The sequence below is a fragment of the Novosphingobium sp. genome (assembly GCF_037133355.1).
GTDB lineage: Bacteria > Pseudomonadota > Alphaproteobacteria > Sphingomonadales > Sphingomonadaceae > Novosphingobium.
Genome location: NZ_JBAXOI010000001.1, coordinates 389,079 through 445,364, shown reverse-complemented (window position 1 = coordinate 445,364; position 56,286 = coordinate 389,079). Strand labels below are relative to the sequence as shown.

53 protein-coding genes (2 of these 53 running past the window's edge) are annotated in these 56,286 nt (G+C 67.1%); 28 read left to right on the top strand and 25 right to left on the bottom strand.

Features of this window, described 5'->3' with window-relative positions; all coding sequences use genetic code 11:
• Positions 1 to 1,325, bottom strand: partial view of a M20/M25/M40 family metallo-hydrolase gene (locus WCL10_RS02205; RefSeq protein WP_336893968.1) — the 5' portion only. It extends 1 nt beyond the left edge of the window; 1,325 of the gene's 1,326 nt are visible here — the first part of the coding sequence; the start codon lies at positions 1,323 to 1,325; only part of the stop codon is in view: it crosses the left edge, with 2 bases visible at positions 1 to 2.
• A 288-nt stretch (positions 1,326 to 1,613) separates the two neighbouring features.
• Here WCL10_RS02205 and WCL10_RS02200 point away from each other — a divergent pair, with 288 nt between their 5' ends.
• The 9 genes from WCL10_RS02200 (at position 1,614) to WCL10_RS02160 (ending at position 11,150) form a co-directional block, all read left to right on the top strand.
• Positions 1,614 to 3,149, top strand: a complete 1,536-nt coding sequence (locus WCL10_RS02200; RefSeq protein ID WP_336893967.1) for a DEAD/DEAH box helicase — start codon at positions 1,614 to 1,616, stop codon at positions 3,147 to 3,149.
• Positions 3,150 to 3,276: 127 nt separating this feature from the next.
• A complete protein-coding gene (locus WCL10_RS02195) occupies positions 3,277 to 3,987 on the top strand; it encodes a sterol desaturase family protein (RefSeq protein ID WP_336893966.1) in 711 nt (236 codons plus the stop codon).
• Positions 3,984 to 4,460: a DUF2141 domain-containing protein gene (locus tag WCL10_RS02190; protein WP_336893965.1), complete on the top strand. Its 477-nt coding sequence runs from the start codon at positions 3,984 to 3,986 to the stop codon at positions 4,458 to 4,460. Before WCL10_RS02195 ends, WCL10_RS02190 begins: the two co-directional genes overlap by 4 nt.
• Positions 4,461 to 4,531: 71 nt before the next feature.
• The gene (locus WCL10_RS02185) at positions 4,532 to 5,416 is read left to right on the top strand and encodes a CoA ester lyase (protein WP_336893964.1); all 885 of its coding nucleotides are present in this window, start codon (positions 4,532 to 4,534) and stop codon (positions 5,414 to 5,416) included.
• Positions 5,417 to 5,555: 139 nt separating this feature from the next.
• Positions 5,556 to 6,983: a hypothetical protein gene (locus WCL10_RS02180; protein WP_336893963.1), complete on the top strand. Its 1,428-nt coding sequence runs from the start codon at positions 5,556 to 5,558 to the stop codon at positions 6,981 to 6,983.
• Between the two features lie 60 nt (positions 6,984 to 7,043).
• Positions 7,044 to 8,021, top strand: coding sequence for an alpha/beta hydrolase (locus tag WCL10_RS02175; RefSeq protein ID WP_336893962.1), 978 nt, complete (start codon positions 7,044 to 7,046; stop codon positions 8,019 to 8,021).
• 75 nt (positions 8,022 to 8,096) lie between these two features.
• Positions 8,097 to 9,419 carry a M48 family metalloprotease gene (locus WCL10_RS02170; RefSeq protein ID WP_336893990.1) on the top strand — a complete coding sequence of 441 codons (1,323 nt, stop codon included), beginning with the start codon at positions 8,097 to 8,099 and terminating at the stop codon, positions 9,417 to 9,419.
• Between the two features lie 32 nt (positions 9,420 to 9,451).
• Complete coding sequence (locus WCL10_RS02165; RefSeq protein ID WP_336893961.1) at positions 9,452 to 10,237, top strand: thioredoxin domain-containing protein; 786 nt, start codon at positions 9,452 to 9,454, stop codon at positions 10,235 to 10,237.
• A 1-nt stretch (position 10,238) separates the two neighbouring features.
• A complete protein-coding gene (locus WCL10_RS02160; RefSeq protein WP_336893960.1) occupies positions 10,239 to 11,150 on the top strand; it encodes a hypothetical protein in 912 nt (303 codons plus the stop codon).
• Positions 11,151 to 11,153: 3 nt separating this feature from the next.
• On the opposite strand, the gene WCL10_RS02155 is transcribed toward WCL10_RS02160, so the two are convergent.
• Entirely contained in the window at positions 11,154 to 11,777 is a 624-nt protein-coding gene (locus WCL10_RS02155) for an HD domain-containing protein (protein WP_336893959.1), read from the bottom strand.
• Positions 11,778 to 11,872: 95 nt separating this feature from the next.
• Here WCL10_RS02155 and WCL10_RS02150 point away from each other — a divergent pair, with 95 nt between their 5' ends.
• The 6 genes from WCL10_RS02150 to WCL10_RS02125 all read left to right on the top strand — a co-directional run bounded on the left by WCL10_RS02150 (position 11,873) and on the right by WCL10_RS02125 (position 16,494).
• Positions 11,873 to 13,024 (top strand): histidine kinase, encoded by a 1,152-nt coding sequence (locus WCL10_RS02150; protein WP_336893958.1) that lies wholly within the window; start codon positions 11,873 to 11,875, stop codon positions 13,022 to 13,024.
• Positions 13,025 to 13,027: 3 nt separating this feature from the next.
• Entirely contained in the window at positions 13,028 to 13,825 is a 798-nt protein-coding gene (locus WCL10_RS02145; RefSeq protein WP_336893957.1) for a LytTR family DNA-binding domain-containing protein, read from the top strand.
• Positions 13,826 to 14,013: 188 nt separating this feature from the next.
• Complete coding sequence (nadC, locus tag WCL10_RS02140; protein WP_336893956.1) at positions 14,014 to 14,877, top strand: carboxylating nicotinate-nucleotide diphosphorylase; 864 nt, start codon at positions 14,014 to 14,016, stop codon at positions 14,875 to 14,877.
• A gap of 20 nt (positions 14,878 to 14,897) precedes the next feature.
• Entirely contained in the window at positions 14,898 to 15,374 is a 477-nt protein-coding gene (locus WCL10_RS02135; RefSeq protein WP_336893955.1) for a hypothetical protein, read from the top strand.
• Positions 15,374 to 15,799 carry a hypothetical protein gene (locus tag WCL10_RS02130; RefSeq protein WP_336893954.1) on the top strand — a complete coding sequence of 142 codons (426 nt, stop codon included), beginning with the start codon at positions 15,374 to 15,376 and terminating at the stop codon, positions 15,797 to 15,799. Before WCL10_RS02135 ends, WCL10_RS02130 begins: the two co-directional genes overlap by 1 nt.
• Positions 15,799 to 16,494: a ribonuclease T(2) gene (locus WCL10_RS02125; RefSeq protein WP_336893953.1), complete on the top strand. Its 696-nt coding sequence runs from the start codon at positions 15,799 to 15,801 to the stop codon at positions 16,492 to 16,494. The genes WCL10_RS02130 and WCL10_RS02125 overlap by 1 nt, the downstream gene beginning before the upstream one ends.
• On the opposite strand, the gene WCL10_RS02120 is transcribed toward WCL10_RS02125, so the two are convergent.
• A complete protein-coding gene (locus WCL10_RS02120) occupies positions 16,491 to 16,946 on the bottom strand; it encodes a nucleoside deaminase (protein WP_336893952.1) in 456 nt (151 codons plus the stop codon). The two genes, WCL10_RS02125 and WCL10_RS02120, sit on opposite strands and share 4 nt — an antisense overlap.
• A gap of 125 nt (positions 16,947 to 17,071) precedes the next feature.
• Here WCL10_RS02120 and rpmB point away from each other — a divergent pair, with 125 nt between their 5' ends.
• A complete protein-coding gene (gene rpmB / locus WCL10_RS02115) occupies positions 17,072 to 17,356 on the top strand; it encodes a 50S ribosomal protein L28 (protein ID WP_336893951.1) in 285 nt (94 codons plus the stop codon).
• 76 nt (positions 17,357 to 17,432) lie between these two features.
• Here rpmB and WCL10_RS02110 read toward each other — a convergent pair whose 3' ends face one another.
• The 5 genes from WCL10_RS02110 to WCL10_RS02090 all read right to left on the bottom strand — a co-directional run bounded on the left by WCL10_RS02110 (position 17,433) and on the right by WCL10_RS02090 (position 22,833).
• Entirely contained in the window at positions 17,433 to 18,434 is a 1,002-nt protein-coding gene (locus tag WCL10_RS02110; RefSeq protein WP_336893950.1) for an esterase-like activity of phytase family protein, read from the bottom strand.
• Between the two features lie 37 nt (positions 18,435 to 18,471).
• Positions 18,472 to 18,963 (bottom strand): peptide-methionine (R)-S-oxide reductase MsrB, encoded by a 492-nt coding sequence (gene msrB, locus WCL10_RS02105; protein ID WP_336893949.1) that lies wholly within the window; start codon positions 18,961 to 18,963, stop codon positions 18,472 to 18,474.
• Positions 18,964 to 19,144: 181 nt separating this feature from the next.
• A complete protein-coding gene (locus WCL10_RS02100) occupies positions 19,145 to 20,479 on the bottom strand; it encodes a cytochrome P450 (RefSeq protein WP_336893948.1) in 1,335 nt (444 codons plus the stop codon).
• A 108-nt stretch (positions 20,480 to 20,587) separates the two neighbouring features.
• A complete protein-coding gene (locus WCL10_RS02095; protein ID WP_336893947.1) occupies positions 20,588 to 21,820 on the bottom strand; it encodes an ABC transporter permease in 1,233 nt (410 codons plus the stop codon).
• Entirely contained in the window at positions 21,820 to 22,833 is a 1,014-nt protein-coding gene (locus WCL10_RS02090) for an ATP-binding cassette domain-containing protein (RefSeq protein WP_336893946.1), read from the bottom strand. The genes WCL10_RS02095 and WCL10_RS02090 overlap by 1 nt, the downstream gene beginning before the upstream one ends.
• Before the next feature lie 46 nt (positions 22,834 to 22,879).
• Here WCL10_RS02090 and queG point away from each other — a divergent pair, with 46 nt between their 5' ends.
• Complete coding sequence (gene queG, locus WCL10_RS02085; RefSeq protein WP_336893945.1) at positions 22,880 to 23,947, top strand: tRNA epoxyqueuosine(34) reductase QueG; 1,068 nt, start codon at positions 22,880 to 22,882, stop codon at positions 23,945 to 23,947.
• Here the strand turns inward: queG and WCL10_RS02080 are convergent.
• The 5 genes from WCL10_RS02080 to WCL10_RS02060 form a co-directional block, all read right to left on the bottom strand.
• Positions 23,931 to 25,169 (bottom strand): FAD-dependent oxidoreductase, encoded by a 1,239-nt coding sequence (locus WCL10_RS02080; protein ID WP_336893944.1) that lies wholly within the window; start codon positions 25,167 to 25,169, stop codon positions 23,931 to 23,933. The two genes, queG and WCL10_RS02080, sit on opposite strands and share 17 nt — an antisense overlap.
• A gap of 89 nt (positions 25,170 to 25,258) precedes the next feature.
• Complete coding sequence (locus tag WCL10_RS02075; RefSeq protein ID WP_336893943.1) at positions 25,259 to 30,007, bottom strand: NAD-glutamate dehydrogenase domain-containing protein; 4,749 nt, start codon at positions 30,005 to 30,007, stop codon at positions 25,259 to 25,261.
• Positions 30,008 to 30,171: 164 nt separating this feature from the next.
• Positions 30,172 to 31,185, bottom strand: coding sequence for an LLM class flavin-dependent oxidoreductase (locus WCL10_RS02070; protein WP_336893942.1), 1,014 nt, complete (start codon positions 31,183 to 31,185; stop codon positions 30,172 to 30,174).
• The gene (locus WCL10_RS02065; RefSeq protein ID WP_336893941.1) at positions 31,182 to 32,183 is read right to left on the bottom strand and encodes a hypothetical protein; all 1,002 of its coding nucleotides are present in this window, start codon (positions 32,181 to 32,183) and stop codon (positions 31,182 to 31,184) included. Before WCL10_RS02065 ends, WCL10_RS02070 begins: the two co-directional genes overlap by 4 nt.
• Before the next feature lie 10 nt (positions 32,184 to 32,193).
• A complete protein-coding gene (locus WCL10_RS02060) occupies positions 32,194 to 32,928 on the bottom strand; it encodes an alpha/beta hydrolase (RefSeq protein WP_336893940.1) in 735 nt (244 codons plus the stop codon).
• Positions 32,929 to 33,077: 149 nt separating this feature from the next.
• On the opposite strand from WCL10_RS02060, the gene thrS reads away from it, so the two are divergent.
• The 4 genes from thrS to WCL10_RS02040 all read left to right on the top strand — a co-directional run bounded on the left by thrS (position 33,078) and on the right by WCL10_RS02040 (position 37,240).
• The gene (thrS, locus tag WCL10_RS02055) at positions 33,078 to 35,072 is read left to right on the top strand and encodes a threonine--tRNA ligase (RefSeq protein WP_336893939.1); all 1,995 of its coding nucleotides are present in this window, start codon (positions 33,078 to 33,080) and stop codon (positions 35,070 to 35,072) included.
• 41 nt (positions 35,073 to 35,113) lie between these two features.
• Positions 35,114 to 35,812, top strand: a complete 699-nt coding sequence (locus tag WCL10_RS02050; protein WP_336893938.1) for a sulfite exporter TauE/SafE family protein — start codon at positions 35,114 to 35,116, stop codon at positions 35,810 to 35,812.
• A 69-nt stretch (positions 35,813 to 35,881) separates the two neighbouring features.
• Positions 35,882 to 36,823 (top strand): hypothetical protein, encoded by a 942-nt coding sequence (locus WCL10_RS02045; protein WP_336893937.1) that lies wholly within the window; start codon positions 35,882 to 35,884, stop codon positions 36,821 to 36,823.
• A gap of 63 nt (positions 36,824 to 36,886) precedes the next feature.
• The gene (locus WCL10_RS02040; protein WP_336893936.1) at positions 36,887 to 37,240 is read left to right on the top strand and encodes a PilZ domain-containing protein; all 354 of its coding nucleotides are present in this window, start codon (positions 36,887 to 36,889) and stop codon (positions 37,238 to 37,240) included.
• 18 nt (positions 37,241 to 37,258) lie between these two features.
• Here the strand turns inward: WCL10_RS02040 and WCL10_RS02035 are convergent, their stop codons facing one another.
• The 9 genes from WCL10_RS02035 to WCL10_RS01995 form a co-directional block, all read right to left on the bottom strand.
• Positions 37,259 to 37,627 carry an iron-sulfur cluster assembly accessory protein gene (locus tag WCL10_RS02035; RefSeq protein WP_336893935.1) on the bottom strand — a complete coding sequence of 123 codons (369 nt, stop codon included), beginning with the start codon at positions 37,625 to 37,627 and terminating at the stop codon, positions 37,259 to 37,261.
• A gap of 94 nt (positions 37,628 to 37,721) precedes the next feature.
• Positions 37,722 to 38,189 carry an SUF system Fe-S cluster assembly protein gene (locus WCL10_RS02030; protein WP_336893934.1) on the bottom strand — a complete coding sequence of 156 codons (468 nt, stop codon included), beginning with the start codon at positions 38,187 to 38,189 and terminating at the stop codon, positions 37,722 to 37,724.
• Positions 38,186 to 39,397 carry a cysteine desulfurase gene (locus WCL10_RS02025; protein ID WP_336893989.1) on the bottom strand — a complete coding sequence of 404 codons (1,212 nt, stop codon included), beginning with the start codon at positions 39,395 to 39,397 and terminating at the stop codon, positions 38,186 to 38,188. The genes WCL10_RS02030 and WCL10_RS02025 overlap by 4 nt, the downstream gene beginning before the upstream one ends.
• 35 nt (positions 39,398 to 39,432) lie before the next feature.
• Positions 39,433 to 40,167: a SufD family Fe-S cluster assembly protein gene (locus tag WCL10_RS02020; RefSeq protein WP_336893933.1), complete on the bottom strand. Its 735-nt coding sequence runs from the start codon at positions 40,165 to 40,167 to the stop codon at positions 39,433 to 39,435.
• Complete coding sequence (locus WCL10_RS02015; RefSeq protein ID WP_336893932.1) at positions 40,160 to 40,519, bottom strand: hypothetical protein; 360 nt, start codon at positions 40,517 to 40,519, stop codon at positions 40,160 to 40,162. The genes WCL10_RS02020 and WCL10_RS02015 overlap by 8 nt, the downstream gene beginning before the upstream one ends.
• Positions 40,516 to 41,259 (bottom strand): Fe-S cluster assembly ATPase SufC, encoded by a 744-nt coding sequence (sufC, locus tag WCL10_RS02010; protein ID WP_336893931.1) that lies wholly within the window; start codon positions 41,257 to 41,259, stop codon positions 40,516 to 40,518. The genes WCL10_RS02015 and sufC overlap by 4 nt, the downstream gene beginning before the upstream one ends.
• Positions 41,259 to 42,257 carry a GNAT family N-acetyltransferase gene (locus WCL10_RS02005; RefSeq protein ID WP_336893930.1) on the bottom strand — a complete coding sequence of 333 codons (999 nt, stop codon included), beginning with the start codon at positions 42,255 to 42,257 and terminating at the stop codon, positions 41,259 to 41,261. The genes sufC and WCL10_RS02005 overlap by 1 nt, the downstream gene beginning before the upstream one ends.
• Positions 42,254 to 43,741 (bottom strand): Fe-S cluster assembly protein SufB, encoded by a 1,488-nt coding sequence (gene sufB, locus WCL10_RS02000; RefSeq protein ID WP_336893929.1) that lies wholly within the window; start codon positions 43,739 to 43,741, stop codon positions 42,254 to 42,256. The genes WCL10_RS02005 and sufB overlap by 4 nt, the downstream gene beginning before the upstream one ends.
• A complete protein-coding gene (locus tag WCL10_RS01995; RefSeq protein ID WP_336893928.1) occupies positions 43,738 to 44,178 on the bottom strand; it encodes an Rrf2 family transcriptional regulator in 441 nt (146 codons plus the stop codon). Before WCL10_RS01995 ends, sufB begins: the two co-directional genes overlap by 4 nt.
• A 403-nt stretch (positions 44,179 to 44,581) precedes the next feature.
• Here WCL10_RS01995 and WCL10_RS01990 point away from each other — a divergent pair, with 403 nt between their 5' ends.
• From WCL10_RS01990 to WCL10_RS01965, 6 genes are all read left to right on the top strand, one after another.
• Complete coding sequence (locus WCL10_RS01990) at positions 44,582 to 45,613, top strand: quinone-dependent dihydroorotate dehydrogenase (protein WP_336893927.1); 1,032 nt, start codon at positions 44,582 to 44,584, stop codon at positions 45,611 to 45,613.
• An 11-nt stretch (positions 45,614 to 45,624) separates the two neighbouring features.
• Positions 45,625 to 47,397, top strand: coding sequence for a gamma-glutamyltransferase family protein (locus WCL10_RS01985; RefSeq protein WP_336893926.1), 1,773 nt, complete (start codon positions 45,625 to 45,627; stop codon positions 47,395 to 47,397).
• A 110-nt stretch (positions 47,398 to 47,507) separates the two neighbouring features.
• Complete coding sequence (locus WCL10_RS01980; protein WP_336893925.1) at positions 47,508 to 49,352, top strand: long-chain fatty acid--CoA ligase; 1,845 nt, start codon at positions 47,508 to 47,510, stop codon at positions 49,350 to 49,352.
• Between the two features lie 25 nt (positions 49,353 to 49,377).
• On the top strand, positions 49,378 to 50,148 hold the full coding sequence (locus WCL10_RS01975) for an SDR family oxidoreductase (protein WP_336893924.1): 771 nt from the start codon (positions 49,378 to 49,380) through the stop codon (positions 50,146 to 50,148).
• A gap of 113 nt (positions 50,149 to 50,261) precedes the next feature.
• Entirely contained in the window at positions 50,262 to 50,513 is a 252-nt protein-coding gene (locus WCL10_RS01970) for a type II toxin-antitoxin system prevent-host-death family antitoxin (protein ID WP_336893923.1), read from the top strand.
• Positions 50,510 to 50,896: a type II toxin-antitoxin system VapC family toxin gene (locus WCL10_RS01965; protein WP_336893922.1), complete on the top strand. Its 387-nt coding sequence runs from the start codon at positions 50,510 to 50,512 to the stop codon at positions 50,894 to 50,896. The genes WCL10_RS01970 and WCL10_RS01965 overlap by 4 nt, the downstream gene beginning before the upstream one ends.
• 13 nt (positions 50,897 to 50,909) lie before the next feature.
• Here the strand turns inward: WCL10_RS01965 and WCL10_RS01960 are convergent, their stop codons facing one another.
• Entirely contained in the window at positions 50,910 to 52,916 is a 2,007-nt protein-coding gene (locus tag WCL10_RS01960) for an alkyl sulfatase dimerization domain-containing protein (RefSeq protein WP_336893921.1), read from the bottom strand.
• A 224-nt stretch (positions 52,917 to 53,140) separates the two neighbouring features.
• On the opposite strand from WCL10_RS01960, the gene WCL10_RS01955 reads away from it, so the two are divergent.
• The gene (locus WCL10_RS01955) at positions 53,141 to 54,889 is read left to right on the top strand and encodes a DEAD/DEAH box helicase (RefSeq protein WP_336893920.1); all 1,749 of its coding nucleotides are present in this window, start codon (positions 53,141 to 53,143) and stop codon (positions 54,887 to 54,889) included.
• Between the two features lie 3 nt (positions 54,890 to 54,892).
• On the opposite strand, the gene WCL10_RS01950 is transcribed toward WCL10_RS01955, so the two are convergent.
• Together WCL10_RS01950 and WCL10_RS01945 are read right to left on the bottom strand one after the other, a co-directional pair.
• On the bottom strand, positions 54,893 to 55,441 hold the full coding sequence (locus WCL10_RS01950; RefSeq protein ID WP_336893919.1) for a hypothetical protein: 549 nt from the start codon (positions 55,439 to 55,441) through the stop codon (positions 54,893 to 54,895).
• Between the two features lie 156 nt (positions 55,442 to 55,597).
• Positions 55,598 to 56,286, bottom strand: partial view of a tRNA (guanine(46)-N(7))-methyltransferase TrmB gene (locus tag WCL10_RS01945; protein ID WP_336893918.1) — the 3' portion only. It continues 52 nt past the right edge of the window; only the last 689 of its 741 coding nucleotides appear in the window; its start codon lies beyond the right edge, outside the window — the gene reads right to left on this strand; the stop codon is at positions 55,598 to 55,600.

The following is a 56,286-nucleotide window of genomic DNA, read 5'->3' as shown; positions in this document are numbered from 1 at the left end:
CACTTGTTTTCGGCAGCCAGCCGGCTCATCAACAGCGCGGCGCGCTTGGCCTGGAGCGTGAGGCTGGGCAGGTCGACCGTCTCGTCCGGGGTGTGATCCCCCTTGCTTGCGGGGCCGAGGCCGACGAGGCCCGGCACATCGGCGGCGACGAAGCTGATGTCCCCTGCGCCGCGCTTCAAGGGATCGAGCGGGGCCATCGCGGGCAGGCCGAGCGCGGCGTTGACGCCGTTGAGCTTGTCCAGCAGCGCGCGGTTGCCCTCGGTCGGCGCCATGGGCGGGTAGCCGTCTTCGAAGGTGATGGTTGCCGTGGCGCCGGGGTAGGCCCGCGCGACAATCGCTGCCATGCGCTGCTGCGCGCGGGTGTTCTGCTCGGGCGAGAGCGTGCGCAGATCGCCGCGCGCCACGGCCTTGGCGGGGATGATGTTGGTCTTGCCGGTGGCGCTGACATGGGCCTGGTCGCTCGCCAATGCAGCCTCCGCCCCGCCCGCGATCATGCCGACATTCAGCGTCAGGTTCGGCTCGGGCACTTCGGCGCGGATAGCGGCGAGAATGCGCGAAAGGGCATAGATCGCGCCATCACCGCTGGCGCCGAACACACCGCTCGAATGGCCCGATCTGGCATCGACTGCAATCGTCCAGCTATAGGCCGAGCGGCGCGCGATCGAGCCCATATCGACGAGCGTGCCGTCAGGACCCGCGTCGCGTGCGAGGCCTTCGAAATCGAGCGCGACATCCGCCGCCTTGCCCGCCGCGATCAGGTCGGCGCGGGCGGCGGACTGCGGTTCGCCCGCATCCTCCTCGTCGCCGGTGAGGTAGGCGACCACGTTGGCGCCCTTCAATGTCCCGGCCGCAGCCATGGCACGCAGCGCGGCGAGCATGGCGACCACGCCGCCCTTGTTGTCGGCAACACCCGGGCCGCTGGCCTGATCGCCCTTGCGGGTGAAGGTCTGGAACGGCGAATCCGGCTCGAACACCGTATCGAGGTGGCCGATCAGAAGCAGGCGCTTGGCCCCCGGCTTTCCAGTGTGCGTGGCGACAAGGTGCCCTGCGCGCCCGGTCTGCTCCATCGGCAGCCAGCGCACGGCGAAGCCCAGTGCTTCGAATTCGGGTCGTACCAGTGCGGCCACGGCCTTGACCCCGGGAATATTGCGCGAACCGGAGTTCTGGTTGACGAGCCGCTCCAGCAGCGCGAGATCGCGCGCTTCCCCGGCTTCCACGGCAGCGACCATGCGGCGCTCGGGCGCGGTAACGGAAGGCGCGGCGTGCGCGCTGGCGGGGATCAGCAGGGCGGCTGCAAGCAGCGCGGCGGCAAGGCGGTTTGGCATGGCACCAAGCATAGAAGAACCGCCCCCGTCTTGGGAAGCCCGCAGACCTTTCGCGCAATTTCCTTGCTTTCCAGCGCAATTGCATTTATGCGGCGCCCCAGCAGGACTGGCGAGCGGACTTTCCGCCGCAGGCCCGGGCAAGCGTGAGGTCCGCCGTTTCAGGGCGTGTACCCGCCCCGGTCGAACGGCTGCTTCGCTTGGCTTCCCCTTCACGCATGGGTCGCATGGTCGACCACTTGCCTCTGCGCGCCGCACCCTGCCGCGCGCGCCATTCCGATTGGATTCTTCATGTCTTATTTTAGCGACCTCGGCCTTGCCGAGCCGATCCTCCACGCGCTTGCCGCCAAGGGTTATACCGACCCGACGCCGATCCAGCGCCAGGCCATTCCCGCGCTCCTCGAAGGGCGCGATCTCCTCGGCATCGCGCAGACCGGCACCGGCAAGACTGCCGCTTTCGCGCTGCCCTCGCTCCACCGCCTTGCTGCCGACATGAAGCCGCGCAAGCCTGCCTCATGCCGCATGCTGGTGCTTTCGCCGACGCGTGAGCTTGCCGCGCAGATCGCCGAGAACATTGCGGCCTATGCCAAGAACCTGCGCCTCACGGTCGATTGCGTGTTCGGCGGCGTGCCGGTGGGCAAGCAGGCCCGCCGCCTCGTGCCGGGCTGCGACATTCTGGTGGCGACGCCGGGCCGTCTGCTCGACCTGATCGACCAGCGCGCGCTGACGCTTGGCCGGGTCGAGATCTTCGTGCTCGACGAAGCCGACCAGATGATGGACCTCGGCTTCATCCACGCGCTGCGCCGGGTGGCCAATCTGCTGCCCAAGGACCGGCAGAGCCTGTTCTTCTCCGCGACCATGCCCAAGGCGATCGCGGACCTCGGCAAGCAGTTCATCAACAACCCTGTGCGCGTCGAAGTGACGCCGCAGGCAAGCACGGCCGAGCGCGTCGAGCAGTTCGTCACCTTCGTCAACCAGGCCGAGAAGCAGGCGCTGCTCACGCTGCGCATCCGCGCGCTGCTGGCGGACAAGACGCTTGACCGCGCGTTGGTCTTCACTCGCACCAAGCACGGCGCAGACCGCGTGGTGCGCCATCTCTCTGCCGCTTCGATCAGCGCCCGCGCGATCCACGGCAACAAGAGCCAGGCGCAGCGCACCGCCGCGCTGGAAGCTTTCCGCCAGGGTTCGTGCCCGATCCTCGTCGCCACCGATATCGCCGCGCGCGGGATCGACGTGAGCGGGGTGAGCCACGTGTTCAACTTCGAGCTGCCCAATGTGGCCGAACAGTACGTCCACCGGATCGGCCGCACCGCGCGCGCCGGCGCGGATGGCGAGGCGATCAGCTTCTGCGCGCCGGATGAAAAGCCCTATCTCAAGGACATCGAAAAGCTGACCGGCATCAAGCTTATGCCGCTCCCGCTTCCCGAAGGTTTTCTGGCCGAGGCAGCGCGCCTTCCCGCCGTCAGCCGCAAGCCCGAGGAAGAAGAGCGCGATGCGCGGCGCGATGACCGCGACGCGCGTGGGCGCGGCGGAAACCGCGGCGGCGGCGACCGGCATGGTGGTCAGGGTCGGGGCGCTGGCCCCAATCCCAACCGGCGCGACGACCGCACTCCCGGTGGCCGCGCGCAAGGGCGCGATGGCCGTCCGCGCGATGCCAATCCGCGCAAGGCCGATGAGCGCAGCGCGGATCGCGGCCCGGTCGGCAATCCCATCCGCACCGAACGCAGCGAAGCGCCGCAGGGCGACAAGCCGCGCAGCTTCCGCCCCAATGGCGGCAGTGGTGGGGGTGTCGGCCAGCACCGCAACAGGGTCCGCCGCGCGGTCTGATGCAGGGGCCCTGTTCTCGACAGCCTGTGGACTGCCCCGATTGCGGGCTGTCCACGGCTGCGCGGGCTTGGCATAGAGGGGGCGTGACCATGCTTTCACTCCCCAGTATGGCCGGAGCTTCCGGCACATGACCGAACTCTGGCTGTCCGCGCTGGTAATGACCGTGATCGTCGCGGTGCGCTATCTTGCGGTCAGCGGCCTGTTTGCGTGGCTCACCAAGCTGGTGCGCCCCGGCCATTACGACGGCCTTGCCCGCCAGATGCGCAGCGAGATCGCATGGAGCCTTGCCTCCGCCGCGATCTACGGCGTGCCCGCCGGGATCATTGCCTGGGGGTGGCAACATTATGGCTGGACGCTGGTCTATACCGATGTGAACGAATGGCCGCTGTGGTGGCTGCCGGTGTCGCTGTTCGTCTACCTCGCCCTCCACGATACCTGGTTCTACTGGACACACCGCTGGATGCACCGCCCGCGCGTGTTCCGCGCGATCCATGCCGTGCACCATGCCAGCCGCCCGCCCACGGCCTGGGCGGCAATGAATTTCCACCCGGTGGAAGCCGCGATCGTGGGCCTGTTCATTCCCGCGCTGGTTTTTGTGGTGCCGATCCACGCCGGCGTGCTCGGCCTCGTGCTGATGATCATGACGGTGATGGGTGTGACCAATCACATGGGCTGGGAACTTTTTCCAAAGGCGCTTGTTCATTCAACTGTAGGGCATTGGGTGATAACAGCGAGTCACCATCATCGTCACCACGAGCTATATCGATGCAATTATGGCCTCTACTTCCGCTTCTGGGATCACGTCTGCGGCACCGACAAGGGGCTGGTGGCACCATGAAGCGTGAACGCGGCTTTGCTGCCGGGCTGGCGGTGCTGCTTGCAGCGCCGCTGATCGTGGCGGCCGTGCCGCTGCCCCAGGTCCAGACCGCCGCGCCGGCGCCGACCTCGATCTTCGTGGAGATTGACGGGCTGCGTTCGAACAACGGGCAGATCATGGCCTGCATGACTGCCAACCCCAAGACCTTCCCCGATTGCCAGAAAGACCCCAATGCCCGGCACCTCACCGTGCCGGCGGTGAACCGGGAGACGGTTCAGTTCAGGGACGTGCCGCAGGGCCGCTATGCCATCGCACTGTTTCATGACGAGAACGGCAATGGCCGCATGGACAAGATGATGATGCTGCCGCGCGAGGGCTTCGGTTTTTCGCGCGATGCGCCGCTGCAGTTCGGCCCGCCGCGCTTCGGTGCGGCCTCGTTCCAGGTCGGTTCGGTGCAAGTGCGCACCGCGATCAAGGTTCGTTACATCCTGTAACAGCCCCCTTGCATGGGGCCGCAGCTTGGGGAATGGCGCTTTTCCCTTGTCCCGGTTTGTCGGAGAACTGCGTGCCCGAAACCCTCAACGCCGCGCCGCCGCTGCGCTCGCTACTCTATATGCCCGCCAGCAACACCCGCGCGGTGGACAAGGCACGCACGCTGCCATGCGATGCGGTAGCGCTCGATCTGGAAGACGCGGTCGCGCCCGAAATGAAGGATGCCGCCCGCACCTCGCTGGTCGAGGCGCTGGCGGAGGGCGGCTTCGGTCATCGCGGTCTGATCGCGCGGATCAATCCGCTCGGCTCGCTTTGGGGCAAGGCCGATCTCCTCGCGCTGGCCGGCTGCCCGCTCGATGCGATCCTCGCGCCCAAGGTCAATGACGCCGCCGACGTGGTCGCGCTCTCAGTGGCGATGGACGGCGCGGGCTATGATCCTGCCGTGCGGCTGTGGGTGATGATCGAGACGCCGCAGGCCGTGCTCGCGCTCGAGCGCATTGCCGCCGCAGCCAAGGTCTCGCGTCTTGCCGGCTTCGTGCTCGGGCTCAACGATCTCGCCAAGGAGACCGGCATGGCGCAAGTGCCGGGCCGCGCCGGATTCGTGCCGGTGATGGTGCAGGCCCTCATGGCCGCACGCGCCTATGGTCTCGTCGTGCTCGACGGGGTGTGCAACGCGATTGATGATCCCGCCCGGCTGGAGGACGAATGCGCACAGGCGCGCGCGCTGGGCTTTGACGGCAAGACCTTGATCCACCCTTCGCAGATCGAAATCGCCAACCACGTCTTCGCACCCGGCGAGGGCGAGGTGGCAGAGGCGCAGGCCATCGTTACCGCCTTTGCCGACCCCGCAAATGCTGGCAAGGGCGCGCTCAAGGTGGGCGGCAAGATGGCAGAGCTGCTTCACCGTGACATGGCCGAGCGCCTGCTTGCAAAGGCTGCCGCGATCGCCGCGCGCTGACGACCGGGGGCCGGGCGCCCCCACGCGGCGATCCCCTCCGAATTCGAACGATACCCGCAAGAGAGGCGGCGCAACTTAAGTACATCTTTACCATGTTGCGCCAATACGGACCCCATTGGACGACCACGGGGACCGGTTCATGGATACGTTTCGCGGCATCAGTGCAGATGGGCCCGAGGGGCAAGACCCCGCAGCTTATGCCGACGACTATGCCACTTACGAGGAATCGATCGACGAACAGGGCCCGGTTGCCGCGCCCCCGCCGCCGGTCGGGCAGGACGAGCGTCGCATGCAGGTGCGCGCCTACAACTTCTGGGCGAGCCTGCTCGATCAGGGCCAGTTCCCGCCGGTCCAGTCGCTGCTCGACGGACATCTGCCCGATTTCGCCGACCATTCGGTATTGCTTCATTTCGACCAGGGTATCGACGACCCCGCCATTCCCTTCCTCGGCCAAGTGCTCGCCGACGAGTGTGATGCGGGCAGCCCGCTGCGCCGCCTGAGCGACATTCCCGGTCGCTCGCTGCTCTCGCGCATTACCGATCACTATTTGCAGATCATCGCCAACCAGGCGCCGATCGGTTTCGAGGCCGAATTCGTCAACCAGCGTGGACGCACGATCCTCTATCGCGGGATCCTGCTGCCCTTCTCCACCGACAACGGCACGATCGACTACATCTACGGCGTGATCAACTGGAAGGAGTTGGCCGACCAGCAGACCACCGACGCGCTCCTGCTCGAGATCGACCAGGCGTTGGACCAGCAGTCCGGTGGCGCAATGCCGCGCCGCGATACAGGTGTGACCCTCGGCGGCTGGGCCGACGGGCCGGACAGCGAGGCGTATTACCAGGCAGACCATCTCGACGAATCCGTCCCGCTCGATCTGGCACGGTTCGGCGCCGAAATCATTGCGGGTGGAGCGCCGGACATCGAGGCGGGCTCCGCGCACGCCATTGCGCTGGAAGAGCCCGAGCCCGCGTGCCTTGCCGACTGGCTCGCATCGGCGCGCGACCTTGCGCATATCGCCCATTCGAACGAGGACCGCACCCGCAGCGCGCTCTATGCCGCAATCGGCCGCGCCTGGGACTTTGCGCTCGCTGCCGAGCATGCGCCCGAGGACTTTGCCGAAATGGTCGCCGATGCCGGTCTCACCATGCAGGCGCGCGCGCCGCTGACCCCGCTGGTCAAGCTCGTGTTCGGCGCGGACTACGACAAGACGCGCATTACCGAATATGCCACCGCACTCGCCCATGCGCAGCGCCTTGCGCTCGGCCTTGGCGAGCTTGGCGGCTATCTCGCCAAGGCACCCGGCGGGCTCAAGGGCGTGGTCGCGCTCGAGCGCAAGCTGCGCCGCGAGGAAAGCGGCAAGACCGCGCCGCCCGCCCGCACTTCGGTCGTCGAGAGCCTGCGCGCCCTCGATCACAAGCCGCTCTACGCGCTGGAGCCGGAGGGCGCCGAGTTCGCGCTGGTGCTGGTACGCCGCCTCGCGAGCGGGCCGGCAGTGCTGCTCGGCGAGATTGCCGACGACCAGCCGCTGCTCGAACGCGCCGCGCGCCGCCTGCTCGGCTGACCAGCCCGCCCCTTGGGGCGGCGCCTTCCCTGCCCGGACAAAAGCGTCTAGCCATGCCCCATGGCACAGGCTGAAGTCCAACCGCGCCAAGCGCGCACAACCCGGCGGCGGTGGCTCGCCTGGACGCTCATCGTGCTTGCGCTGCTCGCGATCGGCGGCTTCCTCGCCTATCGTCAGGCGCTGGCCGACAATGCGGTTGGGCTGCTCGACAGCGCGGACCGGCTGCTGCACGGCGGTGACAGCGCGATGCGCGAGGTAGCCGCCACGCACTATGGCCCAGATCCGGCACAGAAGCTGGAAATGTTCCTGCCCGCCGCGCCGGCCCCCGGCGGCGCGAAGCGGCCCATCGTGGTGTTCATCCACGGCGGCGGCTGGCGCTCGGGCGATCCGCACGACTACCGCTTCGTGGCGCGCGCGCTGGTGCCGCAGGGCTATGCCGTGGTGCTGGCAGGCTACCGGCTTTACCCTCATGCACGCTATCCGGCGATGCTGGAGGACGGCGCCGCTGCACTGCGCTGGGTGGCGGATCATGCTGGAAAGCTCGGCGGCGATCCCGCGCGCGTGGTGCTCATGGGCCATTCCGCCGGGGCCTACAATGCGGTCATGCTCGGGCTCGATCAGCGCTGGCTGCAGGCGCAAGGCCTTTCCGCCAATGCCCTTGGCGGGGTGGTTGGCCTTGCCGGGCCTTATGATTTCTACCCCTTCGAAAGCGAGGCGACCAAGCTCAGCTTCGGCAAGGCGCCCAATCCGGAGGAAACCCAACCGGTGGTCCACGCCCGTGCCGGAGGGCCGCCACTGCTGCTAGTCCATGGCACCGCCGATACCAGGGTGCGCCCGCGCAATTCGGTGGAGCTTGCCCGCACCATGACCCGCGCCGGCGCGCCGACCCGCGCGGTGCTGCTCGATGGCGTGACGCATGAGGGCCTTATCATGATGTTCGCGCGGCCCTTCTCGCGCGATGCCCGCGCGCTCGATGCGGTGCTGCCGTTCCTTGCCAAGGTCACAGCTTCACCGCCGGTTCAGGCGAGCGGCGGATAACATGGCGCCATCGTGACACGGTCCCTTCCGCTTCGCCGCATCGGCCGCACGCTCGCGGCAACGCTCACCCTCGCTCTGGCCACCACCTTGGCCAGTACCCCTGTTGCCGCGCAATCGATGCTGCGCGATGCCGAGACCGAGGCACTCTTTCAGGACATGGCCGCGCCGATCGTGGCGGCAGCCGGGTTCAATCCGCGTGCGATCGACGTGATCCTGCTCAACGATCCGTCGATCAACGCCTTCGTCGCGGGCGGGCAGGCGGTCTATATCCATTCGGGCCTGATCAGCGCGGCGGACAACGTGCAGGAAGTGCAGGGCGTGTTCGCGCACGAGCTGGGTCATATCACCGGCGGGCATGTGATCCGGGGCGACGAGGGCGGCAAGCCCGCGACCGCCATCACCCTCCTCAGCCTTCTGCTCGGCGCAGCCGCTGCGGCGGCAGGTTCGGGCGATGCGGGCATCGGCATTCTCATGGCGGGGCAGCAGGCGGCGCTCGGCAAGTACCTTGCCTTCAGCCGCGCGCAGGAATCCTCGGCCGACGCGGCGAGCGTGCAATTCCTTTCCAAGGCGGGGATCTCGGGCAAGGGCTCGGTCGATTTCTTCAAGAAGCTCCAGAACATGGAGTTCCGCTACGGCTTCAAACGCGACGCCGATGCAGAGTTCTACAGCACCCACCCGATGACCTCGGACCGCCTGACGACGCTGCAGGACAGCTTCGCGCAGGATCCGGCGTGGAACCGGCCCCTCGATCCCGCGCTTCAGGTCCGGTTCCTCAGGGTGAAGGCCAAACTGGTCGGCTATCTCGCCGAGCCTGCGGCCACGCTCGCCGCCTATCCTGAATGGATGCAGGACGCGCCCGCGCACCTCGCCCGCGCCTATGCCTTCCACAAGGAAGCGCTGATGGACAAGGCGCTGGCCGAAACCGACGCGCTGCTCAAGATGGACCCTGACGATCCCTACGCGCTCGAGATCAAGGGGCAGGTGCTGCTCGAATCGGGCAAGCCGGTGGAGGCCCTTGCGCCGCTGCGCCGCGCCGTGGAGCTCACTCGCAACGCCCCGCTGATCGCGACCACGCTCGGCCACGCGCTGCTCGCCACCGAGGACAAGGCGAACTTTGCCGAGGCCGAGCGCGTGCTCAAGACCGCCGTGGCGCGCGACCGCGACAATCCTTTCGCCTGGTACCAGCTCGGTGTGGTCTACGAGGCGCAGGGCGACATCCCGCGCGCACGGCTCGCCAGCGCCGAGCAGCAACTGGGCGAGTTCCAGCTGCCCGAAGCGCTGCGCAACGCCGAAGCGGCCGAAGGCGCGCTGCCCAAGGGCTCGCCCGACTGGCTGCGCGCGCAGGATATCGCCATGTCCGCCCGCGCGATGATTGAGCGCATGAAGAAGTCGCGCTAGCGCGGGCAGAGTATTCCCGGGAGTAGGTCCTTATGCGTTTCAGCCCCTTCCTTGCCCTTGCGCTGGTGATCGGCGCCGCGGGTGCCGCCGGCGGCTGGTGGGCAATGCATAGCCGCGGGGCCGAGGCGCAGGCCGCAGCGGCGGACGCAAAGCTGGAAAGCCAGCTTGCCGATGCCGGAATCAATGCCCGCCAGCGCGGCGCGATCGAGGCGCTGGTGCGTGCCTACATCCTCGAACATCCCGAAATCCTGCCCGAGGCGATGGACAAGCTGCAGGCGCGCGAGGCCGAAGCCCGGCTCGCACCCTTGCGCGGCGCCATCGAAACGCCGTTCCCCGGTGCAGTGCTGGGCAATCCGGCGGGCAAGATCACGCTGGTGGAATTCACCGACTTTGCCTGCACTTATTGCCGCAGCAGCGTTGCCGATGTGGAGGCGCTCGTCGGCGCCAATCCCGATCTCAAGGTGGTGGTGCGCCAGCTGCCGATCATCGCGCCCGAAAGCGAGCCCGCCGCGCGGATGGGCCTTGCTGCAGCGGCGCAGGGAAGATATGCCGCGTTCCACAAGGCGATGTTCAGCGGGGCGCGGCCGAGCGCGGCCAGCATTTCCGCCGCTGCGCAGGCTGCCGGGCTCGACAGCGCCGGGGCCGATGCCTTCTCCCGCCAGCCGAGCGTGCGTCAGGAACTCGAGCGCAACCTCGGCTTCGCACGCCAGCTCGGCATCAACGGCACGCCGGCGTGGAGTGTGGGCGGGCAGCTGATGACCGGCGCGATCGGGCGCGAGGCGCTGCAACAGGCGGTCGACGCGGCCCGGAAGGGCTGACATGCGCGGGATGCGCCAGTGGCTGCTGATCGCGGCGTTCGCTTCTGCCGCACCCGCAAGCGCCCAGCCGATCGATGCCCTGCAGCAGGACGACGCACTGGTCCAGACGATCGGCTGGCGTCTGAGCCATGCCAACGCCCGGCTGTGCCCGCGCGCCGCGCCCGGCATCGGTCTGCTGCTCGGCGATGTGCAAACTTTCGAGGATCCGGATACCGCGCGCGGAGCCTATGGTCTTTCGGGCGACATTGCCGTGGCGGCGGTGGCGGCTGGTAGCCCGGCGGCCGAGGCGGGGCTTGCCGCAAACATGGTGGTCACCGCCGTCGCGGGCGAACCAGTCGGCCCCGCCCCGCCCCGCGGCAGCTGGGACCGGGTGTGGCGGCTGCAGTCGCGCCTCGAACAGGCGGCGGCCACTACGGGATCGGCTTCGCTGACCCTGGCCGACGGGCGCGTGGTGACGGTCCCGGCGGCGCCCTCCTGCGCGGTGCGCTTTATCGTCGATGACCGCGCCGACAATGCCGGCGCCACCCGCGTGCAGATCCGCGTCGGGCGCGAGGCGATAGCCAGATTAGGCCATGACGAGGCGCTGGTCGCGGCGCTGATCGCGCATGAGCTTGCCCATGCCGCACTCGATCACGAGACCGAACTGGGGACCGGCAAGCGGCCGGTGCAAGCCGTGCGCCGCACCGAGCGCGAGGCGGACCGGCTCGCAGTCTGGCTGCTTGCCAATGCGGGATATGATCCTGAAGCTGCAGTGCAAATGACCCAGCTCCTGCGCCCGCGCGGCCTGTTTGTCATGGCCGCACCCAGCCACGGCAGTACCAGCGCCCGCGTGCGCGATATTGCTGCCGAGATCGCCGCTCTGCGAGCGGCGCCCGATGCGAACTGGGCGCTCAGGTTTCGCCGCGAGCCCTGAGGATCAGACCGTCACGCCGTTCTGCGCGGCGGTTCTCTCCATCGCCACAATCGACGTTTCGCTGCGCGGGCGCGCCAGGACCCGGCGCAGCATCGGCTCGAAGAATTCGAGCGGCAGCGTGTCGTAGGCAGGATCGAACGCGGACTGATCGTACTTGGCGCAGAATTCGGCGCAGGCATCAAAATAGGGACTGTCCCTGTATTTCTCGCGCACGTTGCGGTCGATGCCGAGGTAGTGGAAATAGTAATAGCCCTGGAACGCACCGTGATTGCGGCAGATCCAGTGCTCTTCCTCGCTCACGAAGGGGTGCAGGATGGCCGCGGCGATCTCGGGGTGGTTGTAGGACCCCAGCGTGTCGCCGATGTCGTGGAGCAGGGCCATGACGACGTAGCTCTCCGGCCGGCCGTCGCGATGGGCGCGCGTGGCCGTCTGGAGGCTGTGGGTCAGGCGGTCGATCGGAAAACCGCCGAAATCGCCGTCGAGCAGCTTGAGGTGGGCAAGCACGCGGTCAGGCAGGCCAGCGGCAAAGCCGACATAGTCGCGCGCGATGATCGTCCAGTCTTCCTGCGTGCCTTCGTCCATCGCGCGGAACTGCGCGCGCTCTTCGGAACTGCCGTGATGGTCCATGGTTCTCTCCCTTTTGAAGGGGAGAGTAACCGCTTTGTCGGCGCGCGCAAAGCCCACCAGTGGCGCATGGCCTCAGGGTGCGTTACAGACCGGTTATGGCAATGTCGCTGCCGCTCCGCCCGACGCCGTTCTTCGGCAACAAGAACCGCGCCTTCTGGCGTCTGCAAATGCTCGGCTGGGGCGGTGCGATGCTGCTGCGCGCGCTTTCCAGCCTCGCCAATGCGCAGCCGTGGTCGTTCCTGATCATCGTGCTGATCGCCTCGATCACAGGCTTTTCAATCTCGCTGATCCTCTCGGTGATCTACCGCGCGCTGATCAACCGGCGCCCGCTGATAACCTGGGGGGTGACCGCGCTCGTTCTCGCGATCGCGGTCGGGCTTTATGCCTTTATCGATTCGTGGGTGATCAGCCTCTACCGCTCGGGCAGCGATTCCGGTTTCGCACAGCTCTTCCTCGGCGTGTTCTACCTTGATCTCACGCTGCTCGGCGCGTGGTCGGCGCTCTACTACGCGATCAATTTCTACATCCAGGTCGAAGAGCAGAACGACCAGCTCATCCGCCTCGAAGCGCAGGCAACCTCGGCGCAGCTTGCCATGCTGCGCTACCAGCTCAATCCGCACTTCCTGTTCAACACGCTCAATTCGATCTCGACGCTCGTGCTGCTCAAGCAGACGGAGCCGGCCAATGCCATGCTCAGCCGCCTTTCGGCCTTCCTGCGCTACACCCTGATCAACGAACCCACCGGCCGCGTGACGGTGGCGCAGGAGGTCGAGACGCTGAAGCTCTACCTCGATATCGAGCGGATGCGCTTCGAGGAGCGGCTGGGAACAGAGTTTCGCATCGATGATGATGCCACGCCCGCGCTCATGCCCTCGCTGCTGCTCCAGCCGCTGGTCGAGAATGCGATCAAGTATGGGGTCAGCCCGCTCGAGGAAGGGGCCACGATCACCATCGCGGCGCAACTCATCGGTCCGGTGCTGCGGGTCACCGTGTCCGACACCGGCCCGGGCTTGCAACCGGGCACCGACCCCTCGACATTGTTCGGCGTGACCAGTTCCCATTCGGATTCCACGCGGGTCGGGCTCGCCAATATCCGTGACCGGCTCGCGCAGGCATACGGCGAGAACCAGCGGTTCGAAATCGGCGAACGGCCGGGAGGTGGCTTCATGGTGGTGATCGAACTGCCCTTCGAGGCGCGCGAAGCCACCGCCGCGCCGTCCGCATCCCTCGCCACACAGCAAAGGTAGCCCATGACCATTCGCACGATCCTCGTCGACGACGAGAAGCTCGCTATCCAGGGTCTCCAGCTGCGGCTCGAGGCATTCCCCGACGTCGAGGTGATCGACACCTGCTCCAACGGTCGCGAGGCGATCCGCAAGATCAAGACCGAGAAGCCCGATCTGGTGTTCTGCGACATCCAGATGCCCGGCTTCGACGGGTTCAGCGTGGTCAGCGGGGTGATCGAGATCGATCCGCCGCTGTTCGTCTTCGTGACCGCCTATTCCGAGCATGCAATCCGCGCGTTCGAGGCCAATGCGGTCGATTATCTCTTGAAGCCGGTCGAGCAGAGCCGCCTTGCCGACGCGCTCGACCGCGCACGCACCCGTCTTGCCGAAAAGCGCGGGCTGGAAGAGGCCGAGAAACTCAAGACCGTGCTTGCCGAAGTCGCCCCCGACGCAATGGACTCGATGCCCGACGAGAGCGAGCCTGCCGTCGGGCGATTCGAAAAGCTGATCAACATCAAGGATCGCGGCCAGATCTTCCGCGTCGATGTCGACACGATCGAGCGGATCGAGGCGGCGGGCGACTACATGTGCATCTACACCGGCGACAACTCGCTGATCCTGCGCGAGACGATGAAGGACCTTGAGCGCCGGCTCGACCCGCGCGTTTTCCAGCGCGTCCACCGCTCGAAGATCGTCAACCTCGACCGCGTGCGGCAAGTCAAACCGCATACCAACGGCGAATGCTTCCTGGTGCTCGACAGCGGCTCGGAAGTGAAAGTCTCGCGCTCCTACCGGGATGTGGTGGCGCGCTTCGTGCATTGAAGTTTGGTTTGAGCCGCAGGCTTTAAAGTGATTTCTCGCAGAGACGCAGAGAAGAAAGGAAGGGCGCAAAGATGGCGCGCGGCCTCTTGGCGATCTCTCTTTTTCCTCTGCGTCTCTGCGAGAAACGGTGGAGAGCACCTTCGGTGCAGTATCTCGACACACCCAAGGCGCATGGGTAAGCCCGCCACATGACGGACTTCTCCATCCCCGGCTTCGATCTCGACGCCTTCGTCGCCGCCACGCTTGCCGAAGATCTGGGCGAAGGGCTCCCCGGCGGCGGGCATGACGTGACATGCGAGAGCGTGATTCCGGCGGATGCGCGCTTTGCCGGGGTGATGGACAGCCGCGATCCGATCACGGTCTGCGGCCTTCCCATCGCCGCCGCCTTCTTCCGCGCGCTCGATCCCGCGATGGAAATCGAAGTGCTGGTCGAAGAAGGAGCGCAAGTCGCACCCGGCACCGCACTCATGCGCCTCACCGGATCGGCGCGGGCCATGCTCACCGCCGAGCGCAGCGCGCTCAACACCGTGCAGCACCTCTCGGGCGTCGCCACGCTCACCCGCAGCTATGTCGATGCCATGGGCGATACCCGCGCGAAGCTGCTCGATACGCGCAAGACCATTCCCGGCCTGCGCCACCTTGAGAAGTACGCCGTACGCACCGGCGGCGGGCACAACCACCGCATGGGGCTGTGGGACGCAGCGATGATCAAGGACAACCACGTGGCCGTGGCCGGCGGCGTGGCCGAGGCGGTGCGCCGCGCGCTGTCCGCAGGGGTCGCCGACGTGATCTGCGAGGTCGACCGCATCGACCAGATCGAACCCGCGCTGGCGGCCGGCGCCACGCGCCTCCTGCTCGACAACATGGGCCCCGCCATGCTGCGCGAGGCTGTGGCCTTGGTCGCAGGCCGCGCGGCGTGCGAAGCCTCAGGCGGTGTGCGGCTCGATACTATCGGCGCAATTGCCGCCTCGGGCGTCGATTACGTCTCGGTGGGCCGCCTCACGCAAAGCGCTCCGGCCGCCGATATCGGGCTCGATTTCACGCCGATCTGAACCAGGCGGCGGTTGCCCGCATGCCTGTGCGTGATACTCTCACGGTTCGGCAAAACTGGGGCAACGCATTGCGACCGCAATCGATCATCCGTTTCGAACAGTTCTATCTCGGCAGCAACGCGCTTTCTGTGCTGCTTCAGGTGCTCCACTTCACCGGGCTTCTCGGGGGATCTACCTTGGCGGGCGTGGCGCCAGAATTCACTCTGTCCATCGTGCTGGTCACCTACAGCATCGTCTTCGTGTTCTGGTACCTGATCACCCGCCGCGCCAGCAATGTTGCCAAATGGATTCTTGTGGTCATGGCCGGGTTGGGCCTGTTCAGCACGGTCCCCTTGCTCTTGAAGACGGCGGAGACAGACCTCGTCTATGCACTTCTGGCCTTGCTGATCCTGCTGATACAATTCGTCGGAATGGCGTTCCTGTTCCGGCGCGACGCCGCCGAATGGCTGCGCAGCCGGGGGCAGCACGGCGTGATCGACGTCTCGACCTTCAACTGATGCGGCCGATCTCGATCATCCGGTTCGAACAGGTCTATCTGGCCGGCATGGCGGTGCTGGGGCTGCATATGGGCGTAAATTATTCCACCCTCGCCTTGCGCACCCTCGAAATGGGATCCGATATCAACATTCTGCTGACTGGCTATCTCTTCACCAGCGTCATCGCCTTCCTGTTCTGGTTCTTCATTGCACGGCGGGCCAGCAATGTGGCCAGGTGGATCCTCGCGGCCCTTGTCACGATTGGTCTGATAGATTTGTTCCGCTTTGTCCTGGTGGCCAGCGTGTTCGGACCAGTGTTTGCGTTAACCGCGCTGATGAGGGTGCTGCTTTGTGTTGCGGTTTTCTTCCTGTTCCGGCGTGACGCTACCGAATGGCTGCGCAGCAAGGGGCAGCAAGATCCGGTCGACATCGCGACGTTCAACTGATGCGCCTTCCCGCCCTCGCTGCCCTTGCCCTGGCGCTCCCGGCAATCGCGCAGGCCGAAGTGCCGCAATGCCGCCTGCCGCCGCAGGTCGCGGCGCCCGCCCTGCCGCAGCCCGACGGTCCGCGCCGCGTGCTGGCCATCACGGGCTATACCCTCGCGCTCAGCTGGTCGCCCGAGTTCTGCCGCAACCGTGCGCGCGATCCCCGCGCCGCTTACCAATGCGGGGGCAAGCTGGGCCGCTTCGGCTTCATACTCCACGGTCTCTGGCCGGAGGCCGAACCCGGCAACTGGCCGCAGTGGTGCCCCGCTGCGCCGCTGGCCGCCGAAACGGTACGCCGCAACTTGTGCATGACTCCCTCGCCCGATCTCGTCGCACACGAATGGGCCAAGCACGGCGCCTGCATGGCGCGCACGCCGGAGGGCTACTTCAAGGCAGGTGCCGCGCTGCTGCGTGCGCTGCGCTATCCCGACATGATGCGCCTCTCGCGCCGGCCGGGCCTCACCGCCGGCGATCTGCGCGCTGCCTTTCGCGCCGCAACCCCGTTCCTTCCCGCCGCCTCGATCCGCGTGAAGGCAAACGCGCGCGGCTGGCTCGAGGAAGTGCACCTCTGCTATGGCAAGGACTTCATGCCTGCAGTGTGCGCAGATCGCGGGGCGGATGACGGCGCGGGCCTGAAAATCTGGCGCGGGTCCTAGCGCCGGGCGCGGAAGAACTCCCGCAGCAGGCCCGCCGCCTCGGCCTCGCCGATGCCGGAATAGACCTCGGGCCGGTGCAGGCAGCCCGGCGCATCGAACACCCGCGCGCCGTGCTCCACCGCGCCGCCCTTGGGGTCACTTGCCGCATAGTAGACCCGGTCCAGCCGCGCATGGACGATCGCACCCGCGCACATCGCGCAGGGCTCCAGCGTGACCCACAAGTCGCAGCCGGTCAGCCGCTCCTGCCCCAGCAGCGCCGCGGCGGCGCGAATCGCGAGGACTTCGGCATGGGCTGTGGGATCGTGCCCGTCACGGGGGGTGTTGTGCGCGGCGGCGATGACCTGTCCGTCCTTGACGACAACGGCCCCGATGGGCACTTCGCCCGCCGCAGCGGCGCGTTCGGCGGCATCAAGCGCCGCGCGCATCGGTTCGGGAAGGGGCCAGCGGCTCATGCCATCGGCGCTAGCGCGGGTGGGGCTGCCCACGCAACGTGCGAATCCTTGACTTTGCCTGCCGGATCGGCAAAAGCGCGCCCTTCCCGATCCATGATCGTTCAAATCCAAGCGAGTTTTCAGCCATGTCGCGTATCTGCGAACTGACCGGTAAGGGCCGCCAGGTCGGCCACAACGTGAGCCACGCCAACAACAAGACCAAGCGCCTATTCCTGCCCAATCTGCAGAACGTGACGCTGATGTCGGAAAAGCTCGACCGCAGCTTCAAGTTCCGCGTCTCGACCCATGGTCTGCGCTCGGTCGAGCACAACGGCGGGCTCGACAACTGGCTGCTCAAGCAGTCGGACACCAAGCTCAGCCCGCGCGCGCTCAAGGTAAAGCGTGAACTGGCCAAGGCTGTGGCTGCCTGATTGATCGGGCCTGAGCAATCAGGCCCAATGATCTGGATGGGCGAGGTCGCCTCGCCCATACCTGCCGGGCCGGAGTCTAGTTGGCTTCCGGCCCGATTCGCAGCTTGAGCACCAAGGTGCGCTGCGCCCAGACCATCTCGTTGCTATCGGCAATCAGCCAGACCAATTGGCTGCCGTCCGCTTCCCGGGTCACGGTCATCCCCTCGTAATTGTCGCGAATCCGTTGATCGTCGATCCGGGCGATAACCTTCGGCGTAATCTTGGCGCCGGGTCGCACATCCCGCACTGCAAAGATCGCAATCAGCGAACGGAACCCCGTGATGCTGAAATGGCGCCCCAGCACCAGAAGCCGCCCGTCGGGCATCTGCGCCAGTTCGCTCGGCCGGTAACCCGCCGGCAGCGACAGTTCGAAGCGGGCCGGAGCCTCGCCCGAGCGGGGCACCCCGGGGAAGATCAGGCCAACGTGACGGGTCCGGTCGAACCAGCGCGCATAATTTTCGGCAACTATGACCATACGCCTGTCGGCCAGCAGGGTCATCGCCTCGGGGCCCTGGTTGGGCGGCCACTCCGCCAGCGCCGGCACTGCGATCTGGGTGCGGCGCGCAAGGTCCGGGCTGTAGCGCTCAAGCACCGGCGCGTCCTCATAGCCGACCACCAGGTCACAGCTGCCCGGCACGATCGCGACTGATTCGGCGTCGGTGGGAAACCGGACCTTGCGCCAATCGAGCGGGACCAGCCGGGTCAGCCGCAGCGACCACGGTCCCGGCCTGTCGGGCCTTGAAAACCACATCACCGCGCCGCGATCACCTACGGTGACAAAGCCGCCGTCCGTCCGGGCAAGGCCCGAGAAAGTGCCGAGATTGCGCCCCTTGCTGACAAAGCGCCAAGCGCCGACAAGGTGCAGCGTGCCGGTATCGGGGATGCCGCCCGCACGCAGTGCGGGCATGAGATCGACCGCCATGATGGGCGGATAGGGCAGCTTCACCCTCCGCTTCTGCTCGCGCAGATAGATCGTGGGTAGCAGCGCGAGGATCAGCAAGGCCAGTTTCAACGCGCGCATCGCAGCGGCGCTTGCCACAGCGCGCGCGGCATGGGTAGCGAAAGCGGCGCTGCCCTCAGGCGGGCTCGAACTTCAGCGCGTCGCCATTGATGCAGTAGCGCTTGCCGGTGGGCGCGGGGCCATCATCGAACACATGACCCAGGTGCCCGCCGCAGCGGGTGCAGTGCACCTCGGTTCGCGACATCCCGAACGAGGTGTCGGTGGAAGTGCCGACACCGGCCTTGATCGGCGCCCAGAAGCTAGGCCAGCCGGTGCCACTGTCGAACTTGGTGGAGGAGGCAAAGACCGCCGTTCCGTCCGCCGCGCAAGTGAACGTGCCCTTGCGGTGTTCCTTCAGCAGTGCCGAGGTGAAGGGCCGCTCGGTCCCTTCCTCACGCAGGATATGATACTGCGCGGGCGTGAGCAGCTTGCGCCATTCCGCATCGGTGTGGCGCAGCGGAAAATTGCCCTTGCGCGTTGCGGCGGCGGGCGCGCCGCAGGCGGCAGCGGCCGCCATCGCGGCGGTTGCAGTGAGGAAGGCGAGGAAGTTGCGGCGCGATGGCATCATGGCCCTCGGTTCGTCGGAAGAGACGCTGAAGTTACACGGCCAGGCTACCGGGCCGTCAAGCAGGTTTTGGGGATAGTCCCGCGGGTGGGCCGGGGAGGGGCGGGGTAAACCCACCGGCGGGACACCACTCCCCTAGCCCACAGAACCTGAACCGAATCTGACCAGATCGGATAGAACCGGCTCAGCGCTTCTCGAGCTCGACTTCCATTTTGCGGAAACCGTGGACGAAGTTCGCGCGCACCCGCTTGACGTCTCCCGCCACGCGCACGCGCATGCGCCGCTCGTGCATTTCCTCAAGCAGCACGCGCAGTTGCAGTTCAGCCAGCCGCGCGCCCACGCAGCGGTGGATGCCGTGCCCGAAGGCGAGATGGCGGCGCGCATTGGGCCGGTTCACGATCAGCTTGTCCGGGTTCTCGAATACCGTCTCGTCACGGTTGGCCGAAAGGTACCACATGACCACTTTGTCGCCGGCCTTGATCTGCTGCCCGAGCAGTTCGTTATCCGCCGTGCAGGTGCGGCGCATGTGCGCCAGCGGCGTCACGAAGCGCAGGCATTCCTGCACCGCGTTGGGGATCAGCGAAGAATCGCCTTCCAGCAGCGCGCGCTGGTCGGGGAACTGGTCGAGCGCGTGGATGATGCCCGACATGGTGTTGCGCGTGGTATCGTTGCCGCCCACAATCAGCAGCACGAGATTGCCCATGAATTCCAGCGGGCTCATCGTTGCCATCGCGGGCGAATGGATCATCATCGAGATGAGATCGGGCGTGGGCGCCTTGCCCATGCGCTCCATCCACAGGCCCTGGAAATAGCGCGCCATTTCGGAGAGGATTTCGAAGCGCTGGTCGGACAGTTCCGGCGCCAGCGTCAGCTCGACATCGCCCGCCCAGTCGGACCAGTAGGTGAGAAGGCGGCGGTCCTTCCACGGGAAGCCGAACAGGATCGCCAGCATGCCGGTGGTGAGCTCGATCGAAACCTTGTCCACCCAGTCGAAGCGCTCGCCCCAGGGCAGGCTGTCGAGCACTTCACCGGTGCGGTGACGGATCTCGGCTTCCATCCGCGCGATTTCGGCCGGAGTGAAGGCGGGGGCCACAGTTCGGCGCTGGCCGGTGTGTTCGGGCCGGTCCATCGCGATGAACATCGGCATCTGCCGCTCGGCCAGCTTGGCAGGGTCGGTGCCTTCGGGCGGATCGCCGATCGTGATGCCGCCATGCTGCCACCCGGACGAATACAGCTCGGGAAGCGATTCGACGTGCTGGATCGCCTTGTGCGTGGTGATGTTCCAGTAGTCACCATAAGGCGTGCCGGTCACCTTGTTGATCGGCGCTTTGGCGCGCATCTCGGCAAAGATCGGGCCCCACCGGTCCTCGACGTAGATCGCCGACGCGCTCACGTCCCACGGCTGGGTGTGGACGGGGGCGGCCTGCGGATTGGTGGCAAGCCACGCCTCATAGGCATCGATCGCCGTGGGCGAGGAACGGTAGGTAAACGGGGCTTCGGGGGCGAGCTGCGTGGCCATGGCAATCCTTCCGATGCGGGCGGCTCGTGATCGGCCGCCCTTCATTCGGAAAGCACTATCCGTGCAACCTACATGGATGTCAATAAGCTATCGGTCGACCAGCAGCGCTCAGCGTGCTGCCGCTACCGCCGGGCGCCGGAACCAGCTCCGGCGACCACGCGCCGGACCCGATTTCATCACCGTGCGGCGGAACAGCTGCGCGCCGGTGCGCAGGATCACCGCCACCCACACCGCCTGCCAGACCAGCGCGACAAGATGCGGCCAGAGCACCGGCGACTGCGCTGCCTGCGCCAGCATCGCGAAGGGCGAGCTGACCGGGAACACCAGGCTAGCCGTCTCGATCCAGGTGCCGGGGCGGGCGAGGGCATAGCTGGCGAAGAAGAACACCATGAGCTGCATCATCGTCACCGGCATCGAAAGCGTCTGCACTTCGCGCACCGTGGTCGCCATGCCGCCGATCGAGAGGAACAGCGAGCCGAGCAGCAGATAGGCCATGGCAAAGTAGAGGAATCCGAGCAGGAGGAACATCGACCAGCCCACCGCCGGCGTTGCCAGAAGCGGGATCGACTTCATGCCGAACATCACGAGCGCGCCGTAAACCGAACCCCAGACCGCTATGCCGACAAGGCTGACCGCGAGCATGGCGAAGAGCTTGCCGAGGAACAGCGCGTCCATCGGAATCGAGGCGGCGAGCACCTCGATGATCTTGTTGGCTTTTTCCTCGACCAGGTTGGAAAGCACCATGCCCGCGAGCAGCATCGTGAGAAGGAACAGGAGGACCTGCCCGGCCTGCGCCGTCACCGCGAGATCGACGTGCTGCTTGGCCGCACTTGTCGCGATCTTGTCGGCAGTCACATCGGGATAGGTGCGCGGGCCCGCAGAGCCGGCTTCCGCCGCAATCAGCGCCACCTGGCCGCGCCACTGGTCGACGCGTTCCGACGTGGCCGTCAGGACCGGCTTTTCGAGCGTTCCGGTCACGACGGCGGCAAGCTGGGGTGCACCCTTCACGCCCTTGCTTGCCAGCACCGAGCGTGCGTCGAAGCGCTCGCCCGGCTCAAGCCGCGCCAGCACGGTGTATTCGGGCACGAAGCCAGCCATCTTTGGCGCAAGGCCAGCCCGCGCGGCGACGAGCTTGTCACCGTCTTGCGCGGGCATGGCGATGCCGATCACCGGCGTATCGAGATCGCGCGAGACCTGCGCGCCGATGGCCCCGGCCATCGCGCCGATGAACACCGGAAACAGCGGCCCGATCAGGAAGAAAATGAAGGTCTTGGAAAAGATCACCGCGCAGAAATCGCGGCGCGCAACCACCCAGGCGGCGGCGAAATGGTGGCGGAGCATCAGCGGCGGCCTTTCGGTTCGGGGGCCTGTTCGGCCGATTCCTCAAGCGCACGCGCGGCCGCTTCGCCGGCAATTGCGACGAAGGCATCGTGGAGGCCCGGGCGCTCGATCGAGAGCGAGAGAATGCCGGCATCGCCTTCGATCAGCGCGCGCAGCAGCGGTTCGACCCCGCTTTCGGGAAGCGTGAAGTACCAGAAGCGGCCCTCATGACGCGCATCGGCGGGGAGCGCAGCGCGCCACAGCCCGTCCTGTGCGCGGGTTTCGAGGCGGACTTGCGGGCGCAACCGGTCGCGCGCAGCGTCCACCGGCCCGGCGAAGGGCACCTTGCCCCCGGCGATGATCGCGATCTGGTCGCAGAGCCGCTCGGCATGGGCGATGACGTGGGTCGAGAAGATCACCGTGGTCCCGCGCTCCGCAAGGCTGCGGATCATGCGCTCGAGCTTGCCCTGGTTGAGCGCGTCAAGACCGGAGAACGGCTCGTCGAACACCACAAGGTCAGGCTCGTGCACCAGCGTTCCGAGCAGCTGGACCTGCTGCGCCATGCCCTTTGAAAGCTGGCGGATCTGGCGGTCCGCCGCATAGCCGAGACCGTGCTGTTCGAGCAGCTCACGCCCCCGGCGGCGACCTTCCTTCAGCGGCACCCCGCGCAGCGCGGCGAGGAACGCGATGGCCTCGGTCGCTTTCATCGCCGGGTAGAGCCCGCGCTCTTCAGGCAGATAGCCGATGCGGCGCGCGACTTCAGTCGGGCGCTCGGTCCCCAGCACGCGGCGATAGCCCGAATCGGGATCGATGATGCCCAGCAGCATGCGCAAGGTCGTGGTCTTGCCAGCACCGTTGGGGCCAAGAATGCCGTAGATCGCGCCGCGCGGTACTGAAATGTCCACACCGTCGACGGCAATGAAGCCGTCGAAGCGCTTGACGAGGCCGCGCGCTTCGATTGCGAGCTCGGGCGAGGAGGGCGGGTTTTCCAACTGGTGGGTCCCGGCAAATTGGGCAAAGGGTTCGATCTTCATGAGATCTGCCGTTAACCGTAAGCGATGAACGAGGGAGACAGCAAGTTTGGTTAACGGCGCGGAAACCACGCTGCCCGATCGGATAAAGGCCGAGGCCGCAAGGCTCGGCTTTGCAGCTTGCGGGATTGCGCCTGCCGCCGACGAACCCTTGCGCGCCGCCCGGCTCGAACAGTGGCTCGCCGAGGGGCACCACGGTTCGATGGACTGGATGGAAACCCGCTTCGAGCACCGCAAGGGCCCGCAATCGCTCTGGCCCGAAGGGCGGAGCGTGATTGCGCTTGGCATGAGTTATGCGCCTGCCAGTGATCCGATGGCGCTGGCGTCCGCGAAGGACCGCGCGCGCATTTCGGTCTACGCCCAAGGCGCGGACTATCACGACGTGGTCAAGCGCGCACTCAAGGCGCTCGCGCGGTGGATCGTGGCGGAAGTGCCGGGGGCGCAGGTCAAGGTGTTCGTCGATACCGCCCCGGTCATGGAAAAGCCGCTGGGCGAGGCCGCGGGGATCGGCTGGCAAGGCAAGCACACCAATCTTGTCAGCCGCACGCACGGCTCGTGGCTGTTCCTCGGCGCGATCTACACCACTTTGGCGCTTGAGCCCGATGTACCTCACGCCGACCGCTGCGGCTCCTGCGCCGCCTGCCAGACGGCCTGCCCCACGGACGCCTTTCCCGCGCCCTACCGGCTCGATGCGCGGCGCTGCATTTCCTACCTCACGATCGAGCACAAGGGGCCGATCCCGGCGGAATTCCGTACCGCACTGGGCAACCGGATCTATGGCTGCGATGATTGCCTCGCGGTCTGCCCGTGGAACAGCTTTGCGAGCACGGCCGCGACCAACAAGGCGTTTTTGCCCCGCGCCGAACTTGCCGCACCGCGCCTTGCAGAACTGCTCGCGCTGGACGATGCAGCCTTCCGCGCGCTTTTCGCCGGCTCCCCGATCAAGCGCATCGGGCGCGACCGGTTCGTCCGCAATTGCCTCTACGCCGCCGGAAACAGCGCCGATGCCGCGCTCATGGCCCCTGCGCAGCGCCTGCTCGCCGATCCCGATCCCGCCGTGGCCGATGCCGCGAGCTGGGCGCTGGACCGGCTCGCGGGGGCTATACCAGTTCCTTGAGCGGCGTTCCGGCGTCTGCCAGTCGGTCGGGCGCGATCACCGCGCCGCTCTCGACCAGCTTGCGGCCCTGGACATAGTCCTTGACCATGTTGACGCAGTCGAGCGCCACGACCTTGCCCGCCTTGAGATAGATCACCGAAAAGCTCCGCGCCGCCGGATCGCCGCGCGTGACGACCGCGTCATGCCCGGTCGAAAGCCCCACGGTCTGGAGCTTCAGGTCGTACTGGTTCGACCAGAACCACGGCACCGCGTGATAGCTCGCCTCCACCCCGCAGATCGTCTTGGCCGCAACGGTCGCCATGTCATTGGCGTTCTGCACGGATTCGAGGCGGATCACCTCGCCATCGGCAAAGGCATTGGCATGCGCCGCGCAGTCGCCGATCGCATATACATCAGGCAGCGAGGTGCGGCACTGGCCATCGACGGTCACACCATTGGCCCCTTCCGCGCCAGCTGCGCGCAGCGGCTCGACGCAGGGGATGATGCCGATACCGACGATCACCAGATCGGCAGGCAGCACCGTACCGTCCGCCAGCTTCACGCCGGAGACCTTGCCATCCTCGCCCACCAGGCAATCGACCATCACGCTGGTGCGCAGGTCCACCCCGTGCGCACGGTGATCGGCCTCATAGAACGAGGAGAGCGCCTCGCCCGCCACGCGCGCCAGCACGCGCGGCAGGGCTTCTAGCAGCGTGACATGGCAATCGAGCTTGGTCAGCACCGCCGCCGCCTCAAGCCCGATATAGCCGCCGCCGATCACCACGGCCCGGCTCGCACCCGCGTCCAGTTCGCCCATCAGCCGGTCGACATCCTCGCGCGTGCGCACCGCGTGGACGCCGGCAAGATCGGCCCCCGCGCAGGACAGCTTGCGCGGATCGCCGCCCGCCGCCCAGATCAGGTGGCCGTAGCGAAGGGTGCGCCCGTCCCCCAGCGTCGCGACGTGCGCCGCCGCATCAAGCGCGGTGACTTCGGTGCCGAGCAGCATGGTCACACCCTTGTCCGCCCAGAATGCTTCCGGACGGATCATGATCCGCTCGAACGTCTTCTCGCGCGCGAGGTATTCCTTGGAGAGCGGCGGCCGTTCGTAAGGCAGCTCCGGCTCGCGCCCGACGACCAGAATCGTTCCGGCAAAGCCGTTCTGCCGCAGCGCGATTCCCGCCTGCGCGCCGCCATGGCCCGCACCGACAATCACCACATCTGCCGCCAGATCCGTCTCACTCATTCCGCGCTCTCCTCATGAGAGCGCGGATTTGGCCAAAACGAACGGCGCGTCAACTGGCCGGGGTCAGATTGTCCGTCCCGGCACAGTCTTTACCGCGCAAGCAGCGTCCGCGCCTGGCTTGCCAACTGCGCCAGCATTGCAGGTGCGGGCGCCGCCGTTGCCTGCGCCCGGCCGGTCAGCGCGCGGAAATTGCGCACCGGCGCGGCCTGCACCGCAAGCCACTGCGCTACCGCAGCGCCCGGGTCCTGTCCTTCGGCGCGGGCGAGGAAATCGAGCCGCATCTGCTGGAAATCGCGCGCCAGCCCCGCGACCAGCAGCCGCTCCCACGGATCGGACGGGCTGAGCCGGCTCGCTGCCTGCTGCGCCCAGTCGAGCCCCAGTGCCGTACCGAGGGCGGAGAACGCGGCGGTCAGCAAGGCTGGGTCGATCCCCCGCGTGGCGGCAAGGTGAGCCAACCCGATGGCGCCGTCCATATCGACCAGATGCGCGATGCGGCGCGCCGCTTCCGGCGGGGCGCCGGCCTCGGTCAATTCCGCCAGCAGCCGCCGCGCCTGCACCTTGGCCTCGCCTTGCAGCAGTTCGCCGGTGGACGCAGACAGCTGCGAGACACCCGCCGTCAGCTCCGCGATCAGCGCGCCCGGTGCGAGGCTGCCGCGCCCGGCGCGCAGCACATCGGCAATATGGCCGCGCAGCGTCTCGGCGATGCGGGCATAGAGCGCGAGGCGCGCCGGTTCGGGTATCGCATCCCCCTTCGGCCCATCGAGCAGTGCCCAGATGCCCTTCAGGTCAAGCAGTCGCTCCGCCGCAACGAACGCGGCCGCCACTTGCGCCAGACTGCAGCCTTCCTCCTCGACCAGTTCGAAGGGATGAACCGGCCCCAGATCATTGACGATCCGGTTGGCGAGTTTGGTCGCGATCAGTTCGCGGCGCAGGCGGTGGTGCGCGATGTCCTCGGCAAACCGTTCCCGCATTTGCGTGGGGAACGCGGCGAAGAGCTGGTCCTCGAGCACCGGATCATCGACCACCGGACTTTCTTCCAGGGCGCGCTGGAGCACGAGCTTGGCACTGGAGAGCAGCACCGCCAGTTCGGGCCGGGTGAAGCCGTGTCCGGCCGCCGCACGCCGCAGCATGTCTTCGCTGGAGGCCAGCCCCTCAGTCTTGCGGTCGAGGTCGCCGCCTTCCTCCAGCACATCGACCAGCCGCGCATAGGCCGGCGCAGCACCCGGCCCGCCGCGCTCGGCGATCGAGAGCGCGAGCGCCTGCAGCCGGTTGTCCTCCAGCACCAGATGGGCGACGTCGTCGGTCATCGAAACCAGCAGCTCGACCCGGCCCGGCTCGTCCAGCCGCCCGGCGCGCTTGGCCGAAGCGAGCGCGATCTTGATGTTGACCTCGTTGTCCGAGCAATCGACACCGGCCGAATTGTCGATGAAGTCGGTGTTGATCCGCCCGCCGCGCCCTCTGGCGCCGATCAGCGCATACTCGATGCGCCCGGCCTGCGTGGTGCCGAGATTGGCCCCCTCGCCGATCACCCGTGCACGCACGTCCGCGCCATCGATGCGCAAACCGTCGTTGGCAGGATCACCCACCGCCACGTTGTTTTCGCTTGAGGCCTTCACATAAGTGCCGATGCCCCCGAACCAGAGCAAATCGACCGGCGCCTTGAGGATCGCGGTGATCAGCGATTCGGGATCGAGCTCCGCCGCTTCGACGCCGAGCAGGGCGCGCACCTCATCGGACAGCGGGATCAGCTTCATCGTCCGGGCATAGACCCCGCCGCCCTTGGAAATCAGCGCCTTGTCATAATCATCCCAGCTAGAGCGCGGCAGCGCGAACATGCGTGCGCGTTCGGCCCAGCTTGCCGCCGGATCGGGCGAAGGATCGAAAAAGATATGCCGATGATCGAACGCCGCCACTACCTTGAGCGCCTTCGAAAGCAGCATCCCGTTGCCGAACACATCGCCCGACATGTCGCCGCAGCCCGCCACGGTGATCGGCTGGGTCTGCACATCGACGCCGAGTTCGCGGAAATGGCGCTGCACCGAAAGCCAAGCGCCGCGCGCGGTGATGCCCATGGCCTTGTGGTCGTAGCCCTTGGAGCCGCCACTTGCGAACGCATCGTCGAGCCAGAAGCCCTTGGACTCGGCAATCGCGTTGGCGATATCCGAGAACGTCGCGGTGCCCTTGTCTGCCGCCACGACGAAGTAGGGGTCCTCGCCGTCGCGGATCATCACCCCCGCCGGATGAACCACCTCGCCCCCGACGATATTGTCGGTGACGGACAGCAGCGTGCGGATGAACACTTCGTAGCTTGCCCGACCCTCGGCCAGCCACGCCTCGCGCGCGCGGACGGGATCGGGGAGTTGCTTGGGATAGAACCCGCCCTTGGCCCCCGTCGGCACGATGACCGCGTTCTTCACGCGCTGCGCCTTCATCAGGCCCAGCACTTCGGTGCGGAAGTCGTCGCGCCGATCGGACCAGCGCAGGCCGCCGCGCGCCACCGGCCCGGCGCGCAAGTGAATGCCTTCGACGCGGGGACTGTAGACGAAGATCTCGCGCCACGGCACCGGGCGCGGCAGGCCGGGCACCAGCGCCGAATCGATCTTGAACGCCAGCGCCTCGCTTGCAGCCGGGCTGAACGCATTGGTGCGCAGAATCGCTTCGGCCAGCGCGCGGAACTGGCGCAGCAGGCGGTCGTCGTTGATCGCGGCAACTCCCGCAAGGCCACCGCGGATCTGGTCGGCAAATCGCGCCTCGGCTTCCGAGCGGTCCTCGTCGAAGGCAGGATCATGGCGCGCCAGGAACAGCCCGATCAGCCCGCGCGTCACTTGCGGCGCGTTCTTCAGCGCCTCGACCGCCGTCGCGATCGAGAAGGTCATCCCCGCCTGCCGCAAGTAGCGATACCACGCGCGCATCCAGTTCGCGCCGCGCGCGGTGAGCCCGGCCGTGACGATGAGCCGGTTGAACATGTCGTCTTCCGCCGCGCCGTTGAGCACGGCAGCGAGCGATTCCTCGATGGCACCGCTGCGCGCCAGCAGCGCCTCGCTGTCGATCCCTTCGGGCAGCGCCACAAGGAAATCATGGATGAAGCCCAGCCGCCCCTTGTCGAGCGCGGTCGGCACTTCCTCCAGGACGCGGAAACCGAAGTTCTCGAGCACCGGGACCGCATCGGAAAGCACGATCGCGCCCTCGCGCTGGTAGAGCTTGAGCCGCAGCCCCTCCTCGCCGCGCAGGCGGTGGAGCCTTGCGGCGCGGCGCGGGGCGCCTGCCTGCGTCAGCGCGCGCAGCACGCGGATATCGCCGGCCGCTTCGGCCGGGCCATAGGCGCTGCGATAGCCAACCGGAAAGGCATCGGCATAGCGGGCGGCGATTGCGGCAGCGCGCGCCGGATCCTCGCCCTTCGCGAGCTCGGCCTCAACCGCTGCACCCCAGCCGCGCACTAGGGCCTGCAAGGCGGTGTCGAGCGCGACCTCGTCAGGCAAAGCAGAGCCGTCGCGGATGTCGATCACGAAGCGCATCAGCGCGAGCGTGCTGCCCTCGACCGAGAGGCTCCAGTCAAGGATCGGGGCGCCGCTTGCCGCTTCCAGCATGGCCTGCACCTGCAGCCGCACTTCGGTCGATTGCGCATCGCGCGGCAGCCACACAAAAGCGAACAGATGGCGCGCAAGTGGCGCCGCCACGAGCGCGAGGCGTGCGCGCGGCCGGTCGATCAGGCTCATCATCGTGGTGGCGATGCGTTCGAGATCGTGGTCGTCGAAGCTGATCAGGAGATCGTGCGGCAGAGCGGTGAGCGCATGGGCCAGCGCTTTTCCGGCGTGTCCGTTCGGCGCAAACCCGAACTTGGCCATCAGGGCCTCAAGCTGGCTGCGCATGCGCGGGATGCGGTCGGGCGCGGCGGCGAGCGCGGCGCTGGTCCAGACCCCGGCGTGGACCGAAAGCGCGACCACCTTGCCGCCTTCGAGCACCGGCACGATGAACAAGTCGAGCGGCACGCGGCGATGCACGCGGGCGATGCGATTGGCCTTGACGACGAGCGGCGCCCGGGGCGCTTCGGCGCCGCGCTCGCCCAGCCGGTCGAACCACGCGAAGGCCCGCGCATAGCTCGCTTTCGCCAGAAGCGGCGCATCGCTTGCGCGGCAGATGCCCAGCGCCTGGCCCGGCGTGCCATCCCGGTTCTGGATAACATGGCCGAGCTGGGTCAGCATCCCGTCCGCCAGCCAGCGCAGCAGCGCCGCGCCTTCCTGATCGGGGAGCGTGCGTGCGTCTTCCTGCATTGCCGCCTGCATGCGCGGCCAATCGGCAACGGCGGTGTGGACATCCGCCAAAGTGGCACGCAGCGCGGCCACAAGCTCGCGCCGCTCGCGCGCATCGACACGCTCGGTCTCGAGATAGACCATCGATTCGCGGCGTTCGCCCACCGCTTCGCCATCGGGCAGGCCAAGAAGCCGTCCTTCCGGATCCCGCCGCACCGCCACGACCGGGTGCACCAGCCGGTCGATGGCAAGCCCCTGAGCCGAGATCGTCGCCGCGATCGAATCGACGAGGAACGGCATGTCATCGTTGATCACCGCGATCCGCAAGTGCCGGCTGCCGCCCTGACCACCCGGTGCCTGACCGCCTGAGGACTGCCCGCCGATACTCTCGATGGCGATGGCCGGGTCGGCGCCGGAGCGCTGTGCCGCCGCCGCAAGCGTGAAGCGCGCGGCCGCGGCGATCCGCACCGGTTCGAACTCGGCAGCTTCGGCGGGCAGCAGCGCGGCGGCAAAGCGTGCGGCCAGCTCCTCGGCGAGTTTGGAATCCGCACCGGTTTCGCCCGCTTTCGCGGCGGATTTCGTAGCCATGGTCGCTCCTGCATCCCGGCGCTGTCACCCGCCTCGGGCGCGCCTTCTTGTCGCTATGAGTGTGTAATTTTATGTCACACTCATGAACTAATAATGCGTAACCTACTCTGGCATCGGCGCAGAGGCAAGCGGGAGGAGCCTTAACGTTCAGCTCGGCAAGGCGTTCACGCCGCTATGGCTACGTCAGCCTTCAGGGCCTCCATGGTCAGGGCCAGACTACGGTGGCGCAAGGCCGGATCGAAGGTCGAACCCGAAACGATCAGTTCGTCCGCCCCGGTCCGCGCGCGGAACGCGGCGATGCGCTCGCGCACAGTCGAAACGCTGCCGATCGCACTCACCTGCCGCATGTGGTCGAGCATCGCGAGCGCCGACGGATGCAGGCTCTCGCGGTAACCCGGGACCGGCGGCGGCAACTTGCCAGGCGAGCCGGTGCGCAGCCGGACGAAGGACTGGTCCATCGAGGAGGCCAGCAGCACCGCTTCCTCGTCGGTATCGGCAGCAATCACGTTGATCGCGGCCATCACGTAAGGCCGGTCGAGCCGCTCCGAGGGCTGGAACCGCTCGCGGTAGAGCGTCAGCGCCGCATCAAGATGATCGGGCGCGAAATGTGAGGCGAAGGCATAGGGCAGGCCGAGCATCGCGGCGAGCTGTGCGCCGAACAGGCTCGATCCCAGAATCCACATCTCCGGCTGCGCACCGAGGCCCGGCGTTGCTTGCAAGGGCAGCCGCGGATCGCCAGCGAAAAGCAGCTGCAGCTCGACGACGTCGTTCGGGAAATCTTCGGCCGCCTTGTGGATGTCCTTGTGCAGCGCGCGCAGGATCCGCTGGTCCGCCCCAGGGGCGCGGCCGAGCCCGAGGTCGATGCGGCCCGGGAACAGCGCATCAAGCGCACCGAACTGTTCGGCAATTACCAGCGGGTTGTGGTTGGGCAGCATGATCCCGCCCGAACCGAGGCGAATGCGCGAGGTCGCGTTCCCCAGATGCGCAAGCACCACCGAAACCGCTGCCCCGGCGATCCCTTCCATCCCATGGTGCTCGGCCACCCAGAAGCGGTTGTAGCCCAGCGCTTCCGCTGTCTGCGCGAGCGATGCGGCGTCGGCAAGCGCCTCGCCCACCGTACCGCCTTCGCGCACCGGAACGAGATCGAGGACGGACAGCTTGAGGCTAGCAAGGCTCATCGCGGAGACTCCGGCGCGGTTGCAGTGGCTGGAGCTGGGGCGGGTGCCGCAGCGGGCGCAGGCCCCAATTGGTCAAGATATCCCTTCGCGGTCAAGGCCTCGGGGCTCGCGGGCGCAAGCGCGATCACCGAATCCCACGATTTGCGCGCGGCTTCCTCGCGCCCGTCGAGCATGGCGATGACCCCGGCCTCGAGCCCGATCTGGGCCCCGAGCGGATCGCCGTGCGCCGCGAGCCCCGCCGCCACCTCTATATCGCGCTGCGCCCGTTCCAGATCCTTGCCGCGCCGTCCGAGCGTGGCAGAGAGCAGCCAACCTTCGGGATCGTTGGGCGCCAGCCGATGCGCTTCCTCCAGCGCACCGCTGGCTTCGGGCAGCCGGTTCAGCGCGACAAGCGCGCGCGAGCGGTCGATCTGGACCGCGCCGCGATCTGCATTCTCGGCCGCAGTCGGCGCCTTGGACGGCGGATCGGCGAGAGCCTTGTCGAACCACGCGAGGGCATCTTCCGCCTTGCCAGCCGCCAACGCAGCCGTTCCAGCCATGGCCTGCAGCGCGGCACGCGCGGCTATGTCGGTGGCGGGAACTTGGGCCGCGCTCTCTGCAAAGGCGCCTTGGGCCCCCGCGTAGTCGCCGCTGTCAAACAGCAGAACACCGAGGCAATGCGCCGCCGATCCCCGCGCGGCATTGGCAGGCGCGGCAGGCGTTGCAGCGAGCAAGGCCCGCGTCGCCCGAATGGCCTCGGCGGGATCGCTGTAGGCCGTCAGACAGGTGCCTTTGCGTGACCGCACCGGAGCGGAGGCCGGGGTCGCACTCTGCGTGGCAGGTTGCGCCTCGCCCGGCACTGGCGGCGGCACTTCGGTCACGCGCTTGCGGCGCGGGATCGGCAGCGGCGAGGGTTCCATCGGGCGCGGATTGGGGCCGATCTGGTGCCAGATGACCGGCGCAGCCGGCAGCGGCGGCACCAGTACGGCGGCAAGCATCACGGGCAGAAAGATGAGCATGAAAGGTCCTTCAAGCCTGTTCCGGCAATTCGCCCAGTGTGCGCAGCAGCAGCGCGATATCGCCCGGGCGCGAGAGGCGGTGGTCACCGTCCTTGATCAGGAGGACCTGCACATCGGCTGAACGCAGCGCCGCCGCCAGCCGCAACGAGACCTCCCATGGCACATCGGGATCGGCCTGCCCATGGATCAGCCGCACTGGTCCATCGAACGCCACACCGCGTGCCAACAGCAGGCTCTGCTGCCCCGCCTTCCAGAACTTGGCATAAGTCGGCGTCGGCTCGGGGCCATAAGGGTTGTCCTGAAGCAGCGTCTCGCCCCGCGCCAGCAGCGCCTTCTGCGCGGCGTCATAGCCCCAGTCGGTGAAATCGGGCGCGGGCGCGAGGCAGACCAGCGCCGCAACCCTTGCCCCCAAAGCCTCGGCCAGCAGGAGCATGAGCCAACCGCCCATACTCGATCCGCACAGCACCACCCGCTCGATGCCGAGCCCGCCCAGCAGCGCGATCACTTCGTCGCGCCATAGCGGCAGGGACTTCTCGGCGAACACACCCTCGCTTTGCCCGCAGCCGGTATAGTCGAGCAGAAGGCAGGCCCGACCCCGTGCTTCGGCCCAGGCCATGACGGCTTGTGCCTTGCCTCCGCGCATGTCGGACATGTAGCCGGGCAGGAACAGCACCACCGGCCCCTCGCCCGGCAAGTAGCGGTAGGCCATGTTCTCGCCCGAAGGCAGGTTGAAGTGCTGGATCATCCCGCCCTTTTGCCACCTCGGGCCCGGTGGGCAAGGGGCAAGACCCGCCTTGCTGCCCAAACCGGGGCGGACAACAGGCCTTCCGGCGCGGCGCGGTTTCTGCCAAAGCGCGCCTGATCGCCAAACAGGCGAAACCAGCGAGAGCGTCCATGTCCGAAATGTTCAAGATCACCCTGCCTGATGGTTCGTCGCGCGAAGTCGCGCCCGGCACCACCCCGGCGGACATCGCCGCCGCAATCGGCCCGGGCCTGGCCAAGGCCGCCATCGGCGCGCGCGTGAACGGCGAGCTTTTCGACATTACCCGCCCCTTCGAAGGCGACGCCGCGCTTGCGCTCGTTACGGCGCGCGATGAAGCCGATGCGCTCGAACTCGTCCGCCACGATTATGCCCACGTGCTGGCCGAAGCGGTGCAGGCGCTGTTCCCTGGCACGCAGATCACCTTCGGCCCGAGCACGGACGACGGCTTTTATTATGACTTCGCGCCCAAGGACCGCGCCTTCACCGAGGACGACCTCCCCGCGATCGAAGAAGCCATGCGCAAGATCATCGCCGCGGACAAGCCGCTCCGCCGCGAAGTCTGGAGCCGCGCCGATCTGATCGCGCGCTGGCAGGCCGAGGGCGAGACCTTCAAGGCCGAATGGGCCGCCGAACTCCCCGAGAACGAGGAACTCACCGTCTACTGGTCCGGCAGCGACTGGCTCGACATGTGCCGCGGGCCCCACCTCGCTTCCACCGGCAAGCTCGATCCGCAGGCGTTCAAGCTCACGCGCGTCTCGGGCGCGTACTGGCGCGGCGATCAGGCCAACGCGATGCTCAGCCGCGTCTACGGCACCGGCTGGCTCAACAAGAAGCAGCTCGACGCGCACCTCACGCGCCTTGAGGAAGCCGCCAAGCGCGATCACCGCAAATTGGGCGCGGAGATGGACTTGTTCCACCTCCAGCAGGAAGCGCACGGCAGCGTATTCTGGCACCCCAAGGGCTTCCGCATCTACCGCGAACTCGAGGCCTATATGCGCCGTGCCATCGACGGCGCGGGCTACAAGGAGGTCAAGACCCCGCAGGTCATGGACGCGCGCCAGTGGGAGCAGTCCGGCCACTGGGGCAAGTACCGCGAGAACATGTTCGTCATCCCCGACGAGGTGCCAAATACCGAGGACGAGGGTCCGGTGATTTCGGGCGAGGCCGACTGGATGGCCTTGAAGCCGATGAACTGCCCGGCGCACGTGCTGATCTTCCGGCAGGGCCTCAAGTCCTACCGCGAGCTGCCGCTGCGCTTCTACGAAAACGGCTGCTGCCACCGCAACGAGCCGCATGGCGCGCTCCACGGCCTGATGCGCGTGCGCCAGTTCACGCAGGACGACGCGCATATCTTCTGCCGCGAGGACCAGATCGTCAGCGAAGCCCGCGCCTTCTGCGCGCTGGCGGATCGGATCTACAAGGACTTCGGCTTTACCTACGCGATCAAGCTCGCACTGCGCCCCGAGAAGCGCTTCGGCAGCGAGGAGATGTGGGACAAGGCCGAGGAAGAATTGCGCAATGCCGTCATCGAGGCCGGGCTTGCCACTGCCGAATATGGCTGGGAGGAACTCCCCGGCGAGGGCGCGTTCTACGCGCCCAAGCTCGAATGGCACCTGACCGACGCGATCGGCCGCACCTGGCAGGTAGGCACCTTGCAGTCAGACCGCGTGCTGCCCGAACGGCTTGATGCCGCCTATGTCGGTGAGGACGGCGAGAAGCACCGCCCGGTCATGCTGCACCGCGCGATCTTCGGTTCCTACGAGCGCTTCATCGGCATCCTGATCGAGCACTTCGCCGGCCGCCTGCCCGCCTGGCTCGCCCCGGTGCAGGCCGTGGTCGCGACCATTGTCTCCGATGCCGACGACTATGCGCACGAGGCCACCGCCGCGCTGCGCGCCGCCGGCATCCGCACCGAGACCGACACGCGCAACGAGAAGATCAACTACAAGGTGCGCGAGCATTCCTTGCAGAAGGTCCCCTACCTGCTGGTGGTCGGCAAGCGTGAGGCGGAGGAAGGCACTGTCGCGATCCGCACTTTGGGCGAACAGCACCAGAAAGTGATCCCTCTCGCCGAAACCATCGCCCTGCTCAGGAGCGAAGCAACCCCGCCGGACCTGCGGGCCTGATCGCGCTCGATCTTCCGCTGCTCTCGCTGGGGCTTTGCGCGGTGGCGGCCTTTGTGGCCGCCTTCGTGCGCGGCCTTGCAGGTTTTGGCATGGCTATCCTGCTGGTGCCGCTGATCGGCCTCGTGATCCGGCCCGGCGAAGCGGTGGTCGTCTCCAACATGCTCGGCCTGCTGATCGGCCTCGTCGGCGCGCGCAAGGTGTGGAACGTGGGCGAGAAAAGCGCCGGCGTGATCGGCGGTCTCGCCATGCTGATGACGCCGCTGGGCCTCCTCGCGCTCTTCGCCACGCCGCCCGCCGTGGCGCGAGTCGTGATTGCGGCGGTGGCAATCGCCGCTTTCCTGCTGGTGCTCCTGCCCGCAAAGCCCGGGCACGCCCCGGGCGGCGTCGAAACAGGGCTGACCGGCGTTGCAGCGGGTCTGCTCACGGGTTTCGCCGGAATGCCGGGGCCGCCGGTCGTGCCGTATTACCTGCGCCGCCCGATCCCGCGCGAAGTGGCGCGCGCCTCGATGTTCACCGTGTTCCTCCTCACCTCCACCGCCAGCACCGCGGCGGCTCTCGCTCTCGGGCTCGCCTCCTGGCGCGACGCGGTCTTCGCCCTCCTGCTGTTCGGGCCGGTCCTGATCGGCAACCATCTGGGCGGCCTCGCTTTTGGCAAAGTGAGCGATGCACTGTGGCGCGGCTTTGTCGGGCTGCTGCTGGGGGTATCGGGCCTCTTGGCGCTGGTCCGGCTGTTCGGCTGACAAGGTAACCTCAAATAAACCCTCTTCGCCGCATACGTGTCCGCCACAAGGACAGCGGACGGACGCCCGATGACGATCAATTTCCCCGAGCTTGCCCGGCAGGCCGCTGCCGACGGCGCGATCAGCGCCGAGGAAGTGCTGGCGCTGCGCCGCGTCGCCTGGCCCGACGGACGGATCGACGGAGGAGAGGCCGAGGCCATTCTCGCGATCAATGACCTCGTTGCGGAAAAGCCACCCGAATGGACCGACTTTCTCGTCGAGGCGGTGGGTGAATACGTGCTCAATGGCACAGAGCCCAAGGGCTATGTCGCGGATGCGACCGCAGACTGGCTCATCGCCCGGCTCGACCATGATGGCCGCCTCGATTCGCAGGCCGAACTCGAACTCCTCGTGCGCGTGCTTGAAAAGGCGCTTGGCACGCCGGATTCGCTGAAGGCCTATGCGCTCGCCCAGATCGAGCGCGCAGTCCTCACCGGCGAAGGACCGACCCGCAGCGGCGGTGCGCTCGATGCCGGCTCGATCACGGAAGCCGAATGCAATCTGGTGCGGCGCGTGATCTTCGCCAGCGGCGGCGACCGCCCGGCAGCGGTTAGCAAGGCCGAGGCCGAAATGCTTTTCCGTCTCAAGGATGCGACGCTGGGGCAGCCCAATGCGGCTGACTGGCAGCGCCTTTTCGTGCAAGGCGTGGGCAACTACCTGCAAGGCTGGAACAACGCCCGGAGCGTGACGCGCGAACGTGCGGCCGAGCTTGAGAGCTTCATGGCCGACACCTCGACCGGTCTAAGCCGCTTCTTTGGCCGCATGGCCCGCACCGACGCCGCCGCGCTGCGCACTGCCGCACGCGATGTGCTGGGCGGCAGCCAGACGCCCACGCGCGACTTTGCCGCGGAAGCCAGCGCAGAGGCCGCAGTGACCGGGGCCGAGCACTCGTGGCTGCAAAGCCGGATCGATGCCGACGGCCATTCCGATCCGCTGGAAGAAGCGCTGCTCGCCTTCCTCGCCGAAGAGTAAATGCCGCCTTCACCCCGTGTTAGGCATTGAAGGCACAGGAAACGTTTACCCACACCGCTGCATATGGGTCCCGTCGCAATGGGGAAGCACATGCAGGTTCCGGCCAGAATGCTGTCGCAGGGTATCGAGACGGACAACCGCCGTGTGCAGCGCCAGCGCGCGGGCGATCCGATGCACGGCCGCGTCCAGCGCATCTTCGATATCTCGCGCTATGGTTGTCAGATCGAGAGCAACGATCTGACCGACGGGGCCAATGGCCAGTTCGTCGAGATCGATTTCGGCTCGATTGTCACCCGCGCGATCATCCGCTGGTCCGACCGTGCCCGCATCGGCCTTGAGTTCGCGCGGCCGCTCGGCTCGCGTCAGGTCGAAACCCTGATTACCGAACCCGCACCGATCCGCATGCGCAGGCTGTAAGGCCGCAGCCGGCCCACCTCAGACCGTGAAGCTCTCGCCGCAGCCGCAGCTGCCCTTTGCATTGGGGTTCTGGAACACGAAGCCGGCGGTGAAATCGTCTTCCTGCCAGTCCATCGTGCTGCCGATCAGATAGAGCACCGAAGCCCCGTCGATGAAGAATGTGCCGCCGGGCGTATCGATCCGCTCGTCCATCGGATTGGCCGCGTCGACATAGTCAACCGAGTAGGCGAGGCCCGAGCAGCCCCGGCGCGGGGTCGAAAGCTTGACGCCGATCGCCCCTTCCGGCGCGTTCGCCATAAGCTTGGCAACCCGCGCTTCGGCCGAAGGCGTGAGGATCACCGCTGCGGGGCGTTGGCGGACTTTGGGGCGGTTGATGGTCTCGGTCACTGCACTGTCTCCCCCCTCCCGCTTGCGGGAGGGGCCGGGGGTGGGCCTGTTCTATCTAGGGATGCGGCTGGCCCTTGCCCACCCCCAGGCTGGATCACAGCATGCCAAGCTCAAGCTTGGCATCATCGCTCATCTTCTGCGGGTCCCAGGCCGGGTCCCACACCAGATTGACCTCGGCATCGCGCACGCCGGGCACCGCCTCGACGCGCAGTTCGACTTCCGCCGGCATCGATTCGGCCACCGGGCAATGCGGCGTGGTCAGCGTCATCGACACCACGACCGAGCCCTCGGGGCTCACGTCCACGCCGTAGATCAGGCCCAGGTCATAGATATTGACCGGAATCTCGGGATCGAAAATCTCCTTCAGCGCGGCCACCACGCCTTCGTAGATATCGCCCCCCGGCTCGCCCGGCGCGGCGGCGGCTGGCTTTTCGGACAGGAAGCCGTCCAGATAATCGCGCTTGCGCTCCAGCTTTTCGGCAGGCGTTTCCACGGCTTCTTCAACGCGCGCACGGCGCGGCGGCTCGACGCCTTCAACTTCCTCGATTTCGATCCGGCTCATCCGAATATCCTTAAAGTCCGCTCGATGCCGCGCACCAGCGCCGCGACATCGCTTTCATCGCTGTAAATCCCGAAACTCGCGCGCGCCGTTGCCGGGACGCCCAGATGCTCCATGAGCGGCTGCGCACAGTGGTGGCCGGCGCGGATCGCCACGTTCTCCTCGTCGAGGATCGTGCCGAGATCGTGCGGGTGCACACCTTCGAGCGCAAAGCTGACAATCCCGGCGCTATCTTGAGGCCCGAACAGGCGCACTGTATTGATCCGGAGCAGCGCATCGCGCGCCTTGGCGACCAGCCGCGCCTCGTGCGCGTGGATCGCGTCAAGCCCCGCACCGGTCAGGAAATCCGCCGCCGCACCGAAGGCAATCGCCTCGACAATCGCCGGCGTACCCGCCTCGAAGCGCTGCGGCGCGGGGGCCCAGGTCGTCTCGGCAAAGGTGACGCGGTCGATCATCGAGCCGCCGCCCTGCCACGGCGGCATGGCATCGAGCAGCTCGGCCCGTGCCCAAAGCGCCCCGATCCCGGTCGGCCCGTAAAGCTTGTGCGCTGAAAACACATAGAAATCACAGCCCAGAGCGGCGACATCCACCGGCAGCCGCGCCGCCGCCTGGCAGCCGTCCAGCAGAATCCTCGCGCCGACGGCGTGGGCCAAAGCCACCGCGCGCGGCGCATCGAGCACCGAGCCCAGCACGTTGGAGACATGCGCGAAGGCCACCAGCTTGTGCGCCGGGGTCAGCATGCGCTCCGCCGCATCGAGATCGATCTGTCCGTCCTCAGTCAGCGGGCAGACATCGATTTCGAGGCCGGTGTGCGCGCGGATCAGCTGCCACGGCACGATATTCGAATGGTGCTCAAGCTGTGAAAGCAGCACGCGGTCACCCGGCTTGAGGTTCGCAACGCCCCAGCTCTGCGCCACAAGGTTGATCGCCTCGGTGGCCCCACGCGTGAAGACGAGCTCGTGCTCTGCCCCGCCGATGAGCGCCGCCACGGTCCGCCGCGCAGACTCATAGGCAAGCGTCATTTCCGCCGAACGGCTGTAAACGCCCCGATGAACCGTCGCATAATCCGCGCCCATCGCGCGAACCATGGCGTCGATGACACTCTGCGGCTTCTGCGCGGTGGCGGCGGTATCGAGATAGTGCCAGCGCTTGCCCTCGGCATTGACGAGACCGGGCCAAACCGCGGCAAAGTCCCCCTCGCGCTCACCCAGAGCTTGTCGAAGGGGGGAAGAAGAGGCCACTTCGCTCACAGCAAACCCTCCAGCGCTGCGAGCGCTGCCTCGGTCAGCGCCTCGCCCTCGGGCGCGCCGACAAAGGCCTCCGCGATGAACGCATGGAGCATCAGCTTCTTCGCCTCCGCCGGCGGCAGCCCGCGCGATTGCAGGTAGAACAGGCCTTGCGGATCCAGCTCACCCACCGCGCAGCCATGCGCGCACTTCACGTCATCGGCGTAGATTTCGAGTTCGGGCCGCGCATTGGCCGTAGCAGTGCGCTCAAGCAGCATCGCCCGAATTGATTGCTCGCCATCGGTGCCGATCGCCCCGCGCGCGACGTGGACCTTGCCGAGGTAGGTGCCCGTCGCCTGCCCGCCAAGCACCGACCGCACGACCTGGCGGCTCACCGCGTCCGGCGCCATGTGGCGTACTTCGGTCACGATCTCCAGCGTCTGCGTCCCGCCGCCCAGCTGCGCCGCGCCGAAGTGGAACGAAGCACCCCGGCCCAGCGTCGCCGTCACCGCTATCCGCCCATAAGCGGCGCCTGCGTTGAGCACGCGCAGATCAAAGCTCGCACCCTCGTCCAGTGTGATGGCGATCTCGCGCGCTTCGGCGTGTTCGGCACGGGCCATGATCGCCAGCGCCTCGCTTGCACCGGCAGGCACGTGGATTTCCTCCACCGCGACCGGCCATAGCGGCGCCAGTGCGGCCAGATCGGCATAGCGGTAGGCCTCGTCCTTGCGGGTTGGGAGAGCGAGACTAGCCATGCGGCACCTCGCAGCGCACCATGGGGATCGGTGCTTCGGGCATCTTGCTGCCGTTGCGGTCGAGAATGCGCAGCGTCAGGGTCTTGCCGTCCGACCCGAGGCTGTAGTCCGCCGTCAGCAGCACGCCGAAATCATCGTCGCCCTCGCGCACCACGATGTGGCGGGCATCGACGACATCGACTGCCTTTACCACGCCCCAATAATCACCCTCGGTGTTCATCGGCCCGGTCACGATGCGCTTCGCATACTTGTCCGCGCATGCCGCCGCCGAGGGCGCCCATTCGCCGTGGAAGGCTTCCGGCATCGCAGGCGCGGGTGCCGCGGCCGCCGCAAGGGCCAGCAGCAGGCTCATGCCGCAACCGCCTCGTAGCCATGCTCTTCCAGTTCGAGCGCCAGTTCCGGCCCGCCCGACTTCACGATCCGCCCGCCCGCGAGCACATGGACAAAGTCCGGCTTCACGTAATCGAGCAGGCGCTGGTAGTGCGTGATCAGCAGCACCGCCTTGTCGGGCTTGCGCATGATCGCGTTGATCCCCTCGCCGCAGATGCGCAGCGCGTCGATGTCGAGGCCCGAATCCGTCTCGTCGAGGATCGCCAGCTTCGGCGCCAGAATGCCCATCTGCACCATCTCGGCGCGCTTCTTCTCGCCGCCCGAAAAGCCGACGTTCACCGGGCGCTTGAGCATGTCCATGTCGAAGCGCAGCAGCGCGGCCTTCTCCTTGGCGAGCTTGATGAACGCCGCGCCCGAAAGCGGCTCCAGCCCATGCACCTTGCGCTGCGCATTGAGCGCCTCGCGCAGGAACTGCAGGTTGGAAACGCCGGGAATCTCGACCGGATACTGGAAGCCGAGGAACAGCCCCGCTGCCGCGCGTTCGTGCGGCTCCAGCGCGAGCAGGTCCTGCCCGTCGAAGTCCACCGAACCGCCCGTCACTTCATAGCCCGGCCGCCCGCCAAGCGTGTAGCCCAGCGTCGATTTGCCCGCGCCGTTCGGCCCCATTATCGCATGGATCTCGCCCGCGTTGATGGTGAGCGACAGACCCTTGAGGATGGGCTTGTCGGCAACGGTGGCGGAAAGGTTGTCGATTGTGAGCATCAATAGTTCCGGGGTGAGCGCGGCGCGGCGCGCCTGGGGGCAGACCGCTTGGCGCGGCGTTCGGCATGAAGGGCACGCATCGCATCAGAAACGCGCGCGGCAGCGGCGGCAGGATCGGCAAGCACGTCGGCTGCGGCAATGCGCTCCACCCGGTAGCCCACTTCGGTCAGGCTCTTGTCGCGCGCGGAGGTGAAAGCGGCGTCTTCATCGCCATCGATCTCGACCACCAGCATCAGCTGCTTGCAGGCGAAATCGACAACTGCCGAACCGATAACCGCCTGCCGCTTGAAGGTGTAGCCGCCGGTTTCGACGCGGGTGAGAGCGTCGGCCAAGGCTTCCTGCGCCGGACTCGGATTGCGGCGCATCTCGCGCGCGCGCTCGTGCAGGGCATCGAGCCGCGATTCGGAAATCGCCCAGCCGCGCCCCTTCTTCTGCAGGGTTGGCGCATCATCCCCGCCGAAGCGCACCGAAAGTTTGCGCTTTGCCGGTGCCTCGACGGCCAGAGCAAAACGCTTGTGCACGCGGTCCACCGGCGTCCCATCCTTGAGCGGCACGCCCGGTGTGACATCGTGATCGACAAAGCCCTGCTTGGTATAGAACGCGAGGCCGCCGCTGTTGTCGCCGCGTATCGTCGCATTGATCGCGCTGAGGCCGAGTTCGGCCGCGCGCCGGGTGGTCGCCGCGAACAAAGCCGAACCGATCCCGCGCTGCGTGCCGCCGAGGCGCGCGAACGTGCCGATATCACCCACATCCTCGGGCAGGCCGGGATAGCGCCCCAAGGTCTGAAAACCGAGCAGCGTGCCGTCCTCGTCCTCGGCCACGAAGCAGCAGTGCACGTTCGGACCGGTCAGATAAGTCTCGTCCAGCGCCTCGGGCGAAAAGGGCTCCTCCAGCGCGGTGGTCCCGCCCGCCGCGATCACCGCGTTGAGCAGCTCAGCCAGTGCTGGGGCGTCGTCGACCGTTACGGGGCGCACGGTAAGGGTCATCGCTTCGCTCACCCGACCGACCCCTCGAGCGAAATCCCCAGCAGCTTCTGCGCCTCGACGGCAAACTCCATCGGCAGCTGCTGCAGCACTTCGCGCGCGAAGCCGTTCACGATGAGCGCGATCGCATCTTCCTGCGCCAGCCCGCGCTGCATCGCGTAGAAGAGCTGGTCGTCGGAAATCTTGCTCGTGGTCGCCTCGTGCTCGATCGTCGCGCTGGGATTGCGCACCTCGATATAGGGCACCGTGTGCGCGCCGCAGTCTGCGCCGAGCAGCAGCGAATCGCACTGGGTGAAGTTGCGCACGCCCTCGGCCTGCGGGGCAACGCGGACGAGGCCGCGATAGGTGTTGTTCGAGTGGCCCGCGCTGATCCCCTTCGACACGATGGTCGAGCGGGTGTTCTTCCCGTTGTGGATCATCTTGGTGCCGGTATCGGCCTGCTGGTGGTTGTTCGTCACCGCCACTGAATAAAACTCGCCGACCGAGCCCTCGCCGTTGAGCACGCAGCTCGGGTACTTCCACGTCACCGCCGAGCCGGTTTCGACCTGCGTCCACGAAACCTTGCTGCGTGCTCCCTGGCACAGCGCGCGCTTGGTGACGAAGTTGTAGATCCCGCCCTTGCCGTCCGCATCGCCCGGATACCAGTTCTGCACGGTCGAATACTTGATCTCGGCATCATCAAGCGCGACCAGTTCGACCACGGCCGCGTGCAGCTGGTTCTCGTCGCGCTGCGGGGCGGTGCAGCCTTCGAGGTAGGAGACGTAAGCCCCCTTGTCGGCGACGATCAGCGTGCGCTCGAACTGCCCTGTGTTCTCCGCATTTATGCGGAAATAGGTCGAAAGCTCCATCGGGCAGCGCACGCCCTCGGGAATGTAGACGAATGTGCCATCGGAAAAGACCGCGCAGTTCAATGCCGCAAAGTAGTTATCCTGCATCGGCACGACGCGGCCAAGCCACTTGCGCACGTGCTCGGGATATTCGCGAATCGCCTCGCTGATCGAGCGGAAGATCACCCCTGCCGCTTCGAGCTCCTTGCGGAAGGTCGTCGCAACCGAAACGCTGTCGAACACCGCATCGACCGCCACTTTCCGCGCGCCCTCCACGCCCGCGAGCACTTTCTGCTCCTCGAGCGGAATGCCGAGCTTCTCGTAGATGCGCAGGATCTCGGGATCGACTTCGTCAAGGCTGCCGAGCTTGGGCTTCACCTTGGGCGCGGCCCAGTAATAGGCCTCCTGGTAGTCGATCGGCGGAATGCTGAGCTTGGCCCAGTCCGGAGTCGGCATGGTCAGCCAATGGCGATAAGCCTTGAGCCGCCACTCCAGCATCCACTCCGGCTCGTCCTTCTTGGCCGAGATGTAGCGGACCGTGTCTTCGGAAAGGCCCTTGGGCCCGTATTCCTGCTCGATGTCGGACGACCAGCCATGCTCATAGTCCGCCACGCGGGCCGCAGCATCGCGCGCGGCCTGGTCCTTGATCTCGATGCCGGTATCCTCGCTCATGCCGGGGCTCCTGCCGGAACAGGCCGTGCCAGCTGAATGAGCGAAACACCCGCCAGCGCGCCGCGCAGCGCTTCGTCCACCATCGGCCAATGCGGACGCACGGTGCATTCGGCTTCCAGCGTGCAATCATGGCGGCCATGCACGCTGCACGGCGCCAGCGCGATCGGCCCTTCGACCGCCTCGACGATATCGGCCAGCGTGATCGCGGCTGCCGGACGCGCCAGCTTGAGCCCGCCGCCAAGGCCTCGCACGGACTTGAGCAGCCCTGCGGCCGATAGCTTGCTGACAAGCTTCTGTACCGTTGGCACCGGCAATCCGGTTTCGTCGGCCAGCTGCTGCGCCGAAACGCGCGCGCTGCCGGCGCCATGGCGGCCACAATGGCGCGCGGCGGCGCTCATCGTCACCACGGCATAGTCGGCCATGCTCGAAAGTCGCATCGCGTGTTCCCGGATTGCGCCCGATATGAAATCGGACTGATCTGCTCCGGTTATCTAGGCGCCTCGGCGCGCGAGCGCAAGGCGTCCCGGGTAAGGGGCGGGCGTACCCCTCGCGAGCACAAAAAAAGGCGGCCGTGCCAGGGCACGAGCCGCCATAAAGTCGAGAACTCGATTGCATTTCTGCAACGAGCCCTTCGGGTCGCAAGGGTCTGTTAGGTCACCGTCATCGCGAAGAATTGTACGGATTCGACAAAATCGGTGGCAGGGGTGCAACAGGCCGAGGAATTCGATGCTTAACTGTGGGTTAACCGACAATCTGATTGCAATTGCCGCTTGGCGCCCGGGTCGCCGGCGGCAATAGAACCGCTGCCCTTGCACGGGGCGCTTAGGGAAACGCGAAAGCATGCTCTACTCGATTTGCCGCCCCCTGCTGTTTCGCATTCCCGCCGAGTCTGCCCACCGCCTGACGATTGCCGCACTGGCCCGCGCACCGCGCAGCACCAATGCCGCACCGCAGCCGCTGCTGTGCCAGCGAGTCGCCGGCCTGGTCTTTCCCAATCCCGTCGGCATCGCCGCCGGGTTCGACAAGAACGGCGAAGTGCCCGATGCGCTGCTCGGCCTTGGCTTCGGCTTTGTCGAGGCTGGCACCGTCACGCCCCGCCCGCAGGAGGGCAATGCCAAGCCGCGCCTGTTCCGTCTGGTGGAGGACAAGGCCGTCATCAACCGCATGGGCTTCAACAATGCCGGGGCCGACGTGGTGGCCGCCCGTCTGGCCGCACGCGGCGGCAGGCCCGGCGTGGTCGGCGCCAACATCGGCGCGAACAAGGATTCTCCCGATCGAATCGCCGACTATGCGGCGATGACGCGAATCATGGCCCCGCTCGCCAGCTACCTCACGGTCAACATCAGTTCGCCCAATACGCCGGGCCTGCGCGCGCTGCAGGATCCCGCCGCCCTCGCCGATCTGCTCGACGCGGTGATCGAGGCGCGGGGGCCGCATCCTGCCCGCCTGTTCCTCAAGCTCGCGCCCGATCTCACTTCGACAGATATCGACGCGATCTGCCGAATCGCGCTCGACAAGCGGCTCGATGCGCTGATCGTTACCAACACCACGATCACCCGCCCGCCGCTGCGTTCGGAACTGGCGAGCGAGGCGGGCGGCCTTTCGGGGGAGCCGCTGCGCGCCCTCGCGCTCAAGGTGCTGCGCGATTTCCGCGCTGCCACAGGCGGCGCGATTCCGCTGATCGGCGTGGGCGGCATTGCCAGCGCGGACGACGCCTGGGAGCGCATCCGCGCCGGAGCCAGCCTGATCCAGCTCTACAGCGCGCTGGTCTATGAAGGACCGGGCCTCGTGCGCCGGATTGTCGAGGGTCTTGCGAAACGTGTCAGCGCCGAAGGCATGAGCAGCATTGCCGAGGCGGTCGGCAGCGCATAACGCTCATGCTCATGGCTTCCCGCTTCCTCCGCTCGCTCGCGCCTGCCGCGCTTCTTGTCTTCGCCCAGGCCTGCGCGCCGCTGCCCAATGCCGCGCGTCCCGTGGCTGCGCTGGCGCCTGCCGCTGCCGGCGCGTCAGCCAATAGCGGCGTGGTTTCCGCCGCCGACCCGCGCGCTGCGGCGGCGGGGGCGGAAATGCTGCGCCTTGGCGGCTCGGCCACCGACGCCGCGATCGCTACCATGCTCGCGCTCACCGTGGTTGAGCCGCAAAGCTCCGGCATCGGCGGCGGGGGCTTCCTCGTTACCGGCGATGCAGGCGGCAAGGTCGAAAGCTTCGACGGGCGCGAGATGGCGCCGGCTGCCGCCACCCCGCAATGGTTTTTCGTGAACGGCCAGCCGCTCGATCACCGCGACGCGGTTCCCGGTGGGCGCAGTGTTGGCGTACCAGGCAATCTGCGGCTTGCCGCCATGGCCCACGCCCGCCACGGCAAGCTGCCTTGGCGCGTGCTGTTCGGCCCGGCGATCCGCCTTGCGGGTGACGGGTTTGCCATCACCCCGCGCCTTGCCAGCACCCTCGCCATGGCGAGCGAAATCGCCGCACTCGATCCCGCGGGCCGCGCCCTGTTCTTCGGGGCAGACGGCGCGCCGCTCCCTGTCGGCACCATGGTGCGCAATCCCGCGCTTGCCGAGTTCCTCGGCAAGGTCTCGGTGCTCGGGGCCGACAGCTTTTACAACGGTGAGAACGCCCGCGCCATTGCCGCGAAGGTCGGCACCGCTCCGCGCAATCCCGCACCGATGAGTACCGCCGATGTTGCCGCCTACAAGGCCGTTCCGCGTGATCCGGTCTGCGGGCGCTACCGCGTCTGGCGCGTGTGCACCATCGGCCCGCCCTCCGGCGGCGGCGTGCTCGTGCTTCAGACGCTGGGCATGCTCGAGCGCTTTGACCTGAAAGCGCTCGGCCCCACATCGCCCACCGCCTGGCACCTCATTGCCGAGGCCGAACGGCTCGCCTCAGCCGATCGCGACATGTACCTTGCTGACCCTGATTTCGTCGCAGTGCCGCTGAAGGGTCTCACCGATCCCGCCTATCTCGCAGCCCGCTCCGCGCTGATCTCGGACAAGGCGGCAATGAACACGGCTACTGCCGGCAAGCCCGCCGGCGCCACCGACAGCTTCGCCATGGCTGGTCCGGTGCCCGAATACGGCACCACGCATTTCGTCGCGGTCGACCGCTGGGGCAATGCGGCGAGCTATACCTCCACAATCGAGAGCGCGTTCGGCTCAGGCCTCGTGGTCCACGGCTACTATCTCAACAACGAGCTGACCGACTTCAACATTGCGCCGGACCGTGATGGCAAGCCGACTGCCAACCGTGTCGAGGGCGGCAAGCGGCCGCGCAGTTCGATGAGCCCGGTCGTGGTCTATGGCCCAGACGGCCATGTGCGCCTGATCGCGGGCGCTGCGGGCGGGTTCACCATCCCGCCGCAGGTGATCCGGGTGCTCATCGGTACGCTCGACTGGAACCTCCCCGCGCGCGAGGCGATCACGCAAGGGATCGTCATGCCCGGCCCCGGCGTGCTCGCGGTCGAGGCGGGCACGCCGCTCGCCGCCATGGTCCCTGCGTTGGAGGCACTTGGCCACACCAAGGTCGTCGCGATGCCGATGCGCCTCAAGGCCAATGCCATCGAATGGGTCTCCGGCCCCGATTCGGCCGGCAACCAGAACGGTGGCCACTGGGTCGGCGCCGCCGATCCGCGCAGTGAGGGCGCTGCCGCCTCCCCTTAGGACCATATCCACAGCCCCGCTTGCCCTTCCGCTACGGCGTCCCTAGTTTCCGGCCCCAAACAAGGGGCCGCTCGCAGGCGGACCCCATCGGGCCAGGGGATCATCGCGCCGTGCAGCTTTCCGACTTCGCGTCCTATCCAAACCTCGTGGCCATGTTCCTCGATCGGGCCGAGTTCTTCGGCGACCGGCCGTTCCTGTGGGCCAAGCGAGGCGGCGCATGGCATTCGCAAAGCTGGCGCGAGGCGGCGGACCAGGTCTGCCTTCTGGCTGAAGCGCTGCGCGGTCTCGGCCTTGATCCGGGCGACCGGGTCGTTCTCGTTTCGGAAAACCGCCCCGAATGGTGCATCGCCGATCTCGCGATCATGGCCGCCGGGCTCGTCACCGTGCCCGCATATGTCACCAACACCGAACGCGACCACCTTCACGTTCTCGAGAACTCGGGCGCACGCGCGGTCGTGGTCTCCAATGCCAAGCTCGCGCAGCCGCTGCTCACCGCCTGCCTCAGCGCGGCACCGGTGCGGCATATCATCGGCATCGAACCGCTGCGCCGCATGCAGTCTGAGCGCATCACTTTTCACGAATGGTCCGCGCTCACTTCGGGCGATGCCACTTCGGCGCGCCTCTCGGTCGGCGCGCGTATCGCCGCGATCGGGCGCGGCGATACCGCCTGCATCATCTACACCAGCGGCACCGGCGGCGCCCCGCGCGGGGTGTGCCAGCACCACGGCGCGATCCTGTGCAATGTCGATGGCGCTGCACATGTCGTGGCCGAGGATCTGAGCTGGGACACCACCGGCCGCGAGACCGAAGCGTTCCTATCCTTCCTCCCCCTCAGCCATGCCTACGAGCATTCCGGCGGCCAGTTCCTGCCCATCGGCCTCGGCGCGCAGATCTATTATGCCGAAGGCCTCGAAAAGCTCGCCAGCAACATCGAGGAAACCCGCCCCACCCTCATGGTGGTCGTGCCACGCCTGTTCGAAGTGCTGCGCGCCCGCATCATGAAACAGGTCGAAAAGCAGGGCAAGCTGCCGAACTACCTCATGGCCCGGGCACTGGCGATCGGCGCGCGCAAGGCAGACGGCAGCGCCAATATCCTGCTCCGGATCATCGATGCGCCGATGGATTTCTTCATCGAGCGCACCTTGCGCCCCAAGATCCGCCAGCGCTTCGGCGGGCGGCTCAAGGCGCTTGTCTCGGGCGGCGCGCCGCTCAATCCCGATGTCGGCCTGTTCTTTGATGCGATGGGCCTCACCATGCTGCAGGGTTACGGCCAGACCGAGGCCGGCCCCGTGATCAGCTGCAACCGGCCCCGCGTCGGCCTCGCGATGGACACCGTCGGCCCCCCGCTGCGCGGTGTCGAGGTCAAGATCGCCGACGACGGCGAAATCCTCGTGCGCGGCGAGCTCGTCATGCACGGCTACTGGCAGAACCCCGCCGAAACCTTGCGCGCCATCCCGCAGGATGGACCGCAGGCCGGCTGGCTCCACACCGGCGATATCGGGCACTTCGATGCGAAGGGCCGCATCAAGATCACCGACCGCAAGAAGGACATGATCGTCAACGACAAGGGCGACAATGTCTCCCCCCAGCGCATCGAGGGCATGCTCACGCTTCAGCCCGAAATCGGCCAGGCCATGGTTTCGGGCGACAAGCGGCCCTATATCGTCGGCCTGATCGTGCCCGATGGCGAATGGGCGCTGGAATGGTCGCGCGCGCAGGGCGAGAAATTCGACCTCGCCGCCCTGCAGGATCTCCCCGCCTTCCGCACCGCCATCCGCACGGCGGTGGACCGGGTGAACAAGGACCTCTCGGTGATCGAAAAGGTCCGCCAGTTCACTTTCGCGGACGAAGCCTTCACCATCGACAACGAGGAAATGACCCCCTCGATGAAGATCCGCCGCCACAAGATCAAGGAACGCTACGGCGCAAGGATCGACGCGCTGTACAAGGGGTAAGCGGCCACAAACAGGGATCGGCATCATGTCCACAGCTTCCACACTCGGCACGGAAGGTGTCGCCCTGATTGTCGGCGCCGGGCCAGGCATTTCCGCCAGCTGCGCGCGGCTCTTTGCGGAAAGCGGTTTTGCCGTTGCCCTAGCCGCACGCAATCCGAGCAAGCCCGAGCTCAAGGCGTTAGAAGCCTCGCACGGGACCAGAACCTTCGGCTGCAATGCCGCGAGCGCGGACGATGTCGCCACCCTGTTCCGCGATGTGGAAGCGCAACTCGGCCGCCCGGTACTGGTGGTCCACAATATCGATGGCCGCATCGCGGAGGTGTTCCAGAAGCCGGTCAACACCGTCTCGCCCGATGCCGTATGGGCCACGCTCCACAATGCCGCCTACAGTGCTTTCCTTGTCGGCCAGCTGGCCGCGCAGGCGATGCTGGAAAACGCGCCGGGGCCCAATGGCGGCAAGGGCACTTACATCATCACCAACGCCAGCGCCGCGCTCAAGGGATTTCCCAAGGGTGCCGCTTTCGCGATGGCCTGCCAAGCCAAGGCCGGGCTGGCCGAAAGCATGGCGCGCGAGCTTGGGCCGCAGGGCATTCACATCGTCAACGTGCCCATCGATTGCGCCATTGGCCGCCTGCAGGACAACGGCACCCGCGCCCATTGGCTGGCGGGCGAGACCGTGGACGACAACATGGCCGATCCCGATCGCATCGCCGAAGTCTACCTTCAGCTCCACCGCCAGCACCGCTCGACCTGGACCAACGAAGTCGTGCTGCGCCCCTGGACGGAAAAATGGTAAGCGCCTGAGCGAGCTTGCGTTGCCGTCTCCCTCGGATCCGACACGCTACCGAGCTCCCCTTGCCGACCATGGCATAACGGACTAAGTTTAACGGACTAAGTCCGGAGTCCGCCATGCCGACCGTCAACATGCACGAAGCCAAGACGCAGCTTTCAAAGCTCGTGGCCCGCGCCGCAGCGGGTGAGGACATCATTATTGCCAAGGGCGGCAAGCCCGCTGCGCGGCTCGGCCCGCTGGAAGAAGCGCCGAAGAAGCGCAAGCTCGGATGGCTGCAAGGCCAGATCGATGCACCGAACGATATCAAGGCACCGTTCGAGGACGAAATCGAGGCCATGTTCGGCGACCGCGCTGACAAGTTCGCATGAAGCTTCTGCTCGATACCCGCTTGCTCATCTGGACCGCAGGTGCCCCGGAAAAGCTGAGCAAGAAAGCCCGCAAGCTGATCGAGGATCGCGACAACGAGATCGCCTTCAGCGCAGTGAGCATCTGGGAAATCGCGATCAAGTACGCACTCGATCGGCCGGACTTCAACGTCGATCCGCACCTTGTCCGGCGCGGCTGCCTCGACAATGCCATGACCGAGATGGCGATGACGAGCGCGCACGCCATCACCACTGCCACGCTTCCGCCGATCCACAAGGATCCGTTCGATCGCCTGCTCGTGGCGCAGGCCATGGCGGAAGGCGTCACGCTGCTCACGGCAGACAAGACGATCGCTCAGTATCGCGGGCCGATCAGGCTCGTCTGAGGCGCCCGCCCGCTCACGGCTCCACGATATTGAACGCCCCCGGCATCGGATCGAGCGCTGCGAGCCAGGCCTCCACTGCCGCGCGGTCGCCCTCGACCTTGAGCCCCGCCATTTCCAGCTGCGCCAGCGGCAGTTTCAGAAACAGCAGACCCAGCAGCAGGCGGCGCGGGCCGGTCAGCGTCGCCTGAACATCGCTCGCCGCGCTCATCCGCGCCAGCATGGTCGTGCCGGTCAGTTCAATCGCCGCCGTCTCACCGCGCTCGGGCATCACGAGGTTGATCGCCATGTGCCGCCCGGCAAGTTTTGCCGGATCGATCCGGGTCGCGGCCGAATCGAGCAGGAGCTGCGTCGGCACTGCCGCGATCAGGTCCTGGCTCTGCGTCGATGCGGCCGAGGCGATGCGCCCGTGACGCAGTTCGTTCGCCGCGGCAAGGAACTGGTTGCGCCAGATCGCGCTCTCCGCTTGATAACCCTGCTGTTCGTAGCTGTCGGCCAAGGCCGCGCGGGCCACCTTGTTGGCAGGATCGGCAAAGACCGCCGCGTTCAGCAATTCGGAGGACCAGCGGTAGTCCCCCGCTTTCATGGCGGCTTTCGCCTGCACCAGCACTTTGGCCGTCCCGCCGATCGCTGCAACCAGCCGCTTCGCCCGCTCCACCGGCGGCCAGGGGTTGAGGTTGGCCGGCACCGCATCATACCAGCCGAGGTAGAACTGATAGACCGCTTTCGCGTTGTGGCTGTATGTGCCGTAGTAGCCGTGGTTGAACCAGTCTGCCGCCAGCGCGGGCGGCTGCACCAGCGCTTCGGCGATTTCCGCCGGATTCTCACCCCGATTCATGAGCCGCACGGTCTGGTCATGAAGCAGGCGGTAGTTGTCGCGCTGGCTCGCCAGCATCCGGCTCACTTCTGCCTGCCCGAAGCGCGGCCAGCAATGGCTCGAGATCACCGACTCGCTGCGCCCGCCATAGAGCCGCAGCGCCTCGTCGAGGAAGCCCGCCCAGGCATGCGCATCGCGCACCTTGGCGCCGCGCGGGGTGAGGATATTGTGGAGCGAACAAGTGCTCATCTCGGCAGACAGCAGCACCTTTTGCCCTGGCAGATAGAGATTGAGCTCGCTCGGCGCCTCGCTGCCTGAAACGATCTGGAACTCCATGGCAACGCCGTCGACGCTGCGGGTCTCGCCGGTGCGGCTGATCGTGTCGGTGGGGGCGATCAGCGTGATCGTCCCGCCCGAAACTCCGAGCCCGATACCGCTGCCCATCTGCCCTTGCGCGCCCGGCGCAAGACCCCCGCCGAACTGGTAGTTGGCGCGCCGCCCCATCGCGCCGCCAGCCATGATGTTCTCGCTCGCGGCCTCGGCGATGAACTGTGCGGGCGCGAGTACCGGCACCTTGCCCGCCAGCACGTCCGCCTCGGCCACCACGCCGCGCACACCGCCAAAGTGGTCGGCATGGCTGTGGCTGTAGATCACCGCCGCAACCGGCCGAGTGCCGAGTTTGGCGTTGACCAGCGCCAAGGCAGCAGCAGCCGTCTCGCTGCTGGTAAGCGGATCGACGAGGATCCAGCCGGTCTGACCGCGAATCACGGTCATGTTCGCAACATCGAAGCCGCGCACCTGCCAGACTCCATCGGCCACGGCGAACAGGCCGTGGCGGCGCAGCAGTGCCACCTCGCGCCAGAGCGAGGGATTGACGCTCGCGGGGGGGTCCCCGGCCATCCAGTCATAGGCGGCAAGGTTCCACACCGGCTTGCCGTCAGCCTTGTGGATCAGCGGATCAGCCGCGGTGCCGAGGAACCCGCGGTCGGCAAACTCCGCATCGCGCCCATCCTCACCTGGCAGCGCGGCGGCGGCCGCCTTCTGCGCGACGATCGTGGCGGGGCTGGGCGGCTTGGCCGCAAGCGCCGGATCACCCGAAGCCGCCGGTGCAGGCTGGGCCGCTGCGAGCGGCAGATGGCCGACGGCCCATACCGCCATGGCCGCCAGGGCAAGCCGGTTGACCCGGCCACGCGCTATCGGGGGCATATCGTCCTCTCCTTGTGTCTTCTTATGCCCCAAGCTTGTCCCCTTGCGCCCCGCCTGACAAGGGGCGGTTCTGCGGTTCATCCTCAGTGTCCGCGCCCCTTTGCAAAGAAGGCAAGCCAAACCGCTCCGATTGCTCTAAGGGGGCCGCTTCTCCCGGCGCGGGGGTCTGGCCGCTCTGGTCGCCGCCGCATGCCCGGGCGCCTTTCCTGCCCCAAGCGAGACGTATGCCTTTTTCCCAGCTCCCCCCCGTTCTCGGCGCTGCCGTGGCCGAACGCGGCTATGCCGCTCCCACCCCGGTTCAGGCCGCCGTGCTCGAAAGCACCGCTGCGGGCCGCGATCTTGTCGTTTCGGCACAGACCGGCTCGGGCAAGACTGTAGCCTTTGGCCTTGCCATGGCTGCAGAACTGCTCGGCGGGGAAGACCGCCTGCCTCCCGCCGGAGCCCCGCTCGCGCTGGTAATCGCGCCTACGCGCGAACTTGCGCTGCAGGTGAGCCGCGAACTCATGTGGCTCTATGAAAAGACCGGCGCGCGCATCGCCACCTGCGTCGGCGGCATGGACGCCTCGCGCGAACGGCGTGCGCTCGGCTATGGCACGCATATCGTCGTCGGAACGCCCGGCCGCCTGCGCGATCACCTCGAACGCGGCGCGCTCGATCTTGGCTCGCTGCGCGTCGCCGTGCTCGACGAGGCCGACGAGATGCTCGACATGGGCTTTCGCGAAGACCTTGAGGCGATCCTCGATGGCACTCCGGCCACTCGCCGCACGATGCTCTTCTCCGCAACCATGCCCGCTCCGATCGTTGCGCTCGCCCGCCGCTACCAGCGTGATGCGCTGCGCATCTCGACCGTCACCGAAGAACGCGGCCACGGTGATATCGACTACCAGGCGATGGCCGTCGCTCCCGCCGATATCGAGAACGCGGTGGTCAATCTGCTGCGCCTGCACGAGGCGGAGACCGCGATGCTGTTCTGCGCCACGCGCGACAATGTCCGCCGCCTCCACGCCAGCCTCGTCGAACGCGGCTTTGCCGCCGTCGCGCTTTCGGGCGAGCACAGCCAGAACGAGCGCAACCAGGCGCTCCAGGCGCTGCGCGACCGCCGTGCCCGCGTCTGCGTCGCGACCGACGTCGCCGCGCGCGGGATCGATCTGCCCACGCTCAGCCTCGTCGTCCATGTCGAGCTTCCGCGCGATGCCGAAACGCTCCAGCACCGCTCGGGCCGCACCGGGCGCGCCGGCAAGAAGGGCACCGCCGTGCTGATCGTGCCCTATCCGCGCCGCAAGCGGGTCGAGGCCATGCTGCGCGGCGCGCGCATCCCGGCGCAGTGGGTGCAGGCCCCCTCCGCCGCCGACATCCGCACCGCCGATAACGAGCGCATGATGGCCGCACTGCTCGCGCCCGTGGAAGCGAGTGAGGAAGACCGCGCGCTCGCCGTCCGTCTTCTTGCCGAACGCAGCCCCGAGGATATCGCCGCAGCGCTGGTGCAAGTCCACCGCTCGCGCCTGCCTGAACCCGAGGACCTGATGAGCGGCAACGATGCCGGCCCGCCCGCGCAGCGCGAGCCGCGCGCCGGGTTCGAGCAGAGCACCTGGTTCCGCGTCAACATCGGCCGCGCCCAGAATGCCGATCCGCGCTGGATCCTGCCGCTGCTTTGCCGCCGCGGCCATGTCAGCCGCACCGAGATCGGCGCGATCCGCATCACCGGGGATGAAACGCTGTTCGAAGTTCCGACCGCGATCGCCGGGCGCTTCCATGATGCGGTGCGCCGCACGGCCGAGGATGCCGACGAGTTCGAGATCACGGTGGTCGATGGCAAGCCGCGCGACGAAGCCAAGGGTCGCCGCCGCGACAACGCGCGGCCGGTCCATGCGCCCAAGCCTTATCGCCACCCGGCGCGCGGGGAGGCCGGCAAGCCGGCCAAGACCCCGCATCGCAAGGGCACCTGGCGGGCAAAGCCCGACCGCGCGAAGTAGACCTCAGGCCGCGTCTTCGAGCTCGACGAATTCCGGGAAGAACCTCGGCGGTCGCGGCGACCAGCCGGGCGCGGTTGCAGCCGCTTCGCTGATCGACTGGAGCAGCGCCTTGCGCCGGTCTGGCCGGATATGCGGCAGCGCTGCTGCTCCGCAGAACGCGCCCGGCAGCCATGGCCGCGCCTCGGCGCCGAGCAGTCGTTCGTAGAGAAAGCGGTAGGCCGAGAAGCTTTCGAGCCGCCCTTGAGCGAGATCGAACGTCGTGACGCGCAGCAGCGGGCCCATCACGCTCTCGAGGTCGTCAAGGCGGACGTGCTCGCTGCTCTCGGTTTCACCTTTCAGCAGGCCGCGCAGCAGCTTGAGGTCCTGATAGATCACGTATTGCGTGCGGATCGAGGCGGCTTCGGCAGGGCCGCGCGCCCACCGGCGGAAGGCATCGTGGCGGCCGAGTCCGACATCGAGGCTGCGCCGGATATAGCGCTGCTCGCACGGCGAAAATCCGGCGAACTCCCGCAATTCGGAGAGAATGGTCTGCGCTGTCTCGGTCTGGCCCATGGCCCCCTCGCTCCGCTTTCCGCCCGGCGATCCTGTCGCCGCCTGGCCTGTCCGAAAGCTACGCAAACTTGGTTATGAAGCGGTTAACTGGTTAATGCGCGAAAGGGATGCGGGCCGCGTCAAGGTTCCGGCAGGTAGTCACCTCCCCCACCCGGTTCAGGCGGGCGCGGCGGTGCGCCGATAACGGAAGTACCAGACCTCGTGCCCCTGCGCGCGGGCCTTGGCCTCGTAGCGGGTTTCGGGCCAGCCGCCCGGGCGTTTCTGGAAATCGGCGGGGCTCTGCGCCAGCCAGTCGAAGCGGGCGGTGTGGCGGCGCATCACCATGAGCGCGTGGCGCAGATAGACCGGGTGATCGGTGCCGAAGCGGAATTCGCCCCCGGCCTTGAGCTTGCGCGCGATGAGCTCGACCGGCCCGTCGTTCATCATCCGCCGCTTGGCGTGGCGTGCCTTGGGCCAGGGATCGGGGTGGAGCAGGTAGACGAACGAGAGCGCGCCATCTGGCACACGCGCGAGGACTTCCAGTGCATCGCCGTGGTGGATGCGCACGTTGCGGATCGGCATGCCGGTGGCGCTGCCATCAGACCCGCGCCCGCCGTCCACATGCACCAGCGCCTGCGCCACGCCGTTCAGAAAGGGCTCGGCGCCGATGAAGCCGTGATCGGGCAACATGTCGGCGCGCCCCGCCATATGCTCGCCGCCGCCAAAGCCGATCTCGAAATGGAGCGGACAATCGCGCCCGAACAGCGCCAGCGCGGTAACCGGTCCTTCGGCGGGCACAGCGATCTGTGGCAGGAGGCTGTCGATCAGCGCCTGCTGGCCCGCGCGCAGCGGCTTGCCCTTGGCGC

Coding starts and splice junctions, on each gene's coding strand:
- WCL10_RS02150 (WP_336893958.1), top strand. CDS start 11,873: ATGGCAATGTCGCTGCCGCTCCGCCCGACGCCGTTCTTCGGCAACAAG.
- WCL10_RS02200 (WP_336893967.1), top strand. CDS start 1,614: ATGTCTTATTTTAGCGACCTCGGCCTTGCCGAGCCGATCCTCCACGCG.
- sufC (WP_336893931.1), bottom strand. CDS start 41,259: ATGCTCACAATCGACAACCTTTCCGCCACCGTTGCCGACAAGCCCATC.
- WCL10_RS02030 (WP_336893934.1), bottom strand. CDS start 38,189: ATGAGCCGGATCGAAATCGAGGAAGTTGAAGGCGTCGAGCCGCCGCGC.
- rpmB (WP_336893951.1), top strand. CDS start 17,072: ATGTCGCGTATCTGCGAACTGACCGGTAAGGGCCGCCAGGTCGGCCAC.
- WCL10_RS02065 (WP_336893941.1), bottom strand. CDS start 32,183: ATGCTCATCTTTCTGCCCGTGATGCTTGCCGCCGTACTGGTGCCGCCG.
- WCL10_RS01965 (WP_336893922.1), top strand. CDS start 50,510: ATGAAGCTTCTGCTCGATACCCGCTTGCTCATCTGGACCGCAGGTGCC.
- WCL10_RS02125 (WP_336893953.1), top strand. CDS start 15,799: ATGCGCCTTCCCGCCCTCGCTGCCCTTGCCCTGGCGCTCCCGGCAATC.
- WCL10_RS02045 (WP_336893937.1), top strand. CDS start 35,882: ATGACGATCAATTTCCCCGAGCTTGCCCGGCAGGCCGCTGCCGACGGC.
- msrB (WP_336893949.1), bottom strand. CDS start 18,963: ATGATGCCATCGCGCCGCAACTTCCTCGCCTTCCTCACTGCAACCGCC.
- WCL10_RS01955 (WP_336893920.1), top strand. CDS start 53,141: ATGCCTTTTTCCCAGCTCCCCCCCGTTCTCGGCGCTGCCGTGGCCGAA.
- WCL10_RS02015 (WP_336893932.1), bottom strand. CDS start 40,519: ATGAGCCTGCTGCTGGCCCTTGCGGCGGCCGCGGCACCCGCGCCTGCG.
- WCL10_RS01950 (WP_336893919.1), bottom strand. CDS start 55,441: ATGGGCCAGACCGAGACAGCGCAGACCATTCTCTCCGAATTGCGGGAG.
- WCL10_RS02190 (WP_336893965.1), top strand. CDS start 3,984: ATGAAGCGTGAACGCGGCTTTGCTGCCGGGCTGGCGGTGCTGCTTGCA.
- WCL10_RS01960 (WP_336893921.1), bottom strand. CDS start 52,916: ATGCCCCCGATAGCGCGTGGCCGGGTCAACCGGCTTGCCCTGGCGGCC.
- WCL10_RS02145 (WP_336893957.1), top strand. CDS start 13,028: ATGACCATTCGCACGATCCTCGTCGACGACGAGAAGCTCGCTATCCAG.
- WCL10_RS02135 (WP_336893955.1), top strand. CDS start 14,898: ATGCCTGTGCGTGATACTCTCACGGTTCGGCAAAACTGGGGCAACGCA.
- WCL10_RS01975 (WP_336893924.1), top strand. CDS start 49,378: ATGTCCACAGCTTCCACACTCGGCACGGAAGGTGTCGCCCTGATTGTC.
- WCL10_RS01985 (WP_336893926.1), top strand. CDS start 45,625: ATGGCTTCCCGCTTCCTCCGCTCGCTCGCGCCTGCCGCGCTTCTTGTC.
- WCL10_RS02120 (WP_336893952.1), bottom strand. CDS start 16,946: ATGAGCCGCTGGCCCCTTCCCGAACCGATGCGCGCGGCGCTTGATGCC.
- WCL10_RS02155 (WP_336893959.1), bottom strand. CDS start 11,777: ATGGACCATCACGGCAGTTCCGAAGAGCGCGCGCAGTTCCGCGCGATG.
- WCL10_RS02130 (WP_336893954.1), top strand. CDS start 15,374: ATGCGGCCGATCTCGATCATCCGGTTCGAACAGGTCTATCTGGCCGGC.
- WCL10_RS02160 (WP_336893960.1), top strand. CDS start 10,239: ATGCGCGGGATGCGCCAGTGGCTGCTGATCGCGGCGTTCGCTTCTGCC.
- WCL10_RS02165 (WP_336893961.1), top strand. CDS start 9,452: ATGCGTTTCAGCCCCTTCCTTGCCCTTGCGCTGGTGATCGGCGCCGCG.
- WCL10_RS02095 (WP_336893947.1), bottom strand. CDS start 21,820: ATGCTCCGCCACCATTTCGCCGCCGCCTGGGTGGTTGCGCGCCGCGAT.
- WCL10_RS02080 (WP_336893944.1), bottom strand. CDS start 25,169: ATGAGTGAGACGGATCTGGCGGCAGATGTGGTGATTGTCGGTGCGGGC.
- WCL10_RS02175 (WP_336893962.1), top strand. CDS start 7,044: ATGGCACAGGCTGAAGTCCAACCGCGCCAAGCGCGCACAACCCGGCGG.
- WCL10_RS02020 (WP_336893933.1), bottom strand. CDS start 40,167: ATGGCTAGTCTCGCTCTCCCAACCCGCAAGGACGAGGCCTACCGCTAT.
- WCL10_RS02090 (WP_336893946.1), bottom strand. CDS start 22,833: ATGAAGATCGAACCCTTTGCCCAATTTGCCGGGACCCACCAGTTGGAA.
- WCL10_RS01995 (WP_336893928.1), bottom strand. CDS start 44,178: ATGCGACTTTCGAGCATGGCCGACTATGCCGTGGTGACGATGAGCGCC.
- nadC (WP_336893956.1), top strand. CDS start 14,014: ATGACGGACTTCTCCATCCCCGGCTTCGATCTCGACGCCTTCGTCGCC.
- sufB (WP_336893929.1), bottom strand. CDS start 43,741: ATGAGCGAGGATACCGGCATCGAGATCAAGGACCAGGCCGCGCGCGAT.
- WCL10_RS02100 (WP_336893948.1), bottom strand. CDS start 20,479: ATGGCCACGCAGCTCGCCCCCGAAGCCCCGTTTACCTACCGTTCCTCG.
- WCL10_RS01970 (WP_336893923.1), top strand. CDS start 50,262: ATGCCGACCGTCAACATGCACGAAGCCAAGACGCAGCTTTCAAAGCTC.
- WCL10_RS01990 (WP_336893927.1), top strand. CDS start 44,582: ATGCTCTACTCGATTTGCCGCCCCCTGCTGTTTCGCATTCCCGCCGAG.
- WCL10_RS02070 (WP_336893942.1), bottom strand. CDS start 31,185: ATGAGCCTTGCTAGCCTCAAGCTGTCCGTCCTCGATCTCGTTCCGGTG.
- WCL10_RS02075 (WP_336893943.1), bottom strand. CDS start 30,007: ATGGCTACGAAATCCGCCGCGAAAGCGGGCGAAACCGGTGCGGATTCC.
- thrS (WP_336893939.1), top strand. CDS start 33,078: ATGTCCGAAATGTTCAAGATCACCCTGCCTGATGGTTCGTCGCGCGAA.
- WCL10_RS02040 (WP_336893936.1), top strand. CDS start 36,887: ATGGGTCCCGTCGCAATGGGGAAGCACATGCAGGTTCCGGCCAGAATG.
- WCL10_RS02180 (WP_336893963.1), top strand. CDS start 5,556: ATGGATACGTTTCGCGGCATCAGTGCAGATGGGCCCGAGGGGCAAGAC.
- WCL10_RS02195 (WP_336893966.1), top strand. CDS start 3,277: ATGACCGAACTCTGGCTGTCCGCGCTGGTAATGACCGTGATCGTCGCG.
- WCL10_RS02060 (WP_336893940.1), bottom strand. CDS start 32,928: ATGATCCAGCACTTCAACCTGCCTTCGGGCGAGAACATGGCCTACCGC.